This is a genomic window from Salinivibrio sp. VGrn1, assembly GCF_009377995.1.
GTDB classification, from domain to species: domain Bacteria; phylum Pseudomonadota; class Gammaproteobacteria; order Enterobacterales; family Vibrionaceae; genus Salinivibrio; species Salinivibrio siamensis.
Genome location: NZ_SATA01000007.1, coordinates 1 through 57,671 on the forward strand (window position 1 = coordinate 1; position 57,671 = coordinate 57,671).

Annotated in this window: 51 protein-coding genes and 1 tRNA gene; 38 read left to right on the forward strand and 14 right to left on the reverse strand. The window is 51.0% G+C overall.

The annotated features are described in order from the left end of the window. The 7 genes from EHW56_RS11060 to purF all read left to right on the forward strand — a co-directional run. The coding region (locus EHW56_RS11060; protein ID WP_305794294.1) for a FimV/HubP family polar landmark protein at positions 1–1,542 on the forward strand (1,542 nt) is incomplete at its 5' end. Positions 1,543–1,677: 135 nt separating this feature from the next. Beyond that, positions 1,678–2,463: a tRNA pseudouridine(38-40) synthase TruA gene (gene truA, locus EHW56_RS11065; RefSeq protein ID WP_077638778.1), complete on the forward strand. Its 786-nt coding sequence runs from the start codon at positions 1,678–1,680 to the stop codon at positions 2,461–2,463. A gap of 167 nt (positions 2,464–2,630) precedes the next feature. Next, a complete protein-coding gene (gene accD / locus EHW56_RS11070; protein WP_152795637.1) occupies positions 2,631–3,557 on the forward strand; it encodes an acetyl-CoA carboxylase, carboxyltransferase subunit beta in 927 nt (308 codons plus the stop codon). Between the two features lie 65 nt (positions 3,558–3,622). Next, entirely contained in the window at positions 3,623–4,873 is a 1,251-nt protein-coding gene (folC, locus tag EHW56_RS11075) for a bifunctional tetrahydrofolate synthase/dihydrofolate synthase (protein WP_152795640.1), read from the forward strand. 12 nt (positions 4,874–4,885) lie between these two features. Beyond that, the gene (locus tag EHW56_RS11080) at positions 4,886–5,434 is read left to right on the forward strand and encodes an SPOR domain-containing protein (RefSeq protein WP_077665876.1); all 549 of its coding nucleotides are present in this window, start codon (positions 4,886–4,888) and stop codon (positions 5,432–5,434) included. A gap of 61 nt (positions 5,435–5,495) precedes the next feature. Beyond that, positions 5,496–5,993, forward strand: a complete 498-nt coding sequence (locus EHW56_RS11085) for a CvpA family protein (RefSeq protein ID WP_069362063.1) — start codon at positions 5,496–5,498, stop codon at positions 5,991–5,993. Positions 5,994–6,024: 31 nt separating this feature from the next. Further along, positions 6,025–7,539, forward strand: a complete 1,515-nt coding sequence (purF, locus tag EHW56_RS11090; RefSeq protein WP_152795642.1) for an amidophosphoribosyltransferase — start codon at positions 6,025–6,027, stop codon at positions 7,537–7,539. 62 nt (positions 7,540–7,601) lie between these two features. On the opposite strand, the gene EHW56_RS11095 is transcribed toward purF, so the two are convergent. Continuing rightward, positions 7,602–8,201: a Yip1 family protein gene (locus EHW56_RS11095; RefSeq protein WP_152799672.1), complete on the reverse strand. Its 600-nt coding sequence runs from the start codon at positions 8,199–8,201 to the stop codon at positions 7,602–7,604. 511 nt (positions 8,202–8,712) lie between these two features. Between EHW56_RS11095 and EHW56_RS11100 the strand changes: the two genes are divergently transcribed. The 4 genes from EHW56_RS11100 to EHW56_RS11115 all read left to right on the forward strand — a co-directional run bounded on the left by EHW56_RS11100 (position 8,713) and on the right by EHW56_RS11115 (position 13,166). Beyond that, a complete protein-coding gene (locus tag EHW56_RS11100; RefSeq protein ID WP_172970021.1) occupies positions 8,713–9,768 on the forward strand; it encodes a response regulator in 1,056 nt (351 codons plus the stop codon). Between the two features lie 154 nt (positions 9,769–9,922). Next, positions 9,923–10,423, forward strand: a complete 501-nt coding sequence (rfaH, locus tag EHW56_RS11105; protein ID WP_152795645.1) for a transcription/translation regulatory transformer protein RfaH — start codon at positions 9,923–9,925, stop codon at positions 10,421–10,423. 72 nt (positions 10,424–10,495) lie between these two features. Then, a complete protein-coding gene (locus tag EHW56_RS11110; protein ID WP_370517149.1) occupies positions 10,496–11,710 on the forward strand; it encodes a diguanylate cyclase in 1,215 nt (404 codons plus the stop codon). Positions 11,711–11,924: 214 nt separating this feature from the next. Beyond that, entirely contained in the window at positions 11,925–13,166 is a 1,242-nt protein-coding gene (locus EHW56_RS11115) for a response regulator (protein WP_046075251.1), read from the forward strand. A 34-nt stretch (positions 13,167–13,200) separates the two neighbouring features. Here EHW56_RS11115 and folD read toward each other — a convergent pair whose 3' ends face one another. Then, positions 13,201–14,061 carry a bifunctional methylenetetrahydrofolate dehydrogenase/methenyltetrahydrofolate cyclohydrolase FolD gene (folD, locus tag EHW56_RS11120; RefSeq protein ID WP_046075252.1) on the reverse strand — a complete coding sequence of 287 codons (861 nt, stop codon included), beginning with the start codon at positions 14,059–14,061 and terminating at the stop codon, positions 13,201–13,203. Between the two features lie 309 nt (positions 14,062–14,370). Between folD and EHW56_RS11125 the strand changes: the two genes are divergently transcribed. From EHW56_RS11125 to EHW56_RS11170, 10 genes are all read left to right on the forward strand, one after another. Then, positions 14,371–14,447: transfer RNA gene (locus EHW56_RS11125), tRNA-Arg, on the forward strand. Between the two features lie 337 nt (positions 14,448–14,784). After that, a complete protein-coding gene (gene tig, locus EHW56_RS11130) occupies positions 14,785–16,089 on the forward strand; it encodes a trigger factor (protein ID WP_152795647.1) in 1,305 nt (434 codons plus the stop codon). Between the two features lie 278 nt (positions 16,090–16,367). Beyond that, positions 16,368–16,991 (forward strand): ATP-dependent Clp endopeptidase proteolytic subunit ClpP, encoded by a 624-nt coding sequence (gene clpP / locus EHW56_RS11135; protein WP_046075254.1) that lies wholly within the window; start codon positions 16,368–16,370, stop codon positions 16,989–16,991. 145 nt (positions 16,992–17,136) lie between these two features. Next, entirely contained in the window at positions 17,137–18,414 is a 1,278-nt protein-coding gene (clpX, locus tag EHW56_RS11140; protein WP_046075255.1) for an ATP-dependent protease ATP-binding subunit ClpX, read from the forward strand. 138 nt (positions 18,415–18,552) lie between these two features. Beyond that, positions 18,553–20,925, forward strand: coding sequence for an endopeptidase La (lon, locus tag EHW56_RS11145; RefSeq protein WP_152795649.1), 2,373 nt, complete (start codon positions 18,553–18,555; stop codon positions 20,923–20,925). A 188-nt stretch (positions 20,926–21,113) separates the two neighbouring features. Then, positions 21,114–21,389, forward strand: a complete 276-nt coding sequence (locus tag EHW56_RS11150) for an HU family DNA-binding protein (RefSeq protein ID WP_046075257.1) — start codon at positions 21,114–21,116, stop codon at positions 21,387–21,389. Between the two features lie 167 nt (positions 21,390–21,556). After that, on the forward strand, positions 21,557–23,437 hold the full coding sequence (ppiD, locus tag EHW56_RS11155; RefSeq protein ID WP_152795651.1) for a peptidylprolyl isomerase: 1,881 nt from the start codon (positions 21,557–21,559) through the stop codon (positions 23,435–23,437). 162 nt (positions 23,438–23,599) lie between these two features. After that, positions 23,600–23,908, forward strand: coding sequence for a helix-hairpin-helix domain-containing protein (locus tag EHW56_RS11160; protein ID WP_152800427.1), 309 nt, complete (start codon positions 23,600–23,602; stop codon positions 23,906–23,908). Between the two features lie 106 nt (positions 23,909–24,014). Further along, on the forward strand, positions 24,015–24,617 hold the full coding sequence (gene yfbR, locus EHW56_RS11165) for a 5'-deoxynucleotidase (protein ID WP_046075260.1): 603 nt from the start codon (positions 24,015–24,017) through the stop codon (positions 24,615–24,617). Continuing rightward, positions 24,604–25,962, forward strand: coding sequence for an anti-phage deoxyguanosine triphosphatase (locus EHW56_RS11170; RefSeq protein ID WP_077578042.1), 1,359 nt, complete (start codon positions 24,604–24,606; stop codon positions 25,960–25,962). Before yfbR ends, EHW56_RS11170 begins: the two co-directional genes overlap by 14 nt. Before the next feature lie 63 nt (positions 25,963–26,025). Here the strand turns inward: EHW56_RS11170 and EHW56_RS11175 are convergent, their stop codons facing one another. Beyond that, positions 26,026–26,625: a tRNA-uridine aminocarboxypropyltransferase gene (locus tag EHW56_RS11175; RefSeq protein ID WP_152799670.1), complete on the reverse strand. Its 600-nt coding sequence runs from the start codon at positions 26,623–26,625 to the stop codon at positions 26,026–26,028. 91 nt (positions 26,626–26,716) lie between these two features. Continuing rightward, a complete protein-coding gene (locus EHW56_RS11180; protein ID WP_077578044.1) occupies positions 26,717–27,937 on the reverse strand; it encodes a pyridoxal phosphate-dependent aminotransferase in 1,221 nt (406 codons plus the stop codon). A gap of 270 nt (positions 27,938–28,207) precedes the next feature. On the opposite strand from EHW56_RS11180, the gene EHW56_RS11185 reads away from it, so the two are divergent. The 6 genes from EHW56_RS11185 to EHW56_RS11210 are packed head-to-tail and all read left to right on the forward strand — an operon-like array spanning position 28,208 to position 35,357. Beyond that, positions 28,208–29,506, forward strand: a complete 1,299-nt coding sequence (locus EHW56_RS11185) for an isochorismate synthase MenF (RefSeq protein ID WP_370517148.1) — start codon at positions 28,208–28,210, stop codon at positions 29,504–29,506. Beyond that, positions 29,506–31,269, forward strand: coding sequence for a 2-succinyl-5-enolpyruvyl-6-hydroxy-3-cyclohexene-1-carboxylic-acid synthase (gene menD, locus EHW56_RS11190; protein WP_077665870.1), 1,764 nt, complete (start codon positions 29,506–29,508; stop codon positions 31,267–31,269). The genes EHW56_RS11185 and menD overlap by 1 nt, the downstream gene beginning before the upstream one ends. After that, positions 31,262–32,041 carry a 2-succinyl-6-hydroxy-2,4-cyclohexadiene-1-carboxylate synthase gene (gene menH / locus EHW56_RS11195; RefSeq protein ID WP_152795656.1) on the forward strand — a complete coding sequence of 260 codons (780 nt, stop codon included), beginning with the start codon at positions 31,262–31,264 and terminating at the stop codon, positions 32,039–32,041. The genes menD and menH overlap by 8 nt, the downstream gene beginning before the upstream one ends. A 54-nt stretch (positions 32,042–32,095) precedes the next feature. Further along, on the forward strand, positions 32,096–32,962 hold the full coding sequence (menB, locus tag EHW56_RS11200) for a 1,4-dihydroxy-2-naphthoyl-CoA synthase (RefSeq protein WP_077638789.1): 867 nt from the start codon (positions 32,096–32,098) through the stop codon (positions 32,960–32,962). A gap of 8 nt (positions 32,963–32,970) precedes the next feature. Further along, the gene (menC, locus tag EHW56_RS11205) at positions 32,971–33,960 is read left to right on the forward strand and encodes an o-succinylbenzoate synthase (protein ID WP_152795658.1); all 990 of its coding nucleotides are present in this window, start codon (positions 32,971–32,973) and stop codon (positions 33,958–33,960) included. Then, positions 33,957–35,357: an AMP-binding protein gene (locus EHW56_RS11210; protein WP_152795659.1), complete on the forward strand. Its 1,401-nt coding sequence runs from the start codon at positions 33,957–33,959 to the stop codon at positions 35,355–35,357. The genes menC and EHW56_RS11210 overlap by 4 nt, the downstream gene beginning before the upstream one ends. Here the strand turns inward: EHW56_RS11210 and EHW56_RS11215 are convergent. Both EHW56_RS11215 and EHW56_RS11220 read right to left on the reverse strand, forming a co-directional pair. After that, on the reverse strand, positions 35,354–37,216 hold the full coding sequence (locus tag EHW56_RS11215; RefSeq protein WP_152795660.1) for an MFS transporter: 1,863 nt from the start codon (positions 37,214–37,216) through the stop codon (positions 35,354–35,356). The genes EHW56_RS11210 and EHW56_RS11215 overlap by 4 nt on opposite strands. 111 nt (positions 37,217–37,327) lie before the next feature. Beyond that, positions 37,328–37,723 carry a TM2 domain-containing protein gene (locus EHW56_RS11220; protein WP_046075271.1) on the reverse strand — a complete coding sequence of 132 codons (396 nt, stop codon included), beginning with the start codon at positions 37,721–37,723 and terminating at the stop codon, positions 37,328–37,330. A gap of 187 nt (positions 37,724–37,910) precedes the next feature. Between EHW56_RS11220 and EHW56_RS11225 the strand changes: the two genes are divergently transcribed. Next, positions 37,911–38,771, forward strand: coding sequence for a Tim44 domain-containing protein (locus tag EHW56_RS11225; RefSeq protein WP_152795811.1), 861 nt, complete (start codon positions 37,911–37,913; stop codon positions 38,769–38,771). A gap of 60 nt (positions 38,772–38,831) precedes the next feature. Here the strand turns inward: EHW56_RS11225 and EHW56_RS11230 are convergent, their stop codons facing one another. Further along, positions 38,832–39,098: a YkgJ family cysteine cluster protein gene (locus tag EHW56_RS11230; RefSeq protein WP_152795662.1), complete on the reverse strand. Its 267-nt coding sequence runs from the start codon at positions 39,096–39,098 to the stop codon at positions 38,832–38,834. Between the two features lie 163 nt (positions 39,099–39,261). Between EHW56_RS11230 and EHW56_RS11235 the strand changes: the two genes are divergently transcribed. From EHW56_RS11235 to EHW56_RS11270, 8 genes are all read left to right on the forward strand, one after another. Then, on the forward strand, positions 39,262–39,702 hold the full coding sequence (locus tag EHW56_RS11235; RefSeq protein ID WP_077665865.1) for a YcgN family cysteine cluster protein: 441 nt from the start codon (positions 39,262–39,264) through the stop codon (positions 39,700–39,702). A gap of 90 nt (positions 39,703–39,792) precedes the next feature. After that, positions 39,793–40,152 (forward strand): hypothetical protein, encoded by a 360-nt coding sequence (locus EHW56_RS11240; protein WP_152795664.1) that lies wholly within the window; start codon positions 39,793–39,795, stop codon positions 40,150–40,152. 49 nt (positions 40,153–40,201) lie between these two features. Continuing rightward, a complete protein-coding gene (locus EHW56_RS11245; RefSeq protein ID WP_152795666.1) occupies positions 40,202–42,325 on the forward strand; it encodes a protein-disulfide reductase DsbD in 2,124 nt (707 codons plus the stop codon). Beyond that, the gene (locus EHW56_RS11250; protein WP_077667708.1) at positions 42,322–42,843 is read left to right on the forward strand and encodes a protein disulfide oxidoreductase; all 522 of its coding nucleotides are present in this window, start codon (positions 42,322–42,324) and stop codon (positions 42,841–42,843) included. The genes EHW56_RS11245 and EHW56_RS11250 overlap by 4 nt, the downstream gene beginning before the upstream one ends. A gap of 26 nt (positions 42,844–42,869) precedes the next feature. Then, on the forward strand, positions 42,870–43,601 hold the full coding sequence (locus tag EHW56_RS11255) for a DsbA family protein (protein WP_227486514.1): 732 nt from the start codon (positions 42,870–42,872) through the stop codon (positions 43,599–43,601). 119 nt (positions 43,602–43,720) lie between these two features. After that, the gene (gene dusC, locus EHW56_RS11260; RefSeq protein ID WP_152795668.1) at positions 43,721–44,722 is read left to right on the forward strand and encodes a tRNA dihydrouridine(16) synthase DusC; all 1,002 of its coding nucleotides are present in this window, start codon (positions 43,721–43,723) and stop codon (positions 44,720–44,722) included. Then, a complete protein-coding gene (locus tag EHW56_RS11265; RefSeq protein ID WP_077578058.1) occupies positions 44,710–45,348 on the forward strand; it encodes an SEC-C metal-binding domain-containing protein in 639 nt (212 codons plus the stop codon). The genes dusC and EHW56_RS11265 overlap by 13 nt, the downstream gene beginning before the upstream one ends. A gap of 4 nt (positions 45,349–45,352) precedes the next feature. Then, entirely contained in the window at positions 45,353–45,859 is a 507-nt protein-coding gene (locus EHW56_RS11270; protein ID WP_152795670.1) for a (deoxy)nucleoside triphosphate pyrophosphohydrolase, read from the forward strand. On the opposite strand, the gene dsbB is transcribed toward EHW56_RS11270, so the two are convergent. Both dsbB and nhaB read right to left on the reverse strand, forming a co-directional pair. Continuing rightward, complete coding sequence (gene dsbB / locus EHW56_RS11275) at positions 45,825–46,364, reverse strand: disulfide bond formation protein DsbB (RefSeq protein WP_077606901.1); 540 nt, start codon at positions 46,362–46,364, stop codon at positions 45,825–45,827. The genes EHW56_RS11270 and dsbB overlap by 35 nt on opposite strands. A gap of 88 nt (positions 46,365–46,452) precedes the next feature. Further along, positions 46,453–48,033 (reverse strand): Na(+)/H(+) antiporter NhaB, encoded by a 1,581-nt coding sequence (gene nhaB / locus EHW56_RS11280; protein ID WP_152795672.1) that lies wholly within the window; start codon positions 48,031–48,033, stop codon positions 46,453–46,455. Between the two features lie 405 nt (positions 48,034–48,438). On the opposite strand from nhaB, the gene fadR reads away from it, so the two are divergent. Next, positions 48,439–49,290, forward strand: a complete 852-nt coding sequence (gene fadR, locus EHW56_RS11285) for a fatty acid metabolism transcriptional regulator FadR (RefSeq protein ID WP_046075282.1) — start codon at positions 48,439–48,441, stop codon at positions 49,288–49,290. Positions 49,291–49,378: 88 nt separating this feature from the next. On the opposite strand, the gene EHW56_RS11290 is transcribed toward fadR, so the two are convergent. From EHW56_RS11290 to EHW56_RS11300, 3 genes are read right to left on the reverse strand one after another with little or no spacing between them, the layout of a single operon-like run. Continuing rightward, a complete protein-coding gene (locus EHW56_RS11290; protein WP_152795674.1) occupies positions 49,379–50,926 on the reverse strand; it encodes a SpoVR family protein in 1,548 nt (515 codons plus the stop codon). Between the two features lie 41 nt (positions 50,927–50,967). Next, positions 50,968–52,239, reverse strand: a complete 1,272-nt coding sequence (locus EHW56_RS11295) for a YeaH/YhbH family protein (protein ID WP_152795676.1) — start codon at positions 52,237–52,239, stop codon at positions 50,968–50,970. Between the two features lie 33 nt (positions 52,240–52,272). Next, a complete protein-coding gene (locus tag EHW56_RS11300) occupies positions 52,273–54,207 on the reverse strand; it encodes a PrkA family serine protein kinase (protein ID WP_046075285.1) in 1,935 nt (644 codons plus the stop codon). 276 nt (positions 54,208–54,483) lie between these two features. Between EHW56_RS11300 and EHW56_RS11305 the strand changes: the two genes are divergently transcribed. Then, entirely contained in the window at positions 54,484–55,242 is a 759-nt protein-coding gene (locus tag EHW56_RS11305) for a MipA/OmpV family protein (RefSeq protein ID WP_046075286.1), read from the forward strand. A gap of 52 nt (positions 55,243–55,294) precedes the next feature. Here the strand turns inward: EHW56_RS11305 and EHW56_RS11310 are convergent, their stop codons facing one another. Both EHW56_RS11310 and gap read right to left on the reverse strand, forming a co-directional pair. After that, a complete protein-coding gene (locus EHW56_RS11310) occupies positions 55,295–56,179 on the reverse strand; it encodes a D-hexose-6-phosphate mutarotase (protein ID WP_152795678.1) in 885 nt (294 codons plus the stop codon). Between the two features lie 138 nt (positions 56,180–56,317). Then, the gene (gap, locus tag EHW56_RS11315; protein WP_152799668.1) at positions 56,318–57,313 is read right to left on the reverse strand and encodes a type I glyceraldehyde-3-phosphate dehydrogenase; all 996 of its coding nucleotides are present in this window, start codon (positions 57,311–57,313) and stop codon (positions 56,318–56,320) included. Between the last annotated feature and the right edge of the window lie 358 nt (positions 57,314–57,671).

Genomic DNA, 57,671 nt, shown 5'->3' on the forward strand with positions numbered 1-57,671 from the left:
GTAGATGAAACGGCCGACGAGGACGCTGATGACGAACCGCAAGCAGAGTTAAACGAAGACGATGCTCTAGCGGACGAGCCAGCTGAGCCAGAGGCGACTCGCGAGGCAGATGAAACGGCTGACGAGGGCGCTGACGACGAGCCGCAAGCAGAGTTAAATGAGGACGATGCACCGGCGGACGAGCCAGCTGCGCCAGAGGCTACCGGCGAGGCAGATGAAACGGCTGACGACGAGCTGCAAGCCGAGTTAAACGAAGACGACGCACCGGCGGACGAATCGGCTAAGCCAGAGGCGACTCGCGAGGTAGATGAAACGGCCGACGAGGACGCTGATGACGAACCGCAAGCAGAGTTAAACGAAGACGATGCTCTAGCGGACGAGCCAGCTGAGCCAGAGGCGACTCGCGAGGCAGATGAAACGGCTGACGAGGACGCTGATGACGAGCTGCAAGCCGAGTTAAACGAAGACGACGCTCCAGCGGCCGAATCGGGTGACGGCGTTGACAGCAATGATGCCTCTACGGATGACGGTGACAATCTCGATGACATTAGCGAAGAAGACTTACTTGATTTAACCAGCCTACCTGAGTACGACGAAGAAGCGGCATTGGCAGACGCTGAACCGGTTGACGAGCAAGAGCAAGCGGATTTAGATAGCGTGCCAGAGCCAGAGCCAGAGCCAGAGCCAGAGCCAGAGCCAGAGCCAGAGCCAGAGCCAGAGCCAGAGCCAGAGCCAGAGCCAGAGCCAGAGCCAGAGCCAAGCAATGAGCGTGACTATGAGTTTGACTCCTTCTCACTTGATGAGTTGGGCGAGTTTGGCGAGGATGACGCACTAAGCGCTGCGCTTGAAGAGCAGCGCGAGCTAGAATCTTATTTAGATGAGCAGCAAGAGGGTGACGCCGCCAAGGAAACGGAAACGCCTGAGCGTGATGAGCGAGATATCAGTGATCTCGACGATGACGATCACCAAGTGGGTGGCTTAAACATGGAGGCACTGCTCTCCGAGTCAGACGATGACACGCCACTGGACCTTTCCTCACTGTCCGATGAAGAAGCGGCAGTGTGGCAGGCTGATAATGAACCTGAGCCTGAAGCAGAGAGTGAAGACTGGAGTCAGCAACCCGCAATAGATCCTGCCTCACTGGAAACCTTTGAACTCGAAGAAGCCTTAGACGAGGATCTACTGGGTGAGGGGGAAGCAGAAAGTGAGCTGATTGGTGAAGAGCAAGAAGAAGATGACTACATCAGCATTGAAGAGCTTATGCGAGATGATGGTTCTACGCCAGATATCGATCCTGATAAAGCGGAAATGAACCTGAATGTGGGTTTAGATGAGTTTCCTGATGTGTTAGAAGATATTAGTGCCATTGATGTGGACGGTGATACTGCAAGTACTGAAGCATCAACGAATCTTGACCTCGCCAAAGCGTATTTGGAAATGAACGATGTCGATGGGGCGATTTCTTTGCTCGAAAAAGTGATGCAATCGGGCAACAAGACCTTGCAGCAAGAAGCGCGTCAGTTGTTAGAACAGCTGAGGTAGTGAAAAAACAGGTAGCGAGAGCTGCCTGTTTCTTTATGACGGCAGTGATGGCGAAGCACGCGCTTTTAACCTGCAACTCGAAGGCTTTATGGGTATAATGCGGCGCCTTATTGACGAGTAACGAGAAGGCAGGGCATGAGATTCGCGTTAGGCATTGAGTATGATGGTGCTCAGTTTTACGGTTGGCAGAGGCAACGAGAAGTCACCAGTGTGCAGGAACACCTCGAGCGTGCTTTATCGACGGTTGCCAATCACCCTGTTGCCGTACAGTGTGCGGGACGTACCGACTCTGGCGTGCATGGAACAGGACAAGTGGTGCACTTTGACACTGACAATCAACGTCCTTTAAAAGCTTGGACGATGGGTGTCAATGCGAATTTACCGGATCCGATTGCAGTGCGATGGGCTAAGCCCGTGACAGACGAGTTTCATGCCCGTTTTAGTGCCACTGCGCGACGCTATCGTTATGTCATTTATAATCATCCCTTGCGCCCGGCGATCTTAGCCAAGGGAGTCAGTCATTATCACGCTGAACTTGATGAAACCTTAATGCACCGAGCCGGTCAGTATCTACTTGGGGAGAATGATTTTTCCTCATTCCGTGCCGCTCAGTGTCAATCGAAATCCCCTTGGCGGAATTTGATGCATTTATCGGTCAACCGTCAAGGGCGCTTTATCGTGATTGATATTAAAGCCAATGCGTTTGTGCATCATATGGTGCGCAACATCGTGGGGAGTTTAATGGCGGTCGGTCGTCAAGAGCAGCCTCCTGAGTGGGTGGCTTGGCTGCTGGCACAAAAAGATCGAACCCAGGCTGCTGCGACCGCGAAAGCTGAAGGCTTGTATTTGGTTGAGGTGGACTACCCCGAAACATTTGGGTTGCCTCGCTCACCCATTGGCCCCTTGTTTTTGCCGGATTAGGTGATTGTGTCGGCAAGTACGCTGTACGCATACAGCACGGAGACAGAATAGGTAGTACCAGTTTTTTATCCCAAGTCTGACGGACTTGTGATTTAATTCGGTCTAATTTGTTACGAATCCAAGATAGCTGTCCGTTCGCGAGAGTTATCACTAAGTAAAGGTTGTCCATGAGCTGGCTAGAAAAAATATTAACCAAAAGTAATATTGGTTCATCACGCAAGGCGTCGATTCCAGAAGGTGTGTGGACCAAGTGTACGTCGTGTGATCAAGTCCTCTATCACGCTGATGTCGAGCGTAACTTGGAAGTCTGTCCAAAGTGTGAACACCATATGCGCATGCCAGCACGCCGCCGGCTCGACGTGTTTTTGGATAAAGACGGGCGTGAAGAGATTGCCAGTGAGCTTGAACCTAAAGATGTGTTGAAGTTTCGCGATTCGAAAAAGTACAAAGATCGCTTAGTGTCGGCGCAAAAAGCGAGTGGTGAAAAAGACGCCCTTGTGGTCATGAAAGGCAGCGTGTTTGATGTACCCGTGGTGGCCTGTGCCTTTGAATTTAAATTCATGGGCGGCTCGATGGGGGCCGTTGTGGGCGCTCGCTTTGTTAAAGCGGTGGATGCTGCGATCGAAAACAACTGCGGTTTGGTGTGTTTTTCTGCCAGTGGCGGTGCGCGTATGCAGGAAGCGCTAATGTCACTGATGCAAATGGCAAAAACAAGTGCCGCATTGGAACGCCTTTCTCGCCACAACCTGCCGTTTATCTCGGTATTAACTGATCCGACATACGGTGGTGTGACGGCAAGTTTTGCCATGTTAGGTGATATCAATGTGGCCGAGCCTAAAGCGATTATCGGTTTCGCGGGGCGTCGAGTCATTGAACAGACCGTGCGTGAGAACCTCCCTGAAGATTTCCAAACTAGTGAGTTCTTGCTTGAGCATGGCGCGATTGACATGATTGTCGACCGCCGAGAAATGCGTCAACGCTTAGCGGGTCTGCTTGCCAAATTGAATAATCGTCACTCACCACTGGTGGTCGATGTAGAACAAGGCAAGCCTGATCTTGAGCCTGAAGCGGCACCGCCTTCTCAAGAGCAATAATTGACCGTGTCCCACGGCGCTATCCTTGGTATCATTTACCCATCATGGAGTAACTGACCAAGCCAATGTCTGAACAACAACACCCAACAGCCACGTCCTATTTAACGACGTGGCTGTCTTATCTCGAAAGCATCCATACCAGTGCCATCGATCTTGGCCTTGAACGCGTCGCGGCAGTGGCCGAAAAAGCGCAACTGACTAAGCCAGCGCCGACAGTGATTACTGTCGCGGGAACCAATGGTAAAGGCACAACCTGTGCGCTGCTAGAATCGATTTTGCAGCATGCGGGTTATCGCACAGGTGTCTATAGCTCCCCGCATCTCATTCACTATAATGAGCGAGTACGCATTAATGGCAAATGGCTCGACGATGCTGCGCACAGTAAAGCGTTCGCGACGATTGAAAAAGTGCGTGGTGAGACCAGCCTGAGCTTTTTCGAGTTCGGCACCTTGGCTGCATTGCAGCTGTTCAAGCAGCACGCATTGGACGTCGTGATTTTAGAAGTTGGCCTTGGTGGACGCCTTGATGCTACCAATGTGGTTGAGCATGACGTATCGGTGATCACCAGCCTTGCGCTCGATCACTGTGATTGGTTAGGTGATGATATTAACCAAATCGGCCACGAAAAAGCAGGTATCTTCCGAGCGGATAAACCTGCTGTTTGCGGTCAGCCTTCTCCACCGGCGAGCGTGGCTGCACACGCTGACAGTATTGGCGCCGAGCTACACCAGCTGGGTTATCAATATCACTATACGCTCACTGATGATACCTGGTGTTGGGCGGCAGGGGCGTTTGAACTGACTGCGTTGCCTATCCCTGCAATACCATTACAAAATGCCGCCACTGCATTGATGGCTTTGGGCGTTGCCGATTTGGAGATTGCAGACACGCACATCTCTGACGGGTTAGCCTCGGTGTCGGTACCGGGGCGAATGCAGGTTGTCGCCAAGGCGCCTTACACTGTGTTTGACGTTGCTCATAATCCGCACGCGGCCGCTTATTTGGCAGAGAAGTTGGCTGAGTGCAAAGCGGAACGCGGCGGGCACGTGCATGCGGTGGTGGCCATGTTATCCGATAAAGACATGGCGGGTACCTTAGCCTGCCTGGACGGTATCGTGGATCACTGGTATCCCGCATCGTTATCTGTGCCCCGAGGCGCCCCCGCCGACAGCTTGCCTGTATCGGCATCACAACAGTTTGCGTCACCCAGCGAGGCCTATCAGCAGGCGTTAAAACACGCTGAACCTGCGCGAGACTGTGTGGTCGTATTTGGGTCGTTTCATACCGTTGGACAGGTAATGAGCGAGCTTAACTAAAACGGAGTCATTGTGGCCAGTAAGTTACAAAAAAGAATCGTTGGTACCTTGGTGTTGGTGTCTATCGGTGTGATAGTGCTGCCAGATGTGCTTGATGGCAAAAAAGAGCATTATCAAGAGAGCTATGAGAGTATCCCGCTACGGGATGATTTTGACAGTGAGGTGAGCCAAACACCGATTCAAGCACCACAAGTGGTTGAGGTCGAGGCGCCAGACACCAAGGTTAAAGAGCATCAAACAAACGCAACGGACAGCGAGCCTGCGTCTAAACCGGTGTCTAGTGAAACAGCCTCTTCGTCAGTCAGTGACCAAAAAGGGGCGTGGATGATCCGGCTCGGTACCTTTCGCAACCAAGACAACGCACGACGTTTGGTCAAACAATTACGCGAAAAAGGTTACCAAGCACATATCTTACCCAAAGACATTCAGCCAGATGACTTAGCCAAGGTGGTCGTAGGGCCTCACGTCTCCAAATCGGCGCTAGAATCGCAACTGACTGATTTGCAATCTTTGACAGGATTGAAGGGTCAATTGCGTAAATTTGACCCACTCACCCAATAAGAAAACGTTTGCGTGAGCATTTTTTCTGTTAGAATGCGCACGTCTCGAGCAAGTGAATACGATGAATTGGATTGATTACCTCATTATTGGCGTCATTGGTTTTTCGGCGCTAGTTAGTGTGATTCGAGGCTTTGTTAAAGAAGCATTGTCATTGGTGATATGGTTTGGTGCGTTTTTTATCGCCAGTCAGTTTTATACGCAACTGGCGGTTTACCTGACCAATATCGAAGATGCCGTTATTCGTAATGGTAGCGCAATAGCCTTGTTGTTCATTGCCACCTTAATTGTGGGGGCGGTGGTCAATTATGTGATTGCTCAGTTGGTAGAGAAAACCGGGTTGTCTGGTACCGATAGGGTGCTGGGTATGGTGTTTGGGAGTGTGCGTGGTGTACTCATTATTGCCGCGATGCTCTTCTTTCTGGATGCCTTTACGTCGGTGGCTCACACCCAAGCATGGGGGCAGTCGCAACTTATTCCTAACTTTGCGGTAGTGATTGAATGGTTTTTCCACTATCTCGAGAACAGTTCCAGTTTCTTACCTGAGATCGCCGGATCTTAGGATGATATTCGCGTAACAAGGAATCGCTGACATGTGTGGTATTGTTGGAATCGTTGGTAACACCCCGGTCAATCAGTCCATTTATGATGCACTGACGGTGCTACAACACCGGGGACAGGATGCAGCCGGGATTGTCACTATTGACGACAATCGTTTCCGGCTTAGAAAAGCCAATGGCCTCGTAAAGGATGTGTTTCAACTTAAGCATATGCAGCGCTTACAAGGCCAAGTTGGCATTGGGCATGTGCGTTATCCAACCGCGGGGAGTTCGAGTGCGTCAGAAGCGCAGCCTTTTTATGTGAATTCTCCTTACGGTATTACCCTGGCGCACAATGGCAACCTCACCAACGCGCAAGACTTGCGTCAGTCGCTATTCGAGAAAGATCGTCGCCACCTTAATACCACCTCTGATTCTGAAATCCTTCTTAATGTCCTTGCCCACCAGTTATCAACCGCGACATCGCATCCATTAACGGTTGACGATATGTTTGCCGCGGTAGCGTCAGTGCATCGACAAGTGTCGGGGGCTTATGCGGTCGTGGCCATGGTCATTGGCCACGGTGTGATAGCGTTTCGTGATCCTAAGGGCATTCGGCCACTTTGTTTAGGTAAACGCGATACGGAGGCCGGCACTGAATACATGGTGGCGTCGGAGACAGTGGCGTTGGATGCGGTCGGGTTTGATTTTGTCCGTGATGTGGCACCCGGTGAAGCTATCTATATCACGCTGGATGGACAACTGCATACCAGTCAATGTGCGGATGCGCCGAGTTTAAACCCCTGCATCTTTGAATTTGTCTACTTCTCTCGCCCGGACTCCTTTATAGATAAGGTTTCCGTATACGGTGCACGCATCCGTATGGGACAAAAACTGGGGGCTAAAATCCAACGAGAGTGGGATGATGTTGATATTGATGTGGTGATCCCCATTCCAGAGACCTCCTGTGACATCGCCTTGGAGATTGCCCAAGTGCTCGGTAAGCCTTACCGCCAAGGCTTTGTCAAAAACCGTTATGTCGGTCGGACCTTTATTATGCCCGGGCAACAAATGCGTCGGAAATCGGTGCGCCGTAAACTCAATGCTATTCGTTCTGAATTTAAAGACAAACGCGTTCTGTTAGTCGATGATTCGATAGTCCGCGGCACCACCTCGGAGCAAATTATCGAAATGGCGCGCGAGGCCGGGGCAAAAGAAGTGTATATGGCATCAGCCGCCCCCGAAGTGCGTTTTCCTAACGTCTATGGCATCGACATGCCCAGCGTTAACGAGCTGATCGCCCATGGTCGTGAAGTCGATGAAATTGGTCAATTGATTGGTGCGGATGGCTTGGTCTACCAAGATCTTTCTGACTTGGTGACAGCGGTTGGCGAAGCGAACCCGGCTATTGAGCGCTTTGAGACGTCCGTATTCAGCGGTGAATACGTCACTCAGGATGTCGATCAAGCTTACCTCGAGTATATACAAAGTTTGCGGAACGACGATGCGAAAACGGTACGCGAGCAGCAGCAAGAGCTGGCTAACTTAGAGATACATAACGAGGATTAATTGAAAACGCCGCGATATCTATCGCGGCGTTTTTCAGTGTTAGCCCGTTGAGTGTATGTCGATTAATGGGTAAAGACTGGGCCCATGCCGACATTCCAAAGGATGACAGAGGCAGCAAGGATCGCGACCAGCAGTACTAACCCGCAAGTGACGACAGAGCTCGCATAGATAAACCCTCGTTCTTCAGGGATCTCCATCAATATCGGTACCCCCGTGTAGAGGAGGTAGACAGAGTAGGCAATGCCAATCAAGCCGACGATCATCACAAACCACACCACCGGGTAGAGCGTGGCCAGTCCTACCATAAAAATGGGCGTCGCGGTATAGGCGGCCAGTTCAAGACACTGAGTGTAAGTTGGGGCAGAACCGAACGTGCGACTCATCCACAATGTGAGATAGGCCAACGCGGCCACACCAACCAATAACGCGAGATACATGGCACTGGCGATGAACAGTGCGCTTTGCGGGGTCATAAAGATGGGATCCCCTGCGCCGATCTGCCAGCCAATATGGACGCTCGCGTAATAGGCACAAACAGGCGGGATTAACCCAAGTAACAACGCGTGACCAATGCTGTTTGAGGCGGCCTCGTGCCGCTCGCCAATCGCTTTCCATTCCTTTTTGGGATGGGTATATAACCCCAATAAATGACTCAATATCATAGTAACCCCGCTCGTTATTCCCTCAGTGAAGTCAGGTGCAACGGTCGGCGCACGACGCCTCAAGTAAAACGTCTTCTCTGCTGGCGTGCGGAGACAGATGCCGTATACACTCTTCTTTAATAAGGAATAGTTGTTGGTGTCTCAATTGGCAAGTTTTCCTCCCGACAAAAAATCGCCTTGCTGCGCTTTTCTGACTGGCTCGATATTAAGACAATACCGATATACATTCTTGTGATAGACATCATGTATTAATTGTTATAAGTCTTACTTTTAATACAGAGTAGCGTACTCTTATAGTGTCATTGATTTTCAAGCCTTTTTTATGCTGCCGATAAATGGCTTTGACGATTCACCTGCTTGAATGCTAAGAAAATTATTATTTTAAACAGCTGTTTATAGAGCGCTACTGAATTAAATCTCATTAGCGGTCACAGGTGTGTCTGAATTCAACTACGATTAGTGCAGTGAGAATGAAAACAGCCGCTGCTTTGCAGTCCTGGAGGAGAGCGTCGTGTTGCATAATAAAGAGATCTTAATCGTTGAAGATGATCCCGTCTTCAGTCGGATGATTGCGTCTTTTCTCGAAAGAGAGGGAGCGGTAGTACGTGAGGTTGAAAATGGTTTAGAAGGGTTGCAAGCGCTAAGACAGTCGATTCCTGACCTATTGATCAGTGACCTGTCGATGCCAGTGATGACAGGCTTAGAATTCGTTGAGGAGGTGAGCCTTGAATATCCAATGCTACCTATGATCGTGATCTCTGGCACCGGGGGGATGGCTGATGTCGCCCAAGCGCTTCGCTTTGGGGTGAAAGACTTTCTGATCAAACCGATTGAAGATATTAATGTGGTTAAAAAAGCCATCGAGACGGTGGTTGATGATGCGAACGACGATGTTCACGCCAGCGATGATTTTAGTCAGCAATGGTTTAAAGTGAGCGAGGATACGGATCGCGGGGCATCAGAGACAGAGCTCAAGTGGCACCTTGATGCCTTACGCCATAACCCAGGCAGCGCACGTGAGTTATTAATGGGGCTGATGCCAGAGCCCGATTCGCAACAAGGTGCTTGGCGTCTTTCTTACCATTCACTGCAATCGGCAGATGCCAACCCCATTGTATTGGATTATGCTTGGTTGATGGGCGGGAAAATGGCCTTTTATGTGGTCGACTCTGCCTCCGCAGAGGAAGACGGCACCGCGACCACCTTGATGATCCGTGCGTTTTTTAATGATTTTGTCCGCTCAGGTGATGTCAATGAAAGAGGATTTCTCACCTTGGTAAAACGGATCGAGGATGCGATTCGAGCCTCAGCCTACACATCGCCGGTTCGTGCGATGTTCGGTGTATTAAACACCACCGATAATCAGCTTGATATTTTACCGGCGGGGATAAAAGCCACGGTCGATAGCTGTGGAGCGACAAGCCTTGTTCACAGTGATCATTGGTTGGGGCGCGATGCGTTCTCGAGCCAATTTCAAAGCGTCGATCTTCAATCAGGTGATGCGCGTGTGTCGCTGAATGAAGTTGGCTTGAACAGTTTTAGCGTCGATATTCAAAAAATCGCCTAACGATTCAGCGGTACCATGTCGAATCGTTAACCCTAAGCAAAGGTGAGTGGCTTTGATTGGCGCTCGCCTTTGTTGCTGTGTGGGCCTAACATCCGTATACTCTCGTCGCTCTGGACAGGCTGCCACTGTCGATAGACATCAGGGACAGAACGACATGAAACATTGGTATTTACTTTATTGTAAGCGCGCGGAACAGCAACGCGCAGAGCAAAATTTGAAGCGCCAAGGCGTTGATTGTTACTACCCGACCGTGACGGTGGAAAAGTTGCGTCGAGGCAAGTGTCAGCAAGTTGAAGAGCCACTCTTCCCCAACTATGTGTTTGCCTGCTTTGATCCCGACCTTGTGCAGTACACAAGTGTTCGCTCCACGCGTGGTGTGGTTGATTTCGTTCGCCAAGGTGCGTACCCGGTCAAGGTCGACTTGGCGTTGATCCAACAGCTGATGACGATGGAAGATTGTGACGAACAACGTGACGCACTCTACCAAGGCTTCAAGCCTGGACAGTCGGTGATGATTGAGCAGGGGCAGTTTGCTGGAGCGGAAGCGATCTTCAAAGAAAAAGACGGCGAGAAACGCTGCATTTTGCTGATAAATATACTTAGCAAGCAAACTGAACTTTGTATCAATAACTCCGATATCAGCGCCTCCAGTTAACACGCTCTCCCGGTTTGGCTGCTACACTCATCAAGGTATAGCTTTGAATGAGGGAGGCAGTCGTTGGAGTCGGTGCTTATCGTTGAAGACAGCCGGTCGTTTCGCATGCTGGCTGAACAACAGGTGAGAAAAGCGGGTTTTGCCACTGTGACCTGTACCTGCCTAGCAGAAACGAGGGATGTGCTAGATCACCACACAACCTTTCTCTGTGCGATCCTCGACTATAATTTGCCGGATGCTCACCACGGCGAAGTCATCGATCTCTGTTTAGCCGTCGGGCTTAAAGTGGTTGTCCTCACCGCCTCGCAAACAGAGAAAACGCGTGATGAGATACTATCAAAGCCCGTTATCGATTATATCCCCAAAGACAGTAGTCATTGTATTGATGCGGTTTGCCGACTCGTTAAGCGATTGGCTGACAATCAAGGGCACCGTGTGCTGGTGGTTGATGACTCTGCCTCGATACGTAAACGCATCTCTGCGTTGTTAGCGCGTCAGTATCTAACCGTATTGGAAGCTGAAAATGGTGAGCAGGCACTTGACGTGCTGGAAAAAACGCCAGATATATCGCTGATTATCACTGATTACGAAATGCCGAAAATGGATGGCCTTCAGCTTGTGTATGCGCTTCGTAAGAAAGATACCGAGTGCTCACAGGCAATCATAGGCTTGTCTGGACATAATGATAGTGCGCTAACGGCACGTTTTCTCAAAGCAGGGGCGAACGATTATCTGCCCAAACCGTTTAATCAGGAAGAGTTCTTCTGCCGCGTGCATAGCTGTTTGAATGCGATTGATACCGAATGGCGGTTATTTCTCTTGGCGAATACAGATTTTCTCACGCAGCTTTGGAATCGACGCTATTTTTTTGAGCGGGGTGACCAGCTTGCAAATGAAGCGCGTAAGCATTTGGCGATTATTGATATTGATTACTTTAAACGTATCAATGATGACTTTGGTCATCATATCGGTGACGATGTGTTGGTTGAGGTCGCGCAAATGCTGGCAGACGCGTTTCCGGAAGACACGGTCGCCCGATTGGGAGGAGAAGAGTTTTGTGTATTATCGCTTCGTGATTTGACGGTGTTTCAGCAATCGCTAGACTCTTATCGCCAATCATTCGCCGAACGCCCCGTACGAGTGTCAGATCAGACGCTGAAAGTAACGGTGAGCATTGGCGTGGACTCTCAAGCGGCCTCTCTCTCACGCCTTTTACACACTGCAGATCAAGCCTTGTATCAGGCAAAAGCATCTGGCCGGAATCAAATGGTGGTGCATCAAGGGTAAATGTCTATTTTGTCTAAAAAGTGACACGAAATAACGCATAAAGTGTGCGATCGGTTGTTGGTGTTGCGTCAAATATCTGCGAGATGTGTGTCATTGTTGAGAAATTTGCGCAATTTCTGTCTACACGCACTCAATTGCCCTTACCCTGTACCGCTTCTTGCCCCGTTGCGTGCATTGTCGCGCAAAATTAACGTGAAGACGTGGTGCGTTGCAGATGGAATATAAAGTGTTGGTTGTGGAAGATAGTCGACCTTTCAGGCGGTTACTTGAAGCCGAGATACGAAAGGCCGGATACATCCCATGTATAGCAAACTCAATCGAACAAGCAGAGACGATCCTCAACCAAGAGACCGACTTTCTTTGTGCTATCCTCGACTACTGCCTGCCTGATGGGCAGGACGGTGAAATCATTGACGTATGTTTGTCGTTGGACATAAAAGTGATTGTACTCACTGCGATGATGGATGCTCGGACTCGGGAACGTGTGCTAGCCAAAACCGTGATTGATTACATCCCCAAAGATAGTCCCTCGTGCGTGTCATCGATAGCGCCGTTACTCAACCGCCTAGAAAAGAACCATCAGCACCATGTGTTAGTTGTGGATGATTCGCTGACAGCCCGTCGTTACGTGCGCAGCTTATTAGAGCGGCAATACCTCAATGTCCTTGAGGCCCAAAATGGCCAAGAGGCATTGGCTATGGTGCGGCGCGATAAGCGAATTTCTTTGGTGATTACCGATTACACCATGCCAGAAATGGATGGAGTGAGTGTGGTTAAGGCATTACGCAAACTGAAAACAGACGGCCAGTTGGCGATTATAGGCTTATCGGGTGAGGAAGATCCCAGCTTAACGGCGCGGTTTTTAAAAGCGGGTGCGAATGACTTTTTGGCCAAACCGTTTAACCAAGAGGAATTTTATTGTCGCTTGCACAGCACACTGAATGCGCTCGATACCGAGCGTCGCCTATTCAATATGGCCAATACGGATTATTTAACCCAAGTGTGGAATCGACGTTACTTTTTCGAGCACCCTCACACACGCTCACACAAGGGACCGAGGAGTTTGGCGCTGGTCGACGTCGATCATTTTAAAAAGATCAATGATCAATTTGGGCATCATATCGGCGATATTACGCTGATTGAGCTGGCAAAGATGATGAAACGCTATTTTCCGGAGGACATGGTCGCTCGCTTCGGTGGGGAGGAATTCTGTATCCTCTACGGCAATGACGAGCAGAGCTTTGTGCGCCGGCTTGAGGCGATGCGAGAAGAATTGGAAAAGACCGTTTGGTCACCCTATGATAAGGCGTTTTCAATCACCATCAGTATAGGGATGGTCCATGCCGATGCCCGTATTGATGAACTTGTTCAGCGCGCAGATAGGTGTTTGTACCAAGCCAAGGCAGGGGGACGAAATCAGCTCATCCAAGATGGACAAACGGATTTAGTATCCTGAAAAAAAAAGAGGGCCAGTTTGACCCTCTCTCATGCTAGTGACCATCGTGGTATTGCTCACAGGCCATGAGCGTATTTTCAATCAAGGTCGCGACAGTCATGGGGCCCACGCCACCTGGGACAGGGGTAATATGGCTAGCCTTTTCATAGGCAAGCTCATATTCGATGTCGCCGATAAGCTTGCCGTTTTCCATGCGGTTAATGCCCACATCAATCACAATGGCGCCGGGCTTGATCCAATCGCCAGGAATAAACTTAGGCTTACCGACCGCCACAACCAGCACATCGGCTTGTCGAACATGGGCTTCTAAATCCTGGGTAAACCGGTGGCACGTTGTGGTTGTACAGCCCGCCAATAGCAGTTCTAACGTCATCGGGCGGCCAACAATATTGGAGGCACCCACGATCACCGCATGTTTACCACGAAGAGGGACATTGTAGCGGTCTAGGAGGGTAATAATCCCTTTTGGTGTGCAAGAACGCAGGGTTGGCATGCGTTGACACAAGCGACCGACATTGTAGGGATGAAACCCATCGACATCTTTGTCTGGGCGGATGCGCTCCAATACGGACGTGGCATCAATCCCTGCAGGTAAGGGCAGTTGGACGAGAATGCCATCAATGCTGTCATCCGCATTTAAGGTGTCAATGAGTGAGAGTAACTCTTGTTGAGAGCACGAAGCCGGGAGGTCGTAAGACCTTGACACAAAACCGACTTCATCGCAGACACGACGTTTACTGCCAACATAAACCTGGGAGGCAGGATCGTCTCCGACCAGAATTACCGCCAATCCGGGGGCTCTACGTCCCGCTTGAGTGCGAGCGGAAACGCGGGCGGCAACCTCTCGACGCACGGTTTGCGCGATCAGCTTTCCATCAATGAGTTGTGCGGCCATAACTATCCTTCGGCTAAAGCAATGTTGGCAATAGTGTGACAAAAAACGCACCTAAAAGCTATTACGCAAACGTTTGCTAATGCAGTTTAATGAGGGGGAAGGCAAAAAAAAGCACTCAGCCGATCATGCTCGCACGATGCTTGACGAAACTGAAACACGAAAAGCATCAATTTCGCGTTCTCGCCTCACCGCGTCGCATGAATACATAGCCAGTAAATGATGTGGTTTTGAGCAACCACGTCAAGATTTTAGGGAAAAGCGTTGACGACGCCTAACGTCGCTTTATAATCCACGCTGCGTAAAGACAGTGCGCCCTTAGCTCAGTTGGATAGAGCAACGGCCTTCTAAGCCGTGGGTCACAGGTTCGAATCCTGTAGGGCGCGCCATTCTGCTTTTTTCCCTGTTTGTCTCACCGAACTGCTCTGAAAATAACCAAACACACATAAAACCGTAAAAAGTGTGATCCCACGCGGTTGAATTGTGAGATATCACCCCAATTTTGATATTGAAACGCCATCGGTCGCCCCTTGTCTCGACTCAGTTGACGGGTGCCGCTATAATAGCGCGTCTTAATTTTCAGTCTCGGATGAGATAGCTCGATACGCCATTTGCGTGTATCCGGATTCGCAGGGGCTATGACGGATTCATAGCTCAGATGATGCCACCAGTAAAACTGGTAAACATCACTCAGTACCCCTGAGTAAATTTGAGGTTAAATTTATAATGCAAGTTACCGTTGAAACCACCGAAGGCCTTAAGCGCCAAATGACCATCACAGTGCCTGCTGCCAACATCGATGACGCAGTCACTAAAGAGCTACGCAATATCGCTAAGAATCGTCGTTTTGATGGTTTCCGTAAAGGTAAAGTTCCATTGAAGATGGTGTCACGCATGTACGGTGACACAGTACGCCAAGACGTGCTGGGCGAAGTGATGCAGCGTCACTTCATCGAAGCCATGATTCAAGAAAAAGTGAACCCAGCAGGGGCGCCAAGCTTTACACCCGTTGAAAACGAAGCGGGTAAAGATTTGGTCTTTAAAGCTGACTTTGAAGTGTACCCAGAGGTTGAGCTTCAAGGCCTAGATGCTATCAGCGTTGAGAAGCCAAAAGCAGACGTTCAAGAAAGTGATGTGGACGAGATGCTTGATACCCTGCGCAAGCAACAAGCGAGCTGGGTAGAAGCAGACGGTGAAGCGAAAGACAACAGCCGTGTCACCTTAGACTTTGTGGGTACCATCGACGGTGAAGAGTTTGAAGGCGGTAAAGCTGAAGGCTTCCAACTAGAAATGGGCCAAGGTCGTATGATCCCAGGCTTTGAAGACGGCCTAGTGGGTAAAAAAGCGGGTGAAGAATTCACTATCGATGTGAACTTCCCAGACGACTACCACGCTGAGAACCTAAAAGGTAAAGCGGCGCAGTTTGCGATTAAACTGCACAAGGTGGAAGAGCAAGAGCTACCTGAGCTGACAGAAGAGTTTGTACAGCGCTTTGGTATTGCCGATGGCAGCGTAGAAGGCCTGAAAGCGGAAGTGCGTAAAAACATGGATCGCGAGCTCAAGCAAGCGATCAAGAACAAGGTGAAAGAGCAGGTACTTGACGGCTTGGTTGAGCAAAACCAAATCGACGTACCGTCTGCGCTGATTGAGCAAGAAATTGGCACCTTGCGTCAGCAAGCGGCACAACGCTTTGGCGGCAACATGGATAGCGCTTCTCAGCTACCACGTGAGCTGTTCGAAGAGCAAGCTAAACGCCGTGTAAGCGTCGGTCTTCTGCTTGGGGAAGTGATCAAGTCAGAAGAGCTTGAAGCTGATGATGAGCGTGTTAAAGCACTGATCGAAGAAATGGCATCTGCGTATGAAGATCCAGCAGAAGTTGTCGCTTACTACGAGAAAGACGAGAAGCTGATGGAAAACATGCGCAACGTCGCGCTAGAAGAGCAAGCGATTGATGCGCTACTGGCAAAAGCCACTGTCACCGAAGCTGAAGTCGGCTTTAGTGACTTGATGAACGCTTCTCAGCAAGCTTAATCAAGGTTAAAAAACGTTTGTGTCGCATTGACACTGCGTAAATGGATTTGCTTACAATGGCCCTAATGACTTGTCATTTGGGCCATTTTTTCCATCTACTGCGTCGCTATATTGGCCGCTTAACCGTCAAGAGTGCGAGACGTTTTAGCCATAAAAAACCTCGCTGGATCATTAAGCTGCGTGCATCGATTTAAGATTTTAGTGACCTGTTACAGCGTTTTGTGCTAAACCTTGGTTAAGGCAAGAGTTATAACGAATTCGATTAGGGATATTACGCTATGAGCCAACAACACAATAATGCCATGCCGCCAATTATGGACGCCCTTGTTCCTATGGTGGTGGAACAAACCTCGCGCGGCGAGCGCTCTTACGATATATACTCTCGCCTGCTAAAAGAACGCATCATCTTCCTCACTGGGCAAGTGGAAGATCAAATGGCAAATTTGATTGTGGCGCAGATGCTGTTCTTAGAGTCAGAAAACCCAGAAAAAGACATTTATTTGTACATCAACTCGCCAGGTGGCGTGGTCACGGCAGGCATGGCGATCTATGACACCATGCAGTTTATCAAGCCTGATGTCAGCACCCTGTGTACGGGCCAAGCGTGCTCAATGGGATCGTTCCTGTTGGCGGGTGGAGCCAAAGGCAAACGTTATTGCCTACCGAATTCACGGGTCATGATTCACCAGCCGCTGGGGGGCTTCCAAGGCCAAGCGTCTGACATTGAAATTCATGCCCAAGAAATGATCAAAACCAAGCACCGCCTCAACACCCTGTTGGCTGAGCACACAGGCCAGCCGATGGAAGTGATTGAACGTGACACCGACCGTGATAACTTCATGGCGGCACAGGAAGCGGTGGACTATGGCTTGGTTGACGCCGTATTAAGTCAACGAGACTAAACCCAACATGCCTTAGGGCGTTGAAATCAAGCAAGCTGCGTGAACAAGCGCAAAGCTTGTCAGTGGTTGGGTCGGAAAAAGTGGCCGATTTGTTGTAAACTCAACATAAGGCAACGACGGGCAAAGGCCCCAAAGAGGTTAGCGAATGACAGACAAGCGAAAAGACGGTGGAAGCGGAAAGCTGCTTTACTGCTCATTCTGTGGTAAGAGCCAACACGAAGTTCGTAAGTTAATTGCCGGGCCATCGGTCTACATTTGTGATGAGTGTGTTGACCTGTGTAATGACATTATCCGTGAAGAAATTAAAGAAGTGATGCCAAAGCGCGAGGGAGATAGCTTACCCGCGCCGAGTGAAATTCGTGCACACCTTGACGATTATGTCATTGGCCAAGAGCAAGCGAAAAAAGTGCTCTCGGTTGCAGTCTACAACCACTACAAACGCTTGCGAAACGGTGACAAAAGCGCAGATGGCGTGGAGCTGGGCAAGAGTAACATCTTGCTGATCGGCCCTACCGGTAGTGGTAAAACATTACTGGCCGAAACGCTTGCGCGCTTTTTGGATGTGCCATTTACCATGGCAGACGCCACCACATTGACCGAGGCCGGTTATGTCGGTGAAGACGTGGAAAACATTATCCAGAAGCTGTTGCAAAAGTGCGATTATGATGTCGCCAAAGCGGAGCGTGGTATCGTCTATATCGATGAGATTGACAAGGTCTCTCGTAAATCCGACAACCCGTCTATTACCCGAGACGTTTCTGGGGAAGGGGTGCAACAAGCACTGCTTAAATTGGTAGAAGGAACAGTCGCGTCGATTCCTCCTCAGGGAGGACGTAAGCATCCACAGCAGGAATTTTTGCAAGTAGACACGTCGAAAATCCTGTTTATCTGTGGCGGTGCGTTTGCGGGGCTCGATAAAGTGGTTGAGCAGCGTGTCGATACAGGCTCTGGCATTGGCTTTGGTGCGCAGGTTAAAGGCGCCACGGACCGTTCAGCCGATGAGTTCTTCGGCAAAGTTGAGCCCGAGGACATGGTGAAGTATGGCCTGATCCCTGAATTTATTGGCCGTCTACCCGTCACCGCGGTGTTGAGAGAGCTTGACGAAGATGCCTTAGTGCAAATTCTGCGCGAGCCGAAAAACGCGTTGACCAAGCAGTATGGCGCGTTGCTTGAACTCGACGGGGTGGAGCTGGAGTTTCGAGACGACGCACTGCGTGCTATCGCCAAAAAAGCGATGGAGCGTAAAACGGGTGCACGTGGCCTACGCTCGATTGTCGAAGCTGTGTTGTTGGATACCATGTACGACTTACCGTCAATGAAAGACGTGAGCAAAGTGGTGATTGACGATTCAGTGATCCGAGGCGAATCTGCACCTCTACTGATGTATGAACACACGGATAACCAAGCGGCGGGTGGCGAGTAATATCGTTACACAAGGTTATCAGTGATATAGAAAAAGGGAGTGACAACTCCCTTTTTTATTTTCTGACGGTTGAGCCGTTGAAACCTGTCCAACAGACCCCATATACTCATAATCAGATTGAACGGAAGAGAGAAGCATATGAACTTGGAGCGTTCCGAGCGCATTGACATTCCGGTGCTGCCACTTCGGGATGTGGTGGTTTATCCTCACATGGTGATCCCGCTTTTTGTGGGAAGGGAAAAGTCGATACGCTGCCTTGAAGCGGCGATGGACAACGACAAACAGATTCTACTGGTTGCGCAAAAAGATGCCGCCACTGATGATCCAAGTATCTCAGATTTATACACCGTTGGGACGGTGGCAACCATTCTCCAGCTTCTTAAACTTCCAGATGGCACGGTGAAAGTGCTGGTTGAAGGGATGCAGCGTGCGCGCATCGATCAGTTTAGTGAAGATGATTTCTTCACTGCGCAGGCCGAGTATTTGACCACGCCAAGCTTGGATGAGCGTGAGCAGGAAGTGTTGGTTCGCACGGCGATCAGCCAGTTTGAAGGCTTTATCAAGCTCAACAAAAAGATCCCGCCAGAAGTACTGACATCCTTAAATGGCATTGAAGAGGCGGCGCGTCTTGCTGATACCATTGCTGCCCACATGCCGCTTAAGCTTGAAGACAAGCAAAACGTGTTGGAAATCGTTGATATTTCCGAGCGTCTCGAATACCTGATGACCATGATGGAGTCTGAGATTGACTTGCTTCAGGTTGAGAAGCGCATTCGTGGACGCGTTAAAAAGCAAATGGAAAAGAGCCAGCGCGAGTACTACCTCAATGAGCAAATGAAAGCCATTCAGAAGGAGCTGGGTGAGCTGGATGATGCGCCGGACGAGTTTGAAGCGCTGAAGCAGAAAATCGAAGAATCAAAAATGCCGCAGGAGGCGCGGGAAAAAACCGAGCAAGAACTGCAAAAGCTGAAAATGATGTCTCCGATGTCGGCGGAAGCCACCGTGGTACGCAGCTATATCGATTGGATGATTAGTGTGCCATGGGCAAAACGCTCAAAAGTGAAAAAGAATTTAGCCCGCGCGGAAGAAGTGCTCAATGCCGACCACTATGGCCTTGAGCGCGTCAAAGACCGTATTTTGGAATACCTCGCGGTACAAAATCGGATGAAGAAGCTGAAAGGCCCGATTCTTTGCTTAGTGGGACCGCCAGGGGTGGGTAAAACCTCGCTAGGGCAGTCTATTGCTCGCGCCACTGGGCGTAAATATACCCGTATGGCGTTGGGTGGCGTACGTGATGAAGCGGAAATCCGTGGCCATCGTCGCACCTATATCGGCTCATTGCCTGGCAAGCTTATCCAGAAGATGTCGAAAGTGGGCGTCCGTAACCCGCTGTTCCTGCTCGATGAAATCGATAAGGTGTCGTCTGACATGCGTGGCGATCCCTCATCGGCGCTGCTTGAGGTGCTTGATCCTGAGCAAAACAATGCGTTTAACGATCATTATCTAGAGGTTGACTACGATCTCTCGGATGTGATGTTCGTGGCCACATCTAACTCGATGAATATCCCCGGCCCACTGCTGGATCGGATGGAAGTGATCCGCCTGTCTGGTTACACCGAGGACGAGAAGCTCAACATTGCTAAGCAGCATTTGATTGACAAGCAAGTGGCTCGTAATGGCTTGAAACCGCATGAGATCACGATTGAAGACTCGGCCATTGTCGGCATTATTCGTTACTACACACGCGAAGCGGGCGTGCGTAACCTTGAGCGCGAGATTTCTAAACTTTGTCGCAAGACGGTCAAAGAAATTCTGCTTAATAGCGAGCTCAAGCAAGTGACGGTGACGGATGAGAACTTGCAAGATTACTTAGGCGTCCGCCGCTTTGATTATGGTAAAGCGGATGAGCAAAACCGGGTTGGCCAAGTGACTGGGCTTGCTTGGACCGAAGTGGGTGGCGACTTGCTCACTATCGAGACCGAAGCGATGCCAGGTAAAGGCAAACTGACGCACACAGGCTCGCTGGGCGATGTGATGCAAGAGTCGGTGCAAGCGGCGATGACCGTGGTGCGTAGCCGTGCTGACAAACTGGGTATCAATAGCGACTTTTACGAGAAGCGTGATATTCATGTCCACGTCCCTGAAGGCGCTACCCCGAAAGACGGACCGAGCGCAGGTATCGCGATGTGTACCGCGTTAGTTTCAAGCTTAACCGGTAACTCCGTGCGTTCCGATGTGGCAATGACCGGCGAGATCACCTTACGTGGTGAAGTGCTCCCGATTGGTGGCTTGAAAGAAAAACTATTGGCTGCGCGTCGTGGGGGTATCAAAACCGTTGTCATTCCAAAAGAGAACGAGCGCGATCTGGAGGACATTCCTGCCAACGTCAAAGAGGACTTATCTATCCATCCAGTGCGCTGGATTGATGAGGTTTTAACCATTGCGCTAGAGAATAATCCGCTCGGTATTGAGCTGGTTAACGCCGAAAAGAGTGACATGCAGCAAAATTAAGCAACGTAAAACGCTGACAGGCAGTAAAAGGCTTGTCAGCGTTTTTTTTGCTCGCTAACGTTGCTTTGACGCATTGCCTGCATGGGGCGGGCAAGCGCGCTTTCAACGTCTTTCGTCGACAAAGCGTCTGTTATTGAATACCGCAACATTGATAGGTTTGCGGAGATGTAATCTAAGGGGATGAAAAAGTGAATAAGTCGGAACTGATTGATCATATTGCAGAAGGTGCGGATATTTCTAAGGCCTCAGCGAACCGTGCATTGGATGCCTTCGTCGAGGCGGTGTCTGACACGTTGAAGTCAGGCGACCAGGTCGCGCTAGTGGGCTTTGGCACCTTCTCTGTACGCGAACGCGCTGCACGCAAGGGCCGTAACCCACAAACGGGCGCTGAAATTGATATCGCGGCGGCCAAAGTACCAGGCTTTAAAGCGGGTAAAGCGTTAAAAGACGCCGTTAACGAGTAATCCTCGTGACTCGCTGCCGAATTATTCGCGTTTGACGGGGCGCTAGAGCTGCAAAGCCACTAACAACCGCGTATAATTCGGCGCACAAGAGCGTAAAGGCGCATCACATGATGCGCCTTTTTAGTTGAAAGACAACCAGCCCAAACCAGTTGGAGTACCGGCCAGTTATGATGGAACGTATACGCGAAGGCACCAATAGTCTTGCGGTGAAGATCATTTTAAGCCTTATCATCTTTTCCTTTGCTTTTGCCGGTGTCGGCAGCTATCTGGCAGGCGGTTCCAACCCGCCCGCTGCAACCGTCGGTGATAAAGAAATCAGCCGTGCAGAGCTCGATCGAGCTTATCAAAACGAACGTGCTCGTATGCAGCAACAAGCCGGAGAGCAGTTTAACCAACTGCTGGGCAACCCAGAGTATGTGAAGCGTTTTCGTCAAAATATCTTAGATCGAATGATCAATGACTTGCTGTTAGAGCAGGCGGCTAGCGAACTCGGTTTGCGTGTGAGTGATGCGCAAGTCAAAGCGGCGATTAGAGCGATGCCACAGTTCCGTCAAGGCGGACAGTTTAATAACGATCGTTATCAGGCCGCTCTGCGCCAAACGGGCATGAGTGCCGATGAATTTGCCAACTATATGCGCACAGACTTAATGCGTCAGCAGCTGGTTAATGGCCTACAAGGCTCAGGCTTTGTCTTGCCCAGTGAGTTAGAGAATCTGTATCGCTTAGAGGCGCAAAGCCGCCAAGTGCGCACCATCACGCTCCCAGTGGCTGATTTTGCAGAGCAGGTATCGCTAACGGACGACGAGCTGGAAGCATACTATCAAGCTAACCGAGACGATTATATCCAGCCTCGCATGGTCAAAGTCGCTTATGTAGAGCTCACGGGGGAGGGGCTGGCTAATGAGGTTCAGGTCTCGGATGAAGCCATCGCGACTTATTACCAAGAGAACCAGTCTCAGTATGGCTCACAAGAACGTCGTAAAGTGAGCCACATCCTGATTGAAGGGACAGGTGATGAGGCTAAAGCCAAAGCCCAGCAAGCGCTAGAGCGCCTGAATCAAGGCGCCGCATTTGCTGCTTTAGCGAAGGAAATGTCTGATGACACCTTCAGTGCTGAGCAGGGTGGGTCGCTGGACTGGATTGAACCTGATGTGATGGATCCGGCGTTCGAGAACGCGGCGTATGCGCTGTCAGAGAAAGGCGATGTCTCTGGGCTCGTTCAATCTGACTTTGGCTATCATATTATCCGTTTAGACGATATTGATCCGGCGGATGTGACACCGCTTGCAGAGGTAAAAGACGATATCCGAGCCGAATTGCAACAAGCGCGCGCGGCGGATCGTTTCTACGCGCAGTCTACCACACTGGCTGAAGTCGCTTTTGAAGAGGCGAATGGTTTGGAGCCTGCGGCTGATGCGGTGAACAGCAAGGTGCAGTATACCGATTATTTTGCGTTAGACGCGGCGACTGGCTTGATGGCTCGTCCTCAGATCCAGCAAGCACTTGACAGCTATGACGTACGTGAAAACGGGCTTAACTCAGAGTTGATTGAGTTGTCTGGGGAGCATGCGATTGTTGTGCGCCTTGATGATGTGAAGCCGGAAAAACAGCTTAGTTTTGCGGAAGTGAAAGACCAAGTTCGCGAAACGCTCGCCGCCGAGAAAGGCCAAGAGCAAGCAAAAGAAACCGCCGGTGACTTGATTGCCCAACTCGAAGAAAGCGGTGAGGTAACGGGGAGCGATTACACCTTCAGTGCCCCCATCACACTCAACCGTGTTTCTCAGCAACAAGCCGTCGCTGAGCTGGCGTTTTCTCTGCCACAGCCAGCATCTGACAACGCCAGCTATGGCGTGACGCAAAACCGTCAAGGTGATGTGGTGGTTGTGGCACTGGATAAGGTGATGGTGCCTGAGGTGCCAGATATCAGCCCGCAAAGCCAAATGGCGGCGCGTGTTCAACGCGCGATGAGTAACATGTCACTGTCTGCGACCTTACAAGCGTTGCGCGAAGAGGTGGATGTGACTTACGCGGAGTCAGATACCCAGTAAGCGAGTGGGCAGCAGGAGTTCGATCTCTCTCGCACCCTCTTTGCTTGAGTAAGAAAAACGGCGCTAGGACTTTGTCCTGCGTCGTTTTTCTTTTATCGCTCACATGCAAATAGGCGAGCGCAGACTTAGGGTAAGGCTGACATTTCTACAAGGAGTGAAATCATGAAACACCTTTTATCCTGTCTGTTCTTTGCCCTTGCGTTGGTGACGGCGCCGGTGAGTTGGAGTGCTGATGAAAACGCCGCTCAAGCGACTGAGCAAGTTGAACGTCTTTCCGTTAACATCAATACCGCGAGTGAGCAGCAGTTATCAGAGCAACTCAAGGGGATTGGCCCGGCGAAGGCCAAGGCCAAGGCCATTATTGAGTATCGCCAAGCCCACGGTGAATTTAGCTCGCCAGACGCACTGATGGAGGTCAAAGGCATTGGTCCCTCAACATTGGATAAAAACCGAGACCTCATAAAGGTGTAACCATACTCGCGCAAAGTGGTGTTTGGCGCTTTGCGCGAATAATACTTGTGTCTGCTGGCTTGAATGCACACAATGACAGCGATGTGTAGCATGGTAGCAGGATGCGATGACTCAAAAACAAAGCCACTTTTTTGCCCACCTTGCGCGAATGAAGCTGATTTATCGTTGGCCACTGATGCGCAATGTTTCCGCCGAAAACATCTCTGAACATAGTTTACAGGTTGCCTTTGTGGCGCATGCGTTAGCGTTAATCAATAACAAACGCTTCAATGGTCACTATCAACCCGAGCGTATCGCGGTATTAGCGATGTTCCATGATTGCAGCGAAGTGATCACGGGTGACTTGCCTACCCCAGTAAAGTACTTCAATCCATCCATTGCGGGGGAGTATAAAAAAATAGAGAAAATGGCCGAGAAAAAGCTTATCGCGATGCTGCCGCCTGAGTTACAAGAGGAATATAGCGGGCTAATAGACTCAGACCACATCGCGCCGGATGATTACCAACTGGTGAAACAGGCCGACACCTTATGTGCTTATTTAAAATGCCTGGAAGAGATTGCAGCAGGGAACCATGAGTTTGAGCAAGCGAAGAAGCGGCTGGAAGCCTCGTTAGAGAAAAGGCGCTCTCCGGCGAGCGATTACTTTATGGCCACTTTTGTGGATAGTTTTACACTGTCGTTGGATGAGATCAGTGATGATGGATTTTGACCTATCTGACGCCTGGCAAATTCGCCAGATGACAAATGAGCAGAAAAAGCGTCGTCATGATAAACGCACGGCGTACCAACGCGATCGTGCGCGGATTCTGCACTCAGCTGCCTTTCGACGCTTGCAAGCAAAAACCCAGGTGCTCGGTGCCGAGCACAGCGACTTTTATCGGACTCGGTTAACCCATTCACTTGAGGTCTCGCAAATTGGTACCGGCATCGTCGCGCAGCTCAAAGAGAAACAACCAGCATTTCGCCCACTACTTCCGTCGACCGGTTTGATGGAAAGCCTCTGTTTGGCTCACGATATCGGTCATCCACCTTACGGCCATGGGGGCGAAATCGCATTGAATTACATGATGCGCAATGACGGAGGGTTTGAGGGCAATGCGCAAACCTTTCGCATTGTCACGCTGCTTGAGCCTTATACACAAGAGCATGGGATGAACTTGGCACGTCGCACCTTGCTTGGTGTGATGAAGTACCCCGCATTGATCAGTGCCGCTCACAATGGCAATCAGCCTGCGCCCGTTAACGACTTTCGCCATCTCAAAGCGCGGGAGTGGCAACCCGCCAAGGGCATTTATGATGATGATAAAGCGCGGCGAGATTGGGTGCTCGCGCCATTAAATGAGGCGGATCGCGCGTTATTTTTAGCGTTTCGCGATCACACGGCAACGGATCAACACCGCAAAACACGCTATAAATCAATCGATTGCTCCATCATGGAGCTGGCCGATGATATCGCTTATGGCGTCCATGACTTGGAAGATGCCATCGTGATGGGCCTAGTGACGAGGGAGCAATGGCAAGAGTCAGTAGCAAGCCATTTGGCAGAGTGTGGTGACCCATGGCTCGAGGCCAACATTGGTGAGCTAAGTGAGCAAATGTTTGGTCCTCCGTACGAGCGTAAGGACGCGATTGGCGCCCTGGTCAATACGTTATTGACCTCAGTGGAGATCGCGCCGACCAATCAAGATGGCACCCACAGTTTTACCTCTCCGCTATTGGCGTGGAATGCCTATTTGACTGAGGTCATGGCCGGTGTTTTGGAGGTGCTAAAGCGCTTTGTCAGTGAATTTGTGGTTAAACAGCCAGAGCTTCAGGTGGTGGAGTACAAGGGCCAACAGTTGGTCATGGAGTTGTTTGATGCCTTTGCCTCTGATCCCGAGCGTTTGTTGCCGACGGATTATCGACGCGACTGGCTGGCCGCCCGAGCGAACGGCCAATCAGGGATGCGAGTGATTGCCGATTACCTGTCGTCGATGACTGACAGCTTTGCGCAAAAGCTCCACAGCACCATGTTTACCGCCGCCAGTAATGGTCCGCTGTACGCGATTCGCTAGCGATCGGGGACGAGCGTGGGTGATGACGCCCTCAGTGTGCGGGACACTAAGCAAGTCGCTTGCTCAGTCGTGGCGCTTGCTCGCATTGGGTATAAAGGCGAGCTGGCGCTGAACGAGAAGGTCAAAACTGTCGAGCAACGGCTGATAGCGTGTGGGGTCGCCACTGAGTTGACTCAGTGCCATATAGCCGGCCTCGAGGGTGGACAGGGCACCCGGCTTCCGACTTTTACGAATCTGATATTGGCTTGGCGCACAGGCGTCAATACGGATACTCGGAAGTGCCTGTAAATTGGTCGACAACTGATACATTTTGTAGGCTTTTTTCCAGGTCCCATCCAGCAAAATAACCCCTTGTTTGGCACTCGCACCTTGGGCCGTCATCTCACTGAGTGCCATCGCGTTTTCACCGGGGTAGAGCACGGCATAAGTAATGTCCGGATCCGCCAATAACGCATTCAGCGGGGAATGCTGGCTAAAATCTTCTCCGACGAAGGTCACGCTTTGTTGTAGCGAAAGGCTCAGCAGACAGGCACTGTTCTTTGGGTGCGAGACTTCATCAGGGTGCTGAAGCAGGATCACGGGATTGGGATTATCAATCTTGGTGATGGCATCGCAAATGCAGATGGCGTGGGCTTTATGGCAGCGAGAGCAGTATCGAGACATACGAATAAGGGCGTTATAAACGGAATACGGTGATCAATAACATAACGCAAGCCGTGTCGCACGTGCTTGCGTTATCGACAGGTAACACCCACTAGCTCTCTTGGCTGTACCCGCTGAGAAAGCGTTCAAAGCGACTGATAGCCATCTCCAAGTCATCGACGCGCGGCAAGGTGACAAGCCGGAAATGGTCGGGTTGGTGCCAATTAAAGCCCGTTCCATGCACCATGAGCACTTTCTCTTGCAATAAAAAGTCGAGCATTAACTTTTCATCGTTATGAATGTTATACCGTTTGGTGTCGATTTTCGGGAAGAGATAGAGCGCGCCTTTCGGCTTTTTACAGCTCACCCCTGGAATTTGGTTGATAAGCTCATAGGCTTTGTCGCGCTGCTCCAGCAACCGACCGCCGGGTAAGATAAGCTCGTTGATGCTCTGGTATCCCCCCAACGCCGTTTGAATCGCATGCTGCATCGGGACATTAGCACAAAGCCGCATCGATGCCAGCATCTCAAGGCCTTCGATGTAACCGCGTGCATGTTGTTTCGGCCCTGTGACCAGCATCCAGCCGGCGCGAAAGCCACAGACTCGGTAGGCCTTGGATAAGCCATTAAAGGTCAAGCACAGTACATCCGGTGCTAAGGTGGCGATAGAGTAGTGCTGCGCCCCGTCGTAGAGAATTTTATCGTAGATTTCGTCCGCAAAAATGATCAGATTATGCTGGCGCGCGATCTCCACCACTTGCAACAAAAAGTCGCGACTATAAACAGCCCCCGTTGGGTTATTGGGGTTAATCAGGACAATCCCGCGGGTGCTGGGCGTGATTTTACGTTTGATATCGTCTAAGTCTGGATACCAGTCCGACTCTTCATCGCAAAGGTAATGGACAGGCTTGCCCCCTGATAAAGATGCCGCCGCCGTCCAAAGTGGATAGTCGGGTGAGGGCACCAGTAACTCGTCACCATTATTAAGCAGGGCTTGCATGGCCATCACGATAAGCTCGGAGGCACCGTTGCCCAAATAGACGTCTTCAACGTCTAAGTCCATCAAGCCGCGCTTTTGGTAGTGTTGCACCACGGCTTTACGGGCGGAGTAGAGCCCTTTTGAATCGCAATATCCTTGCGAGGTGGGGAGGTTGCGGATCACATCCACCAAGATTTCATCGGGGGCATCAAAACCGAACGGGGCGGGGTTACCGATATTCAGCTTAAGAATGCGGTGGCCCTCTTCTTCGAGGCGTTTCGCTTCTTTCATCACTGGACCGCGAATGTCGTAGCAGACATCATCCAGCTTGGCGGACATTCCAATAGGTTGCATTAACGTTCCTGTAAATAAAAAGGTGAAAATTGTTATTAGGCTTTTTTGGTAACTTACACTATTTGTTTGCCAATTCGAAAGACTTGGGCAGATAAAGTTTCACTGCTAGGAATGGCGCAAAAAAATCGACCAAGTTTGACAGATAACTGATCTAGCGCATATTTGTAAAAGACGCTCACAGGTAGACTGATAAGCAAGAATAACGTGCTACATAAAAGAGTACGGATTGACTTGCAAAGAGCACTGCCGCCTAGGCGGTTGGAGGATGTCGTGACTACCTTGATTCAAGCGGCTAATCATTTACAAAGCCAAGTAGCGATCAGTCAAGCGCCTGCACAATTGACCATGGCGTTTACTTGGCCAGGTGATTTGTCGCCCGTTGCTTGGTTGGATGCACAGCCTATTTACCCGAAAACCTACTGGCAATCACGCGATGGTCGTGAAGAGGTATTGGCACTGGGCGCTAGCCATCAGTTTTCTCAGCTTCATGCGGCCCAAGCCAGTCTGTTGCCTGACCAGCGCATTTGGGGCTGTGTGGCCTTTGATGATGCACCCGGCTGTGGTGATTTTTTCTTGCCAGTGGTTGAGCTCGTCAGGCGTGACCAGCAATGGCAGCTGAGTATTAATCTCACCACGGCGTGTGACAGCCAAGCGGTACTTAATCAGGTGATTTGGCAAGGCCGTCCTTTGGCAGCAGGGCAAGCGGTTGTCCGTGAAGAGACACATACCCCCAACCACGCTCAGTGGTGTCAATCTGTCCGTTGTGCGTTGACACACATGGAGCAGACCGCACTACAAAAAGTGGTGCTGGCACGTCAAACGCGTCTGTCGCTCAATGCGCCGATCAGTGCCGGCCAGCTGTTACAGCATAGCCAACAGCACAATGTCGAGAGTTTTCACTTCCTTTTTGCAACCGGCCCTGATGACGCTTTTGTTGGCTCAACCCCAGAGCGGCTATACCGCCGTCGCGATTGTCGTGTGACCACAGAAGCGGTAGCAGGGACAGTTCGTCGTGGCGCAAGCTTTAGTGAAGATCATCATCTTGGCGAGTGGCTATTAAGTGACACGAAAAACGTGCACGAGAATCAGCTGGTGGTGGACGATATTTTCGCCGGACTTCGCCGTCATGCGTTAACCATTACGGTTGACCCTGAACCGCATCTGATTGTGCTTCGCCATCTTCAGCATTTACGTCGTCGAATCAGCGCCATCATCGGGCCTGGTGTTGATGATACTGTGCTGCTCAGTGCCTTACAGCCCACCGCCGCGGTGGCCGGATTGCCCCGTGAAAATGCGCGTACCTTTTTAGCCGAGCAAGGCATTGCTCGTGGCCGTTATAGCGGTGCGGTCGGTTATCTTTCTCAGCGTGAAAGCCAGTTTTGTGTGGCAATACGCAGTGCACAAGTGACAGAGAATACCGTGGACTTATATGCCGGCGCCGGTATTGTCCCTGGCTCGGATCCGGATGCTGAGTGGCAAGAGCTGGACAATAAGCTCACGACTCTCCGTCAGTGTTTGCCTGCTTGCACGGTGCCTGAAAAAGACGCCATCAGACTCGGAGCCTGCTAATGTCGCTTTCTCTCACACACACCTGGGCAGAGGTTGTGATAGAAGAGCTATCGCGCCTAGGCATCAGGCATATTTGTGTCGCGCCCGGTTCACGCTCCACACCCTTGACGCTGGCCGCGGTGAAACAAAGTCAGCATCCCCAACGTCCGGTGACAATCCACCGTCACTTTGATGAGCGCGGGCTGGGTTACCTTGCCCTTGGTTTGGCCAAGAGTATCTGTGAGCCTGTCGCGGTGATTGTGACCTCAGGCACTGCGGTGGCAAATTTGCTGCCTGCCGTGGTAGAGAGTGGCTTAACCGGTGAACCGTTAGTGATTCTTTCTGCTGACCGCCCGTTTGAATTAATGGATTGTGGCGCGAACCAAGCGATTACCCAATCAGGCCTGTTTTCTTCTCATGTGACCGCTGAATTGGCGCTTCCGGCGCCGACCGCTGAGATCCCTTTGCCGGCGTTACTCACCAAAGTGGATCAGCTACTTGCACGTCAGGCTGAGCAAGGGGGGAGCGTCCATATTAACTGTCCGTTTCGTGAGCCTTTTTATGGCAATCGCGATGAGACAGAGGAGGAAAAGCTTCGCGAGTCTGTTGCCCACTGGTGGCAAAGCGGCCAGCGTTATACCCGCCACCATCAAGCTCGCTGTTCTGCGATGCCTGAATGGCCGCCTTGGTGGACGCCGACTGATGGAGGACCACGAACGGTAATTGTACTTGGTGCCGTGCCAGAGGGGCTGTCCGAGGCCGTGGAGCGGTTAGCGAATTCGCTTCATGCCATTATCTTGGCCGATCCACAGGCAGGGGTGGCGAGCAGTGCACCTGGCTACGATCTGTGGCTTAACCATCCCGATCTTTTCCAGCAATTGAATCAAGCCCAATGGGTGATTCAGCTCGGTGGGCGGTTGGTGTCTAAACGCCTTGGCCAATGGCTGGCGCAAACGCAAGCTCACTACTGGCTGATCAGCGAACACACACAGTCACTTGCCCCTCATCATTTGTCTGTCGAACAGTTTGTCGTGCCGCCGTCCCAGTGGCGGTTGTGGTTAAATGCACTGACTGATGCCGTCGACAGTGCACATTCTGACGCGATAGCTGATTCGACGCATGTGAGCGCGTGGCAATGCGCCCTAGTCAACGGTGCCAAGTATCAAATGCAACTGGCGGCCGCCGCCATACCGACTTCCCCTTTGTCGGAACACAATGTCTTTCAAACTCTGCCGGCGATGTTGCCTCACCACGCGGATGTTTTTATCGGTAACAGCTTGGCGATCCGCTTAGCGGATATTTGGTCTCACCTTGCTCACCATCGGGTATTTGCCAACCGTGGCGCCTCGGGCATTGATGGTTTACTCGCCTGTGCCGCTGGGGTGCAGCGATACCGCGCTCAGCCAATGTTAGTGGTGTTGGGTGATACCAGTGCACTTTACGATCTTAATAGCCTCGCATTATGGCGGGAGACGTCTGCGCCGGCCGCCATCCTTATCCTGAATAACAATGGCGGTGGCATTTTTGATGCGCTGCCGGTTGATCAAACCCTTTGTGATACCTACTACCGGATGCCGCATGATCTAGGTTTTGAACACATCGCGGCGCAATTCTCTTTGGGTTTCCATCAACCCGTGACCCCAGATGATCTCGTGCGAAGCGTGAGTCAGGCACTCACCACCCCTGGGGCTGATGTGATTGAAGTGGTGACACCGGCCGGAGAAGCGGGACAGGTACTCAGCGAGTGCTTAGCTGCCATGGCAGCCAGGGGGACACATGCTTAGTTACCAACAAGGCGGCGATCGGCATGGAAAGAAAGTGGTGTTTCTCCATGGTTTTTTAGGTAGCGGAGAAGATTGGCGTACGGTGACCGATAAAATGCACCATTGTCATTGGCTGTGCATTGATTTGCCTGGTCATGGTAGCAGTGTGAGCTATCAAGCCGTTGACTTTGCCACGACAGTCGCAGCAATACGACAAACGTGTTACCAGGTGTGGGGGCATCAAAAGGCATGTTTAGTCGGATACTCGCTCGGCGCGCGCCTTGCCATGCATCTTGTCTGCACTCAACCCAGTCTTTGGCGCGCGGTCTTCTTGGAAGCGGGTCACCCAGGTTTGGCGGATAGCCACCAACGACGCAAGCGGCTGACACAAGATAGCCAGTGGGCGGCGCGCTTTGCGCATCAAACCCTGTCAGAGGTGTTAAATGATTGGTACCAGCAAACCGTCTTCCAGTCACTCACGTCTGACCAGCGTACCGCTTTAGTGCTTGAGCGGGGAAATAATCACGGCCCCGCCGTGGCGAAAATGCTATTGGCGACCTCTTTGGGTCGCCAGGCGAATTTACGCGCGGGGCTGGGTGAAGCCTTTCGACAAGGCGTCACGATTGACTACCTTTGTGGAGAGCACGACAACAAATTTACCTCACTTGCACATTCACTATGGCAACACACCGGGATCCCCGCCACGCCGATAGAAGGGGCAGGGCACAACAGCCATGTTGAAAATCCAGATAGGTTTGTGCAGGTACTCACGCAAAGTCACGCACTCGCTTGACTTTTTATCTTTATGACGGGCTTTGTCCCAAGCAACCGAGGAAGGGGAGACACTATGGCTGTCACGCCGGGAATGACAGAAAAAGAGCTTTACGCGCCGATTGAGTGGGAACCGACTGAGCATGCGTTTAGCGATATCCTATACCATAAATCCACCGATGGTATCGCTCGGATCACCATTAACCGCCCTCAGGTACGCAATGCATTCCGGCCTCAAACGGTAAAAGAAATGATGCAAGCGTTGGCTGATGCGCGCTATGACAGCCGAGTGGGCGTGATTATCCTCACTGGGCTGGGAGAGAAGGCGTTTTGTTCCGGCGGCGATCAGTCCGTGCGGGGCGACTACGGCGGGTATCAAGATGATGAAGGCACGCACCATTTGAACGTGCTGGACTTTCAGCGTCAGATCCGCACCTGCCCCAAACCCGTCATTGCCGCTGTTGCAGGCTATGCCGTCGGTGGTGGCCACGTATTGCATATGATGTGTGATTTAACCATCGCCGCCGACAACGCTCAGTTTGGGCAAACGGGTCCCAAGGTCGGCAGCTTTGACGGTGGCTGGGGGGCGTCTTATATGGCACGGATTGTGGGGCAGAAAAAAGCCCGTGAAATCTGGTTCTTGTGCCGTTTCTACAATGCGCAAGAAGCCGTAGACATGGGATTGGTGAACACCGTCGTGCCACTGGATGAGCTTGAGCGAGAGACAGTGCGTTGGTGCCGGGAAGTGCTCCAACACAGCCCCATGGCGTTGCGCTGCTTAAAAGCGGCGTTGAATGCAGACTGCGATGGGCAGGCGGGTCTACAAGAACTGGCCGGTAACGCCACCATGATGTTTTACATGACCGATGAGGGGCAAGAAGGGCGCAATGCCTTTAATGAAAAACGCCGCCCTGAATTTGATCGTTTCCCACGTAATCCATAGAGGTCACTATGAGACAGGCACGGATTTATCACTACACCTTGCCAGTCAATGCCGGTTTATTTGTCCGTGATCAGCCGTTAACGGAGAGAGAGGGCTTGGTGGTTGAATTAAGCGAGGGAGCACAACGTGGTTGGGGCGAAGTGGCGCCGCTCCCCGGTTTTAGCCAAGAAACCTTTGCTGAGGCACGTCATGCGTTAATTGCTGCCACCGCGGTTTGGTGTGATCATCGTAATATTGCCATGCCACAACTGCCTCCTTCTGTGGCATGGGGGCTAAGTATCGCGCAAGCCGAGTTAGACAAGCGTTTGCCCACTCAGTCAGGCTTTCGTCATGTGCCCGTGTGTACGGGGGATCCTGATGCCTTGTTGGTGACGCTGGGGCAACAACCGGCGGGCCAGCCTTATGAGGCAAAAATTAAAGTGGGGGAGTATGAGGTCGCCCGCGATCGGTTAATGATCGCGACCATGTTAGAGGCGTTGCCGGATTTGAGGCTGCGCCTTGACGCGAACCGTCGTTGGCAACCTGAGCAACTTGCCAGCTTTTGGAATGGGCTCAGTGAAGCCCACCAAGCGCGAATTCACTGGATTGAAGAGCCTTGTCGCGATCCTAACCAATCGCTCGTACAAGCACAGGCATTAGGCTACCCCCTGGCGTGGGACGAGAGCCTAATCGATAGCCAAAATATGGCGTTGCTTGAAAACGATCGGGTCTCGACCTGGGTGATTAAGCCCAGTTTACTCGGCGATCTGGCCACCATTGAGCAATGGGTGAGTCGGGCGCATGCGTTGGGCAAAACGGCGGTGATTAGCTCGGCATTAGAAACCAGTTTGGGCTTAACGCAATTATCACGATTGGCCGATTGGTTGACCCCAGGTGTCGTGCCAGGACTTGATACATTGGGGATTTATCAGCATCAACTCGATCGCACCTGGCCAGGGGCGTCGCAGCCCTTGATCCCACTCCACGATCAGCCACTCGTGTGGATAAACACCTTGTGAGTCAACGCATGTTTGGGTTTGATACGTGGCCATGGCGCCATTGGGCGGCTGTAGCACCGAACGCGAAAGCGATTGATAGCGAGACGCCGCTCACATGGGATGCACTCAGTACGCTCGTGGATGGCCAGCAAGATCTACTGGGTGAGGCGCCCATTGTGGTGCTCGACAGCGCATTGTCACAAAGGGAGCTGATTGTGGGGATGCTCGCGGCTTGGCAGGCGGGGAAAAAAACGCTGGTATTGAATCAAGCTTTAAGTGACGAGGTGCAAGCCTCCGTGCTGAGTCAACTTGGCGTCTATCAATTTTTGCCTGACCGCTCGCGCCAACCGCGTGTCAATGTGCTGCCCATTGCAACCCATTGGCAACCCGATAAGCCTCTAACCTTAACCTTAACTTCCGGGTCAACCGGTACGCCTAAGGTGATTGCTCACGCGGCTCATCAGCATCTCGCCAGTGCTGCCGGTTTAACCCAAATGCTGCCTTTTTTGGGCTTGGCGGATAAGACGACCTCTCTAGAAAACCGCGTCGATCGTTGGCTCTTATCGTTGCCACTGTTTCATATATCCGGCTTAGCCATTGTATGGCGTTGGTTGTATAAAGGCGCACAGCTGGCTATCTATCCATGTCGTGGGGAAAGCATGGCATCGGCGCTCACACATGTTAGCCACGCCTCGTTAGTGCCCACGCAGCTCTATCGCGTGTTGCCTGCACTGAGAAAATGCCCAGATACTTCCACCTTATCTCACGTGTTGCTCGGTGGCGCTGCTATTTCAAGTGCACTGACGGAGCAGGCAGAACAACAAGGGATAAGCTGTTGGTGTGGGTATGGGATGACGGAAACGGCATCGACGGTCACTTTAAAGCGAGCCGATGGACAGGATGATGTGGGCACCACCTTGCCGTATCGCGATGTGATGGTGGCGGATGACGGTGAGGTAATCCACCGCGGGGAGACGTTAGCCTTAGGGGTTTGGCAAGCGGGCGCATTGCAACCGCTTGATGCGTCCAAAGGGCTGGCCTCGCGCGATTTAGCGAGTTGGTGTACAGACGTTCACCCGCCGACGCTACGTATCATCGGGCGTAAGGATAATCAATTTATCTGCGGTGGGGAGAACGTTCAGCCCGAGGTGATTGAGGCACACTTGCAACAGTGTGCCGAAATTCGTCAGGCCATGGTCGTTCCGGTTAACGATCGCGAATTCGGGGCGCGTCCGTTGGCGATTATCCAGAGTCGGTGCCTTCTCAACGCCCAGCAGCTGGCTGACTATTGTCGGCGCTTGCCCGCTTATCAACGCCCGGTCGCGTTCTTACCTTGGCCATCGTTATCGCCCGAGGCGGGGATTAAACCGTCTCGAGCGCAATTAACCCAATGGGCTCAACGCCAAGCGATTAACTAAGGCCGGTCGGCGCGCAGGCGAATGACTTCATTGCGCATATGCTCTGAGGTCGCTTGCTCAGGCTCAACGGCTGGACCGGCGACGACGGTGACTTTAGACCAAAACCGCTTGGGCAGTTTTAACATGGCTTTCCCGCCATGACGGCTAAAGTAGCTGCCCCAAAGGCCCTGTAACGCCATCGGTACCACAGGCACCGGAGAGCGTTGCAAAATCATATCCATCCCGCGGCGGAATTGGTCGATTTCGCCGTCATAACTAAGATGCCCTTCTGGGAAAATCAGTACCACTTCGCCATTATCAAGCGCCTTTTGAATCTCGTTCATGGCGGCCCGGATCGTGCGGCCCCGATGGCTAATGGGGATCACTTTTGAGGTACGGAAGAACCAATGTAGCACGGGCAATTGATATAAATCTTCAAACATTACAAAGCGGATAGGGCGATGACACGCGCCAGCTAACAAGAGCGCGTCCATATAGCTGACATGGTTACAAATCAGCAAGGCACCGCCTTTTTCAGGAATATGGTGTAAGTCTTGGTGTTTTACTCGATACAGGGTATGGGTGACCATCCAGGTAAAAAAGCGCAAGGCGAAAATCGGTACCAGTTTGCTGACATAGATAGCCACCAAGAAGTTGAGCACCGCCAATACTAAGAAGAATTCCGCGATAGATAACTCAACCACGACCAAGAGAGTGATACCGAGTATCGCACTGGCCACCATAAACAAGGCATTGAAAATATTGTTGGCGGCAATCACACGCGCACGCGCGGCTTTATCGGCGCGTTGTTGCATCAGACTGTACAGTGGCACAATAAAAATCCCGCCACACACGCCAATCATCAATAGGTCGATAAACACCCAGGTCAGGGCTGGATCAGTGATAAAAGCAAGCAGGTTGCTATGAAGGGTCGGGGCCGCCGGCGTGGCAAAAAACAAATGTAAGCCAAAGCCGGTTAATCCTAAACTGCCCAAGGGGACAATGCCGGGCTCGATACGATGACCAGAAAGCTTATCACACAGCAATGCCCCCACAGCGATGCCAACAGAAAACAAGGTGAGCAGAAATGATACGCCAATTTCACCGCCACCGATCGAGGCGGTGAATTTGGGAAACTGGGTTAAATAGCTGGCACCTAGAAACCAAAACCAGCTGATCCCGAGAATCGCTTGTAAGGTGACCTTGTCTTTACGCGCGAAACGCAGCGTTTGTCGCATTAAAGCAACGGGTCGGTAACGTAAATTGAGTCCAGGGTTACCCGCGGGGGCGGGAGGGATGGCATGGGCAGACATGACGCCGAGCAACGCAAAACTAAATACGGCTATCCCAGATATCAGGTTAGAGTCAGGGTGATGGGCAATAAAGCCCGCCAGCAAGGTACCGAGCAGAATCGATAAGAAGGTGCCGGTTTCCACCAAGGCATTGCCTGAAACAAGCTCTTTGTCATTGAGCGTTTGTGGTAGTAATGCGTATTTCACCGGGCCAAAAAAAGCCGATTGGGTGCCCATCAAAAAAAGTAAGCCGAGTAACACATTCCAAGCGTGAAAATACAGCGCGACAGCGGCACTCGACATGATCACCACTTCTAACCATTTCACCCGTCGCATAATAAGGGCTTTGTCGTATTTGTCTGCAAGCTCGCCAGCAAAGGCAGAAAACAAGAAAAAAGGCAGAATAAACAGCCCAGCAGCGGCGTTGATAAACAGCGTGGCGTCCATCGGCAGTTGATCGGCCGAGGCGAACGCGACCATGATCACCAACACATTCTTATAAACGTTATCGTTAAACGCGCCCAATGCCTGGGTAATGAAATAAGGCAAAAAACGTCGCTCGCGTAAAAGCTGAAACTGTTGGCTCATTTAGGCAGATCCATTTCGCGTTGCAATAAGCGACTTATACTAGCAGCGAGCGAGGTATGCGCAACCTTGAATACGTTGCGCATCATTCAGTTAGTTGTCAAACAAAGAGGACTAAGAGAATTTTTGCATGTTTTTAATCGACACTTGCTCATTGAGTGTCCAAAAATCATACAGCACACCAATTAAGAAAAAGCCACCGGTAAATAGATAGATAAAGCCGGTGATCCATTTACCCATGTACATACGGTGAATGCCAAACACACCCAGAAAGGTCAGTAATAGCCAGGCAATGGTAAAATCCGTGGGGCCACTGCGAAAACGGAGATCGGCTTCTTTATCCATGGAAGGAATCAAGAACAAATCCACAATCCAGCCAACGAAGAACAGGCCTAGGGTGAAAAACCAGAGGGTGCCAGTTACCGGTTTTCCATAGTAAAACCGGTGGGATCCGAGAAAACCAAAGATCCAGAGTAAGTAACCAACAAATTTACTGTGGGTATCATTCATGGCTTGGTCCTATTGCAGTGAAAAGAATACTAATGGCTTGGAGTGCCTGCGTGGCAAATGGTTCCTACTGACGCCAAAACAGTGGTGTTTGGATGACGTTTGGTAACAATTATTCCCGCTCTGCCAATTGACTTCACCACCAGAGACTCTAGCATGATAACGGTCTTAAACCACAGATGATGCGATGATGAAAAAATTACTCTCTGTTGCAGCCTTGATGGTTGTCTTTGTTGTGACAGCGCCTTACGCAGAAGCGAAACGCTTCGGCGGCGGCAAGTCTTTTGGTAAAAGCTTTAAAACCGCGCCTGCGCCAAAAAATACCACCACTAACACCAACACCCTCAAACAGAATACCTCGAAAACAAGTAAAAAAGGGCTCGCCGGTGGTTTACTCGGCGGTTTGCTCGCCGGTGGTTTGTTGGCCGCATTCTTCGGCGGGGCGTTTGAGGGTATCCAATTTATGGATATCTTGATTCTAGGCCTGATCGCCTACTTCGCCATGAAGTTTCTCCGCGGGCTCACCCAAGCCAAAGCAGGGGCTCAGGCGCAAGGGCCGGCCTACGCGGGGCAACACAAAGGTTATTATCATGAAAAGCCTCATGCATTTCGACAAAACGCGGCAGGCACAGGCGCGACGTCAGGTGGATTTGGGGGCATGCAAAACGATGTGCCATTTAACTTTCCGCCTCAGTTCAACATGCAAAGTTTCTTGAGCGGAGCCCGTGAGCATTATCGGATTTTGCAAGGCGCATGGAACCATAACGAGCTTGAGAAAATTCAAGAGTATGTGACGCCTGAGCTTTATAACGATCTCGCCGCCGAGCGTGCACGATTGGGCAGTGAGCAACACACTGAAGTCATGTATGTGGATGCCGAGATTGTTCGCGCCGATTATGACAGCCGCAGGGCACAATTGAGCTTAAAATTCACCGGTCGTTATTGTGACCGCGTGGAGGGGGTCGAAGAAGACATTACGGATATTTGGCACTTAGAACGTGACTTAAGCCAGCCCAATGCGCCTTGGTTGATTGTGGGGATTCAAAGCTAACAAGCTCGCGGTGAAAACACGCTGATAGATAAAGCGCTGGCTAAGATAAGCCAGCGTTTTTTATGTCGCCGCTTCCAGATAAATAAGGTTATCGAGCGCTTGCTGGTACGTATCACCACATACCTCGGGATCTGCATCGAATGCGGCACACACCTCGGGGCGGGCGTCGGATCCAAACAGCTGACAGAGGTTGCGTTCATCCAGCTGTACACAACGGGTGTTAGCAGGTTTACCGTTTGGCATACCAGGGATCGGTGACGAAATGCTAGGCGCGATACAGCAAGCGCCACAGCCAAGACGGCACGAAAATGGCGATGCAGTTGGCATAATCATGGCCTCCGTCAACGTGCAAAGTCGGGCACTCTACCACTCACTTTTGGACTATCCAACCCACACAAAGGCTTGCTTGCACTTTACGGCTATGATGGTTATAACAAGCGCGCAATGTCGTTGCCGTGAAAAGGCGGCAATAAAAAAGAGATTAAACACCATGAGCACGCCTTTTTGGCAACAAAAGACCCTGGCACAAATGAGTGATGAGGAGTGGGAATCACTCTGTGACGGCTGTGGCCGCTGCTGCCTACACAAATTGATTGATGAAGAGACAGACGAGCTTTACTACACCAATGTCGCCTGTAGTTTGCTCGATGATAAAACCTGCTCGTGCAAAGATTATCCCAACCGCTTTTCGTATGAAGAGTCATGTTTGAAGCTTACCCGCGATAAGATTGATGAGTTTTATTGGTTGCCGGAAACCTGTGCCTATCGCTTGCTGGCTGAACATAAACCCTTACCCGAGTGGCATCCGCTGATCACAGGATCAAAGGCGGCGATGCATAAAGCGGGGATCTCGGTAAAAGGCAGCGTGGTGTACGAAATCGATGTGATTGATTGGGAAGATCATATCCAGCTGACTCAGCAACTGCGGTAACCCCAGCACATTGTCACCCTATGGCGCAGACTCCCCATTGTTTAATTTCTGTTGTTGGGCATAATGATGGCCAACTCGACAGGAGGTGACATGCAAAGGTACACGCGTCGTTCAAAAGCTGGCTGGGCCCTCGCCATTGCGCTTTGGGTACTGGCCGTGTGTGCTTTGCAAAACCAACTGAGTTGGCAATCAGGGGTACAAGCGACTTGCCAAGCAGTCAATATTGGTGACGCCGAGGAAGCAAAAAGCGCACTGGGTAAAAAATGTTCGCTTTCTGAGCAGTTGATGCATCCGTCTGCGTTGGCGTTAGACTGGCTACCGTCACCACTTTGGTGGCTGATTGTGCTACTTGCGGTGATGGCGACCGTTAGTGTATCGATCACCTTACCCACTCACGATCCACCGACCTATCGACGACGGCATCTTTGCTTTTGTGTGTTCCGAGAATAAAGCGCCTGCTTCCTAAATAGCGTATTTATTCTTAACAAGGAACAGACTTATGAATCGACTCAATGACTATTGGCACGCTTTTAAACACGGTCATGTTTGGCAAGGCGTTGCTTTACTGCCGCTTTTGTTTTTGTGCTTACTGCTACTCAGCCCGGCGGTACGGGCCACTGCGCCTGATACAGGTTGGCTCAGTAACCCCGACCATCCACCCGTTAAGGCGCGCCTCGCCTTAACCGGACAAGGTCATCCACAGACTCAGCATCTCGATGGGTTGCTCTCTATCCGTTTACAAGGTGACTGGAAAACCTATTGGCGCTCGCCAGGTGAGGGCGGAGTCGCACCGGAACTTATCATCAACGACAGCCAAAACCTGGGTGATATTACCTGGCACTGGCCGGCCCCTAGTCGACATGAGCTACTTGGCCTGACCATGCTGGGCTACAAAGGGCAGGTGACTTTCCCGCTGACCTTTGAGGTTGAAACCTGGCAACAGCCGGTTTCGCTCGATGCCACCTTGCGCTTGTCCTCGTGCACCAGTGTGTGTGTGATCACTGATTACCCTATCTCGCTCGACTTTACCCCGAGCACGCTTGAGGCGGATGGCGAGCGGATGTATCAGTTCAACCAAGCGATGAGTCAGGTACCTAAGCCACTTCCCAGTGTGCAGATTGAATCCGCGGTGTGGGATGCCAACCAGCAACAGATCGCGGTCACTGTGACTGGGAGCCAAGCTTGGCAGCAACCCGATATGCTGGTGGATGGTGATGCCGTTATCGATGATACCTTTGGCGTGCCCAGTATCCACCGTGATGGCGATACCTTGACCGCCACGTTTGACGTGACCAATTGGATTGAGCCCCCCAACCTTACCGATAAACCCATTCAAGTGACTGTCATGGATAAGCAGCTGCTGGCTGAGCACAGCACTACCGTGCGGGCGGGGAGTGTGGTTTCGCAAAGCGGATTATCGTTCTGGATGATTGGCGGTATCGCACTGCTAGGGGGATTGATCCTTAACGTGATGCCCTGTGTGCTCCCGGTGCTGGGCCTTAAGCTCAACAGTATCGTTGCCAACCCAGATGCGACACGTGGCACCATTCGTGGTCAGTTTTTGGCGTCAGCCGCTGGGATTCTGGTGTCCTTTTGGGCGATTGCTGGGTTGTTGATGATCTTAAAACTGACGGGGCAAGCCGTGGGTTGGGGGATCCAGTTCCAAAGCCCGATATTTATTGGGGTGATGACGCTGGTGATTTGGCTGTTCGCCCTGAGCTTATTTGATGTGCTGCGTATTGATTTACCGCCCAGTTGGCAGACGTGGCTAGCGACACGTGGTGGTCACACCCGTAGCGGGCATTTTGTTCAAGGCGTGTTTGCCACATTACTGGCCACACCGTGTTCGGCCCCTTTCCTCGGCACGGCCGTGGCGTACGCGCTGGGTGGGTCGTTGACGCAGCTTTGGCTGATCTTTACCGCGCTCGCGGTTGGTATGGCGCTACCGTGGCTGCTGGTCGCCGCTTTTCCAGGGCTGACGCGCGTATTACCCAAGCCTGGCCCGTGGATGAATCATGTCAAACGGGTCTTTGCGCTGTTGCTGGCCGGCACCACGGTGTGGCTATTCTGGCTGTGGATGCCGTACCTCGGTGTGTTAGGCGCAATCGTAATGGGGACGCTGTTGCTGGCTGCCAGTATCTGGCTGACGTATCGTGCCCTCGGCAAGATGGCTGCGATTAAAGGCGCGGCAGGACTGCTGCTGGTTATCGTGCTGGGGCTTATCGGTGCATCATTGACAGCACAGCGGTGGGCAACGCCGCTCAATCCTGACCCGGATTGGGTGAGCCTGGATGAAGCCGCGATCGATCAAGCGGTGGATCAGGGTAAGTTGGTGTTTGTTGATGTCACTGCGGATTGGTGCATTACCTGTCATGCCAATAAGGTGGGGGTGATTTTACAATCGCCCGTGTATGACACCATTACCGGAACGAATGTGGTGACGATGCAAGGAGATTGGACCCGTCCGAGTGATAGCGTGACTCAGTATTTGCAAAAGCACCAGCGTTATGGCGTACCGTTTAACATTGTCTATGGTCCCGGTGCACCAGAGGGGATCCCCTTACCCGTCATTTTGACTGACAAGGCGGTGATGGCGGCCATTGAGCAGGCGAAAACGCCATGACGGCCAAGCAAACAAAACGGTCTTGGCGTATGCGGGTCAAACGCGGTGCCCGTGACCTGTGCTGGCTCACCGTGTTTGTACTGATATCTAGCACCACGGTGGATTGGTGGCGAAGCCGCGATATCGATACCAGTGAGGTCCCTGTCGCGTCAATGCGTCTGCTGGATGGCCGCCAACAGGATTTGGTGGCGATGTCGCAACACGAACCCGTGCTTGTCTATGTATGGGCAACCTGGTGCGGTGTATGCCGTTTTGTGACCCCCTCGGTAGATTGGTTAAGTGGTCATGCGCAGGTGGTCTCGATCGCGTTACGCTCAGGCTCAAACAAACACATTGCCGGATACCTTGCGCATCATGGTTATGATTTTCCTGTAGTGAACGATCAAAGCGGGGCGCTTTCTAACGCATTTGCGGTGAAAGTGACGCCTACCGTGATGGTGGTCGAGCAAGGAGAAATCACATCAATAACAACAGGCTTCACAACACCGTTTGGCCTATGGTTAAGGCTGGTGTTATGAATTTACATTTATCAAAAGGAAACCCAATGTCCTTATCTCGCTATATCGCCCCAATGTGGGCTCTACTGCTTTTAGCGCTGCCGGTCAGTGCCCACGCGTTGTCGGATACGGAGCAAGCACAACTGGATGAGATTGTCAGCTTGTTAGAAGAGAACCCCAAACTGATCGCCAACCTCAACCAGAGTTTGCAAAAGTTTGTTGAACAGCAAAAAACGTTAAAGGAAAACCTTGCCGCACGTCGTGACTGGTTTGAATCGGACACCCACAGCTGGATTGGTGCTGAGAACCCTGAGGTCACCGTGGTGAACTTTATGGATTACAACTGCCCATACTGTAAAAAACTGGAAGAAGAATTGCAGAAACTGGTGGCCGCGCATGACGATGTCAAGGTGATTAATATTGCTGTACCACTCAAACAGCAGAGTATCGAATCGCTCGGCACTAATTCCGCGGTGTATGCGATGAACGTGTGGCTAGAACAGCCACAGACATTTGCGCAGGTCCATGAATTATTGATGAAAAAGCGCGGTATGCATGATGCGCGCTCGTTAGAGAAAATCGCGCAGAAAACCGGTACCGAAGCATTGCTTGCCGGCAAAGAAATGACCGGAAAAGCGGTCGCTGAGAACTATCGCGCGTTTGTTGAGCTAGGGCTAAGAGGTACGCCCGCGATGATCATTGGCGATCAGGTCGCGCCCGGCTATTTGCCGTACCCACAGCTCGAAGCCATGGTTGAAGCGGCGAGAGCTGAAGGCTAAGCCCTTATCGGCGTCGCTAATGCGTTGAAAGCCAGTCCTATTGCGACTGGCTTTTTTTGTTAGCTGCGCTTTGGTGGAAAAGCTGGCAAAATAGCGCGCCTTAACGGTAAAGGTACGGCATGAGTCACACGAATTATCAATCCCCACGCATTGTATTAGGCCCGATGGAAGGTGTCCTGGACCCCTTAATGCGCAAGCTGCTCACGGAGATTAATCACTACAGCCTCTGTGTCACTGAGTTTGTGCGCGTGGTTGACCAACGCTTGCCGGAAAAAGTCTTTCATCGCTTTTGTCCTGAGTTAGTGCATGGGGGCACCACGACGGCGGGGACCCCGGTTCGTGTACAGCTATTGGGCCAAGATCCAACGGCGATGGCGAGCAATGCCGTCCGCGCGATCCAACTGGGCTCGCAAGGCATTGATATCAATTTTGGTTGTCCGTCGAAAACGGTGAATGGCAACCGTGGGGGCGCGGCGTTGCTCAAAACCCCGGAGCACATGTTTGATGTGGTTAAAGCGGTGCGCGATACGGTGGATCCTGCCTATACGGTGAGCGCCAAAATACGTCTTGGCTTTAATGATCTTGATGATTACTTGTTCATTGCCGAGGCCGTGGCAAAGGCAGGCGCTGATGAGTTAGTGGTTCACGGACGTACCAAGCGCGATGGTTACAAAGCGGGTACCATTCGTTGGGATTTAATTGCTGACATTAATCAACACGTGCCCATCCCAGTCACGGCCAATGGCGATATTTGGCACCGTGAGGATGCACTGCGCTGCCAAGCAATGACCGGCTGCGACACCTTAATGGTGTGCCGTGGGGCGTTAAACATGCCCAATCTGGGTCAGCATATCCGTGATAACGTCGTGCCCATGCCTTGGCCTGCGGTGCTAGCATTGCTGATTCGCTATACCGATCAAGAACGCCAAGGTGATAAGGCGCAGTATTTCCCCAACCGCATCAAGCAATGGTTCAAGTATTTGCGCCAATATTATCCCCAGGCGGATGCCTGCTTTAAGGTGATTCGCGTTCTTAATCGCGCCGATGAGATAGTGCGTGCACTCGATAAAGCACGTGAACAAACAGAATTGATGACACAGGAAAGTTTATGTCAACACTAATGACGCTCTCTGAGCACTGGGACGGTATGCCTGCCAGCTTTGTGGAAGGTGCACTGCTGGCCGCGAACATTTGTCCGGCTCCTTTAGACCCTGACACTTGGCTGTCGGTATTAGTGACCGCAGGGGTAGAAGACGACGAGGAGGCGGCCGGTCTCCATCCAGACGATAAACAGTCAGTGCTGGCGCACCTCGAGCAGCAATATCACGCCTTGATGCGTAATGATTATGTATTGCCGGATAGCTTAATGTTGTCGATGCGCGGTGAGCACGCCCAAGCTTTCGCCGAGGGTTTTTTAGCGGTGTGGCCCTATGTTGAGCCGCACTGGCACGATGTGAGCATGAATGATGGCAGTCGCCGGATGCTATCCGCCTTAGTCACTAGCATGCTGCTGCTACACGATGAAGCAGGCACGTTAGCGCAGATGAAAGAGGTTGGCATTGATGTTGAGCCGGGCCAATATATGGATCAACTGGATTTAATGATCCAAGACGTGGCGAAAGCGGCGGATGAAGCGCAACAAGGCACGCATGGTGCGCACCAGGTTAACCCATTTAAGTCGATAGGTCGCAACGATCCTTGCCCATGTGGCAGTGGTGCCAAGTTCAAAAAGTGCTGTGGGCGTTAATGACATGAAATCGTTAAAACAATCCTCGCCAATACGTGTTGTGGCCGGCGTTGCCATGCGCGACAAGCAAGTGCTGGTGGCCCAACGGCAGCCAGATGGGCAGTTTATTAGTTGGTGGGAATTTCCCGGCGGCAAAGTCGAGCAAGGCGAGACTGACCAGCAGGCTCTCAAACGCGAGTGGCGTGAAGAATTTGGGGTAGAGATCCATGTCGGGGCACCGATTGTGGAAACCGAATTCGATTACGGCGACAAGGTGATCTTATTGTGCAGTTTTTGGTGTGACATCCTTGATGGGCCGCCCGTGCTACACCAACATCAGGCCATCTATTGGAGTGAGCCTCATCGCCTTGATGCTGGGGTTTTTAGTGGCGCAGATCGCCCTTTAATCAAGGTGCTTTGTGAGCGGTTCAACCACGTCGCAAGGAGCGAAAGCGCCGATGAAGTCGACGCTATCTTGCACGATCCGTCACCCGCCATTATGAAAAAATGCGGCGTGGGGGACGGCCAATAAACTGGGCAATTACCACTAGCGTCCAGACAACTAACATCGCGGAAAAGATCCCCACTAGCCATTGGGGCATCGACCAGCCTAGCCACTGCCACACCACTTTGCTGCAATCACCGTAGGCTTCAAAGACGGATGGCAGCCATTGGTTGAGTGGCGCCCAAGTAGGGAAGTTCACCGCCACATCGCAGGTGGCACCGAACAGTTGGTTCGGATCAGGAAATTGATAACTGACGTGCTCTAATGAGAGCTTGAGCGCCCATCCAGCTGTGACGCCATAGCCAAGCAAGCCGAGAGTACGCCAAAAAGGGTCGTTGGGCGCGATTAAACCCAGCAAGGCAGCCACGCCAATTCCAAATAGGGCAACGCGTTCATAAATACACATCACACAAGGTGCCAGCCCTTGATAATGTTGAAAGTAAAGCGCGGTGGCTTCCAGCCCCACAACGCATAGAAGCAACAACAGCCAGGACGCTCGGCTGCGAGAAAACTGGTTTAAGGCGCGCCACATAACTCACTCCTGATAAAAAACAAGGCCCTATATTGAGAGCCTTGCTATTCAATCGTTTGTTGAGACGAAGGTCAATGATAGAAGTGCGTTAGTGAGCGCTCGGTATGGCTTGCTGGCCCATGTGGATGGTTTCGGAAATCCAACCTTGGTGTAGCATCCACTCGGTAGCGGGCACCAAGAAAAACTCAATGCCAATCACCCCCAGTACCCCCATGACAATGGTATAAGGCAACGCCATATATACCATGCGCCCGTAAGAAAGGCGCAGCAGCGGCGCGAGTGTGGAAGTCAGTAAGAATAAGAAAGCCGCTTGGCCATTGGGCGTGGCGACCGAGGGTAAGTTGGTGCCCGTGTTAATCGCAACCGCCAACATATCGAATTGCTCGCGGCCAATCACGCCATTGAGCAGGGCGGTTTTCACCTCGTTGATATACACGGTGCCGACAAACACGTTGTCTGACACCATGGAAAGCAGGCCATTGGCGATATAAAACATGGTCAGTTGCAGGTGACCTTCCAGCGACAACACCATGTCGATGACAGGTGCAAACAGGTGTTGGTCGATGATCACTGCCACCACAGAGAAAAAGACCGCCAATAGCGCAGTAAACGGTAGCGCTTCCTCAAAGGCTTTGCCGATATGGTGTTCATCAACAACGCCCGTAAACGCGGTGGCAAGGATAATGATACTTAGGCCAATTAAACCGACCGCGGCCAAATGTAAAGCCAATGCGGTGATTAGCCACACCGCAATCAGCGCTTGCACCACCAACTTGGCGATGTCTTGAGGCGTGCGTTTTGCTCGCTGTGCGTTATCGTACTCCACCAATATTTTTAATACATTTTGCGGCAGATGTGCGCCATAGCCAAACAAGCCAAACTTCTCGACCAGCGCACATGTCAGCAAGCCGGCAAAGAAAACCGGCAGCGTGACCGGTGCCATACGTAAAATAAACTCACCAAAATGCCAACCAGCTTGGTCGGCAATGATCAGGTTTTGCGGCTCGCCGACCATGGTCATTACCCCGCCTAGTGCGGTACCCACGCCAGCATGCATTAGTAGGCTGCGCAAAAACGCTCGATAGTTTTCCAAATCGTTGCGACTAAGCTCGTCGCTTAAGCTTTCATCCGAGGTATGATCATGGTTAGCGCCGAACTCTTTTCCGGACGCCACGCGGTGGTAAATGGCGTAAAAACCGACGGCAACACTGATCACCACGGCAATCACGGTTAAGGCATCCAAAAAGGCAGAGAGCGCCGCCGCCGCGCCACAAAAGGCCAATGATAAGGCGATTTTCGATCGGATGCCCAATAGGATTTTGGTGAAAATAAACAGCAGTAGCTGTTTCATAAAATAGATCCCGGCCACCATAAAGACGAGGAGTAGTAGAACCTCAACGTTGGCCACTAATTCATGTTTGATTTGTGCGGGACTGGTCATGCCGATGGCGACCGCTTCAATCGCTAATAAGCCACCGGGTTGCAGCGGGTAGCATTTCAGAGCCATCGCGAGGGTGAAAATAAACTCGACCACCAGTAGCCAGCCAGCGATAAAAGGGTCGATCGCGAAAACAATTGGGTTAAGGATCAAAAAGCCAACAATGGCTAGTTTGTACCAATCGGGTGCTTTGCCGAGAAAATTCTTAAGAAACGCAGTTCTGAGTGTCATGGTCTTCGCCATAGTGAAAGTCTCATTGTTATCTATGCCTACCTAGCGCGCGGATGGGCGAGTAACGTGCACCAACACAAACGCGCCATCGGCGAACGGCTGCATGGGCACAGTAAGAGGGTGACAGATATCAGTGACGAAGGGTTATCGAGACGCATGGTTCACAATGCGTGGATGGATAGCCTTGTCACGAATAAGTGTGCGCTAGTTTGCCTAAGACATATTTTGTTACATCTTGTATGGGTTAGTTTTGCGATTTATGCCCAGTTTTTCATTGATCTGGTACAAAAGGATAGCAGATGTCACGCGATATCCGGTGATCTCACTCAGCGGTTTCTGCTGATGGCGTCTGGTGGTATGATGAGTTATTAATCAGAGCAAGAAGCAAATTGGAATTTAGATTCAATGGTTATAAAGGCGGATAGCCCAGCAACATTTGCTGAAAAATATATAATTGAAAGTATTTGGAATAATCACTTTCCTAAAGGCTCCATTTTACCTGCAGAGCGTGAACTGTCTGAACTGATTGGGGTCACTCGCACCACCTTACGTGAAGTGTTGCAGCGCCTGGCGCGTGATGGCTGGTTAACCATTCAACATGGCAAACCCACACGCGTAAATGATTATATGCGTACGTCAGGACTGAGCATTCTTGATACGCTAGTCACCCTAGAAGGGCAAGATGTGCATGGTGTGCTTGAGGACTTACTCGCGGCACGCACCGACATCAGTGGCGTGTACATGCGTTATGCAGCGAAAAACCGAGCTGATGACTGCTTAAACCTTATTGACCATGTGATTAAACGTTGTGAGCAAGTGCTTGAGTGCGAAAGCTTTGAGCAGTTCTTGGGACTTATCGATGAACAAGGTGAAGTCTTAAAAGACGTTAAAAAGATCCAGGACAAATACGGTAAGCAAGATCCCGCCTTGTGCGAGCGCATTTGTATGGGTCGCGCGTTTAATCACTTTGACTATCGTTTGTTCCAAGGGATGGCGCATTTTTCTGGCAACAAGGTGTATGTGTTAACCATTAATGGCATGCGTCAGATTTATTCGCGTGTGGGCGGATATTACTTTATGGATCGCCGCGCCTGTGAAAATGCATTGAGCTTTTACAATGACTTACGTGATATGATAGCCAATAATCAGCACCCAATGATTGGCGATCGAGTCAAACAATACGGACGTGAGTGCGGTGGCTTGTGGTTTAGTAACCGTGAAACAATTGCGGCACATATGGCTGAAGAAGAAGCCTAACGCGATCCAATGAGTGAAACCATGTGTATCAAGAAAAGCCGCCATGCTGATGACCATGGCGGCTTTTTTTATGGATGGCTCGACAAGGTTAGTGGCTGCCCATCAAAATGTCAGGATCAAACTGCGGCCGCTTGGGGCAGCTACTCAGTATTTTTCCGCGTCCTTCATTGGTTTCCTCTTCGAGGATCACTTCAAACCCCCACAGCCGATGGACGTGCTTGAGCACCTCTTCATAAGACTTCGCGAGTGGGATCCGGTTATGAGGGACATAGCGAAGCGTGAGTGAACGGTTGCCACGTAAATCGACATCGAAGACTTGAATATTCGGTTCGCGATTACTGAGATTGTACTGCGCGGAGAGATCTTCACGTAATTGGCGATAACCTTGTTCATTATGAATACTGGTCACTTCAATGTAGCTTTGCCGGTCATCGTCATTGACGGCAAAAAACTTCATATCCCGCATTACTTTAGGCGAGAGAAACTGACTGATGAAACTTTCATCTTTAAAGTTGGCCATCGCAAAATGAACGGTGTCGAGCCAGTCTTTCCCGGCGATATCAGGAAACCAGTACTTATCCTCCTCAGTGGGATTTTCGCAAATGCGACGAATATCTTGGAACATGGCAAACCCGAGTGCGTAGGGGTTAATGCCGGAATAGAACTGACTGTTGTAAGGCGGTTGTGCCACCACATTGGTGTGGCTATGTAAAAACTCCATAATAAAGCTATCAGTCACCAGCCCCTCATCATAAAGGTGATTCAGGATGGTGTAGTGCCAAAATGTCGCCCAGCCTTCGTTCATCACCTGAGTTTGCTTTTGCGGGTAAAAATACTGGCTGACCTTGCGCACTATCCGCACGATTTCTCGCTGCCATGGCTCAAGCAGTGGAGAGTGCTTTTCAAAAAAATACAACAGGTTCTCTTGTGGCTCGGCAGGAAAACGGCGTTTTTCTTCTTCTTGCTCTTTTTGGCCACTCGGGATGGTACGCCAGAGTTCATTGACTTGCGTTTGCAGGTAGTCTTCTCGGGCTTTTTGGCGTGCTTTTTCTTCGGCAAGAGAGATCTTTTGTGGTCGCTTATAGCGATCGACCCCATAGTTCATCAGGGCATGGCAGGAATCGATCAGGTTTTCTACTTCTGCCAGGCCGTACTTTTCTTCACATTCACTGATGTAATTTTTTGCAAACAGCAGGTAATCAATAATGGAGCCTGCGTCTGTCCAAGTTTGAAACAGGTAATTGCCTTTGAAAAAGGAATTATGGCCATAACAGGCGTGTGCCATCACCAGCGCTTGCATGGTGATGGTGTTTTCTTCCATCAAATAAGAAATACACGGATTGGAGTTAATCACTATCTCGTACGCGAGCCCCATGTACCCGTGTTTGTAGTTGCGTTCGGTCTCGATAAATTTTTTACCAAACGACCAATGATTGTAATTGATGGGCATCCCGACGCTTGAGTAAGCATCCATCATTTGCTCAGCGGCAATGATTTCGATTTGGTTTGGATAAGTATCCAGCTTGTAGTGTTCAGCGACGCGTTTGATTTCCTTGTGATACTGCTCGAGCAGGTCAAAGGTCCAATCGGGTCCATCATGAAGTGGAGTGTTACGTTTACCTTTGGTGACAGCCATACCATGTCTCCCTGATAAAATACGTCTATGCCGGTATGGCGTCAGGCTTCGACCTGACGCTTAAACAATTCGCGGAACACGGGGAAAATTTCCTCCGCTGAGCGAATGTTTTGCATTGCAAAGTTGTCATGGCTTTGCGCCAACGCCTCATATTCACGCCACAGTGTTTGATGCGCGCGGCGGGTGATTTCGATATAGGCGTAATAACGGCTGACCGGCAACAGAGTGTTTTGCAGTAGTTCTCGGCAACCGGGTGAGTCATCGGCCCAATTATCGCCATCCGAGGCTTGTGCCGCATAGATGTTCCATTCTGTCGGGTCATACCTATCTTTGATGATTTCATCCATCAGACGTAGGGCACTGGATACAATGGTGCCGCCGGTCTCCTGTGAGTAAAAAAACTCGTGCTCATCGACTTCTTTCGCCTGCGTGTGGTGGCGAATAAAGACCACCTCCACGTTTTTATAGGTGCGTGTAAGGAAAAGATAAAGCAGGATATAAAACCGTTTCGCGATATCTTTGGTCGCTTGATCCATCGAGCCGGACACATCCATTAAGCAAAACATCACGGCTTGGCTACTTGGCTGTGGCCGCTTTTCGTAGTTTTTATACCGTAAGTCAAAGGTATCGATGAACGGAACCGCGGCGATTTTACGCTTCAATGCCGTGATTTCTTCTTCGAGTCGTTTCACTTCAAGCGGTTGTGCAGGCTCGGCCTCGCGCACGCGCTCAAGCGCCTCTTCAAGCTCTGCCAGCTCTCGGCGTTTGCCGGCTGACATCGCCGTGCGTCGTGCCAGTGAGTTTTGTAGTGAACGTACAATGGCAATATTCGAGGGCACCCCATTTGAGGTGTACCCCGCGCGATGCGTTTTGTACTCCACCATTTTATTCATTTGGTTTTTCTTCAGGTTCGGAAGCTCAAGATCCTCGAACAAGAGATCCAAATATTCGTCTTTTGATATTTGAAAGACGAACTCATCTTGACCTTCGCCATCAGGGCTGGCTTGTCCTTCTCCGGCACCGCCCCCTTCGCCACCAGGGGGACGAGCGATACGATCCCCTGGGCTAAACTGATCATTACCAGGGTGGACAGCATCACGCTGTCCCCCTTTGCCTTGGTGGAAAGTCGGTTCACGAATGTCACGAGAAGGGATAGAAATATCCTCTCCACTTTCAACATCCGTGATCGAGCGGTTGTTGACGGCGTCAGCAATGGACTCTTTAATTTGCCGCTTGTGTCGGCGTAAAAAGCGTTGTCGATTGACAGTGCTTTTATTTTTGCCATTGAGACGACGATCAATAAAATGCGCCATATCTCTCTCCCGTCATCTGCGTCAGCCCGAGGGCTACGATGATTTACGCACGCGCAAATACCACTCTGCGAGCAAGCGAACTTGCTTGCGGGTATAGCCTTTTTCCATCATACGAGCGACAAAGTCGTCGTGTTTCTTCTGCTCTTCGCTCGACGTTTTGGTATTGAAGGAAATCACTGGAAGCAAATCTTCGGTATTGGAGAACATCTTCTTCTCAATGACGGTTTTCAACTTCTCATAGCTGGTCCATGCCGGATTTTTACCCTCATTATTGGCGCGTGCACGGAGGACAAAGTTGACGATTTCGTTGCGGAAATCTTTTGGATTACTGATACCAGCGGGCTTCTCGATTTTTTCCAGTTCCGCATTGAGCGCCGAGCGGTCAAACAATTGACCTGTGTCTGGATCGCGAAACTCTTGGTCTTGAATCCAGAAATCAGCATAGGTGACATAGCGGTCAAAAATATTTTGCCCGTACTCTGAGTAGGACTCGAGATACGCGGTTTGAATTTCTTTGCCGATAAACTCGATATATTTGGGGATCAAGTAGCCTTTGAGGTGCTCAAGATAGCGTTCAGCGATCTCTTGCGGAAACTGCTCACGTTCAATTTGCTGTTCCAGCACATAAAAAAGATGTACGGGGTTTGCGGCGACTTCTGCGTGGTCAAAGTTAAAGACTCGCGACAAGATCTTGAACGCAAAGCGTGTCGAGAGCCCGTCCATCCCTTCATCGACCCCAGCAAAATCGCGATACTCCTGATAGGACTTGGCTTTGGGATCCGTATCTTTCAAGGTTTCGCCATCATACACGCGCATTTTTGAATAAATGCTAGAGTTTTCAGGATCTTTTAGCCGTGAAAGCACAGAGAAGCGTGCCAATATATCCAGTGTGCTGGGTGAGCAAGGTGCATGGCGTAGCTCACTGGAAGACAGCAGCTTATTGTAGATTCGAATTTCGTCTGACACGCGCAAGCAATAGGGCACTTTGACGATATAGACACGGTCGAGGAAGGCTTCGTTGTTTTTGTTGTTGCGGAATGATTGCCACTCGGACTCGTTTGAGTGTGCGAGAATGATGCCATCAAATGGCAGAGCCGATAGGCCTTCTGTCCCGTTATAGTTGCCTTCTTGGGTGGCGGTCAATAACGGGTGGAGCACCTTTATAGGCGCCTTGAACATTTCGACGAACTCCATCATCCCTTGGTTGGCGCGACACAGCGCACCAGAGTAGGAGTAGGCATCAGGATCGTCTTGTGAATAGTGTTCAAGCTGACGGATATCAACTTTACCCACCAGTGAAGAAATATCTTGGTTGTTTTCATCCCCAGGTTCTGTTTTGGCCACCCCGACTTGGTTGAGAATCGATGGGCGCAGTTTCACCACTTTAAACTGGCTAATGTCCCCACCAAACTCTTTCAACCGCTTCGCCGCCCAAGGTGACATAATATGGCGAATATAACGATGGGGAATATCGTACTCTTTCTCGAGTAGATGGCCGTCTTCTTCGGCATCAAACAGACAAAATGGGTGATCGTTCACTGGACTACGTTCGCCGTTCGCCGTCAGCACGTAGATAGGCATTTGCTGCATCAAGCTTTTCAGTTTTTCAGCCAAGGACGACTTACCGCCCCCGACCGGGCCCAGTAAATAGAGAATTTGTTTACGCTCTTCCAACCCTTGGGCGGCGTGCTTGAGGTAAGAGACGATTTGCTCAATCGAGTCTTCCATGCCATAAAAGTCTTCAAAGGTTTTATAGCGGGAAATCACTCGGTTGGAAAAAATACGGCTGAGTCGAGGATCAAGCGAGGTATCAATCTTTTCAGGTTCGCCAATTGCCATCAGCAAACGCTCTGCCGCGTTGGCATACGCGCCGCGATCCTCTCGGCAAAGATCCAAGAATTCCTGAAGGCTCATTTCCTCGTCTTTCGCTTCTTCGTAACGCTGACGATAGTGATCGAAAATAGTCATGGTCCTGCCCCCTAAATCGTCTAATAACTCAAAAAGAAAAGGTGCAAAATTGGCTGAATGGTCCCTTTCCTTTTAATAAGGTTAGACCTGATTTGCCGATTTTGCGTGAAAGAATTGTTTGTTTTTTCGATAATTTTTGTTGCCGTATCCGTACACTTGTCTTGTCAATATATTGACAGCTGGCGTTCAAGCGAGTGAGGTATGCTAACGGTGATAGTTTTACCCGTTAGGGCGATTAGGCTGACGGTTGCCAGCCGTCAAACAAGAAGGGAATAGATGATGAACATAGCGAGAGAAACGGCTTGGGTCGCTTGCGCCTTTATGCTAGCCACCGGCAGTGCTTACGCGGAGACGCGTGTTTCTGCTGGTGTGATAGGCGCATTTTCACCTCAGGTCTATAAAGACACGGATACCGACCCGCTTGTGGTCCCCACGGTCAATGTTGATACCGACCATTTTTATTTTCGCGGGCTGACGGCAGGTGCAAGGCTAGCCCCGAAAGATTCAACACACAATCTTGTTTTATCAGCGACCTATGATCCACGCCGTTTTGACCCCGCCGATACCGATGATCCGCAACTGAGCCAGCTCGACAAACGTGATACGTCGATTGTGGCGGCGTTAGCTTATCAGTACCACTCGCCGATAGGTCGTTTCCAGGTGCTGGCTGGGGAAGGCGTCACGCATGACAGAGACGGGGTGTATGGCGAAGTAAGCTGGAAATATGGCTTTAACCACGCTCGTTGGGGCGTATCACCGGAAGTGGGTTACTCCTATAACAGCCATGAGCTCAATCAGCACTTGTATGGGATCAGCGAAGACGAAGCGGCACGGTCGGGGTTATCTGCTTATGAGCCGGGTTCGGCTGGCCATTATTTTATTGGTGCCAGTGGTTATTTTATGCTGACCGAGCGTATTCAGCTAATGGGTGGTGTGCGCTACACCAATTTGGATGATGATATTGCCGATAGCCCAATGGTGGATCAATCTACCGCCGCGTCGGGTTACTTGGGGGTAAACTACATTTTTATGTAGTTTTACCCATTTAAACAGGCCGCTTGGGTGTAAAGCGGCCTGTGACGCGCGCTTAGCTTGAGTAGCGCTCATCCATTAACCGGGTTGCTAACGTGTAGCTTTGTCCTGGATGGACAACTTGTGTGGGCTGCTCAATCGCCGCTTCAACACAGACAAATTTAAGGTATCCGTTATCGTCCATATCCGCCATCTGAATGGACGCCGCTTGGCCTGGATTCCAGACGACGGCGCTGGTTGCCCCTTGGTTGTTGACCTTGAGACGGCGGTTTCCCACTGGATCGGTTAAGGTGAGGGTGTCGTTAGCCCCCGTATAAATCCTATCAACTGGCTCCTCGAAGGTCACTTTCCCCGTCGCTGGCACGGCGTTGCCTGCCGCAAAGTTATCAAGATACTGACAACCGAGCCCTTCCACGTTGGCTTGCTCGCTGTCTTCTACCGCAAGGTAGCTGTGCAAGGCGCCACCCATGGTCCAAGGGTGTTGGTCTGTATTGGTCACGGTTAGGGCGATGTCGGCGTGATGAGTGAGCGTAAAGGTCACTGTCGCCTGAAAACAATGTGGCCATAGTGCTCGCGAAGCGTCTGAGTCGGATAACTGCAGTTGAATGGTGACGCCTTTCGCTGTTTCTTCAATGTTCGCTAACTGCCACATTTGACGACGAGCAAAGCCATGAGAAGGTTGCCCGGTGTGACCAAACCATGGCCAGCAAATGGGTACACCACCTCGTAAGGGGGTGTTGGCATCATAGATAGCGTTATCACTCATCCAAGTCAGTGACTTTTCACCTGCAGGAGCAAACGTGATGAGGTGTCCGCCGAATAGGCTAATAGTGGCTGAACACGCAGGGTGAGTAACACGAAGAATCGGAACGGACTGGCGATAGCACAGATCGACAGATGCAGAAAGTTGACGCTCAACATGCAGAGTGGGAGAAGTCATAGCCTGATCCTCTTGGGTAAGTGTTCCTTAATCAGTTATCGAAGACACGTTCACAGAAAGCGCGGTCCCGAGTCATGGGGCCTGATAAACAAAAGGCGGCCAATGGCCGCCTTTACGTTGGATAGGGTTACATGCGCATTACTTAGCGATGTGTGCAACCAGATCCAATACTTTGTTTGAGTAGCCGATTTCGTTGTCGTACCAAGAAACCACTTTCACGAAGTTGTCGGTCAGTGCGATACCTGCTTTGGCATCAAATACTGATGTTTGTACTTCGCCGATGAAGTCTTGAGAAACTACGGCATCTTCGGTGTAACCTAGAACACCTTTCAGCTCACCTTCAGACGCTTCTTTCATCGCCGCACAGATTTGGTCGTAAGACGCTGCTTTGTCAAGGTTTACAGTCAGGTCAACAACAGACACGTTGGCAGTTGGTACGCGGAACGCCATACCAGTCAGTTTGCCGTCTAGTACTGGCAATACTTTACCAACCGCTTTTGCAGCACCGGTTGAAGATGGGATGATGTTCTGAGAAGCACCACGGCCGCCGCGCCAGTCTTTCGCAGACGGACCATCAACGGTTTTTTGCGTCGCAGTAGTGGCGTGAACGGTGGTCATCAGGCCAGATATGATACCGAACTTGTCGTTCAGTACTTTCGCGACAGGTGCTAGGCAGTTGGTGGTGCAAGAAGCGTTAGAAACGATGTCTTGACCCGCGTAGTCGTTGTGGTTAACACCCATAACGAACATTGGCGTCGCATCTTTAGATGGGCCGGTTAGAACCACTTTCTTCGCACCCGCTTGGATGTGTTGACGCGCGGTTTCGTCAGTTAGGAAGATACCGGTTGCTTCAGCAACAACGTCAACACCCACTTCATCCCACTTAAGGTCTGCTGGGTTGCGCTCTGCAGTGACGCGTACGGTTTTACCGTTAACGATAAGGTTACCACCTTCTACTTCAACTGTGCCGTTGAAGCGACCGTGGGTTGAATCGTACTTCAGCATGTAAGCCATGTACTCAACGTCGATAAGATCGTTGATTGCTACTACGTCGATGTCGTTACGCTCGACAGATGCACGGAATACGAAACGGCCGATACGGCCAAAACCGTTAATACCTACTTTGATAGTCATTATGTTGCTCCACAACTTAATTTCTAGTGAGATGAAACTGGTAGTAAAATTACAGAATAGGACCCCGCCATGCAAGGGTAATCGCAGCCAAAATTGTTTAAAGTCAAAAAAAAGTACGGATTTTTTTTACATCGCCTAAACATTTGACGCCCTTGCGGCCATGTCTGTATGCGCTTTAACCGCGAGCGATTAACGCATCGGCTGCAGACACGGAGCGACTGCTGGTAATTGTTAGCGTAGAAGTAGAACCGCGATCGTGAAAGTTAAACTGGTATGACAAGCGATAGTCGGGAACAAAGGCGGCCTCATCCGTGCAGCATGCGGGTACAAGGGCTGCACGGAAGTGGTGAGGCTAGCT

Bases quoted from the DNA above. Each gene is read 5' to 3' on its own strand.
- truA (WP_077638778.1), top strand. From the start codon at position 1,678: ATGAGATTCGCGTTAGGCATTGAGTATGATGGTGCTCAGTTTTACGGT.
- accD (WP_152795637.1), top strand. From the start codon at position 2,631: ATGAGCTGGCTAGAAAAAATATTAACCAAAAGTAATATTGGTTCATCA.
- folC (WP_152795640.1), top strand. From the start codon at position 3,623: ATGTCTGAACAACAACACCCAACAGCCACGTCCTATTTAACGACGTGG.
- EHW56_RS11085 (WP_069362063.1), top strand. From the start codon at position 5,496: ATGAATTGGATTGATTACCTCATTATTGGCGTCATTGGTTTTTCGGCG.
- purF (WP_152795642.1), top strand. From the start codon at position 6,025: ATGTGTGGTATTGTTGGAATCGTTGGTAACACCCCGGTCAATCAGTCC.
- EHW56_RS11095 (WP_152799672.1), bottom strand. From the start codon at position 8,201: ATGATATTGAGTCATTTATTGGGGTTATATACCCATCCCAAAAAGGAA.
- rfaH (WP_152795645.1), top strand. From the start codon at position 9,923: ATGAAACATTGGTATTTACTTTATTGTAAGCGCGCGGAACAGCAACGC.
- EHW56_RS11115 (WP_046075251.1), top strand. From the start codon at position 11,925: ATGGAATATAAAGTGTTGGTTGTGGAAGATAGTCGACCTTTCAGGCGG.
- folD (WP_046075252.1), bottom strand. From the start codon at position 14,061: ATGGCCGCACAACTCATTGATGGAAAGCTGATCGCGCAAACCGTGCGT.
- tig (WP_152795647.1), top strand. From the start codon at position 14,785: ATGCAAGTTACCGTTGAAACCACCGAAGGCCTTAAGCGCCAAATGACC.
- clpP (WP_046075254.1), top strand. From the start codon at position 16,368: ATGAGCCAACAACACAATAATGCCATGCCGCCAATTATGGACGCCCTT.
- clpX (WP_046075255.1), top strand. From the start codon at position 17,137: ATGACAGACAAGCGAAAAGACGGTGGAAGCGGAAAGCTGCTTTACTGC.
- lon (WP_152795649.1), top strand. From the start codon at position 18,553: ATGAACTTGGAGCGTTCCGAGCGCATTGACATTCCGGTGCTGCCACTT.
- ppiD (WP_152795651.1), top strand. From the start codon at position 21,557: ATGATGGAACGTATACGCGAAGGCACCAATAGTCTTGCGGTGAAGATC.
- EHW56_RS11160 (WP_152800427.1), top strand. From the start codon at position 23,600: ATGAAACACCTTTTATCCTGTCTGTTCTTTGCCCTTGCGTTGGTGACG.
- yfbR (WP_046075260.1), top strand. From the start codon at position 24,015: ATGACTCAAAAACAAAGCCACTTTTTTGCCCACCTTGCGCGAATGAAG.
- EHW56_RS11170 (WP_077578042.1), top strand. From the start codon at position 24,604: ATGATGGATTTTGACCTATCTGACGCCTGGCAAATTCGCCAGATGACA.
- EHW56_RS11175 (WP_152799670.1), bottom strand. From the start codon at position 26,625: ATGTCTCGATACTGCTCTCGCTGCCATAAAGCCCACGCCATCTGCATT.
- EHW56_RS11180 (WP_077578044.1), bottom strand. From the start codon at position 27,937: ATGCAACCTATTGGAATGTCCGCCAAGCTGGATGATGTCTGCTACGAC.
- menD (WP_077665870.1), top strand. From the start codon at position 29,506: ATGTCGCTTTCTCTCACACACACCTGGGCAGAGGTTGTGATAGAAGAG.
- menH (WP_152795656.1), top strand. From the start codon at position 31,262: ATGCTTAGTTACCAACAAGGCGGCGATCGGCATGGAAAGAAAGTGGTG.
- menB (WP_077638789.1), top strand. From the start codon at position 32,096: ATGGCTGTCACGCCGGGAATGACAGAAAAAGAGCTTTACGCGCCGATT.
- menC (WP_152795658.1), top strand. From the start codon at position 32,971: ATGAGACAGGCACGGATTTATCACTACACCTTGCCAGTCAATGCCGGT.
- EHW56_RS11215 (WP_152795660.1), bottom strand. From the start codon at position 37,216: ATGAGCCAACAGTTTCAGCTTTTACGCGAGCGACGTTTTTTGCCTTAT.
- EHW56_RS11220 (WP_046075271.1), bottom strand. From the start codon at position 37,723: ATGAATGATACCCACAGTAAATTTGTTGGTTACTTACTCTGGATCTTT.
- EHW56_RS11225 (WP_152795811.1), top strand. From the start codon at position 37,911: ATGAAAAAATTACTCTCTGTTGCAGCCTTGATGGTTGTCTTTGTTGTG.
- EHW56_RS11230 (WP_152795662.1), bottom strand. From the start codon at position 39,098: ATGCCAACTGCATCGCCATTTTCGTGCCGTCTTGGCTGTGGCGCTTGC.
- EHW56_RS11235 (WP_077665865.1), top strand. From the start codon at position 39,262: ATGAGCACGCCTTTTTGGCAACAAAAGACCCTGGCACAAATGAGTGAT.
- EHW56_RS11240 (WP_152795664.1), top strand. From the start codon at position 39,793: ATGCAAAGGTACACGCGTCGTTCAAAAGCTGGCTGGGCCCTCGCCATT.
- EHW56_RS11245 (WP_152795666.1), top strand. From the start codon at position 40,202: ATGAATCGACTCAATGACTATTGGCACGCTTTTAAACACGGTCATGTT.
- EHW56_RS11250 (WP_077667708.1), top strand. From the start codon at position 42,322: ATGACGGCCAAGCAAACAAAACGGTCTTGGCGTATGCGGGTCAAACGC.
- EHW56_RS11255 (WP_227486514.1), top strand. From the start codon at position 42,870: ATGTCCTTATCTCGCTATATCGCCCCAATGTGGGCTCTACTGCTTTTA.
- dusC (WP_152795668.1), top strand. From the start codon at position 43,721: ATGAGTCACACGAATTATCAATCCCCACGCATTGTATTAGGCCCGATG.
- EHW56_RS11265 (WP_077578058.1), top strand. From the start codon at position 44,710: ATGTCAACACTAATGACGCTCTCTGAGCACTGGGACGGTATGCCTGCC.
- EHW56_RS11270 (WP_152795670.1), top strand. From the start codon at position 45,353: ATGAAATCGTTAAAACAATCCTCGCCAATACGTGTTGTGGCCGGCGTT.
- dsbB (WP_077606901.1), bottom strand. From the start codon at position 46,364: ATGTGGCGCGCCTTAAACCAGTTTTCTCGCAGCCGAGCGTCCTGGCTG.
- nhaB (WP_152795672.1), bottom strand. From the start codon at position 48,033: ATGACACTCAGAACTGCGTTTCTTAAGAATTTTCTCGGCAAAGCACCC.
- fadR (WP_046075282.1), top strand. From the start codon at position 48,439: ATGGTTATAAAGGCGGATAGCCCAGCAACATTTGCTGAAAAATATATA.
- EHW56_RS11290 (WP_152795674.1), bottom strand. From the start codon at position 50,926: ATGGCTGTCACCAAAGGTAAACGTAACACTCCACTTCATGATGGACCC.
- EHW56_RS11295 (WP_152795676.1), bottom strand. From the start codon at position 52,239: ATGGCGCATTTTATTGATCGTCGTCTCAATGGCAAAAATAAAAGCACT.
- EHW56_RS11300 (WP_046075285.1), bottom strand. From the start codon at position 54,207: ATGACTATTTTCGATCACTATCGTCAGCGTTACGAAGAAGCGAAAGAC.
- EHW56_RS11305 (WP_046075286.1), top strand. From the start codon at position 54,484: ATGATGAACATAGCGAGAGAAACGGCTTGGGTCGCTTGCGCCTTTATG.
- EHW56_RS11310 (WP_152795678.1), bottom strand. From the start codon at position 56,179: ATGACTTCTCCCACTCTGCATGTTGAGCGTCAACTTTCTGCATCTGTC.
- gap (WP_152799668.1), bottom strand. From the start codon at position 57,313: ATGACTATCAAAGTAGGTATTAACGGTTTTGGCCGTATCGGCCGTTTC.